This is a genomic window from Zunongwangia profunda SM-A87, assembly GCF_000023465.1.
In the GTDB taxonomy this organism is placed as follows: domain Bacteria; phylum Bacteroidota; class Bacteroidia; order Flavobacteriales; family Flavobacteriaceae; genus Zunongwangia; species Zunongwangia profunda.
Map to the genome: position 1 here is coordinate 3,835,489 of NC_014041.1, position 57,012 is coordinate 3,892,500.

At 35.8% G+C, this 57,012-nt stretch carries 53 protein-coding genes (1 of these 53 only partly in view); 29 read left to right on the top strand and 24 right to left on the bottom strand.

Features of this window, described 5'->3' with window-relative positions:
• The 11 genes from ZPR_RS16800 to ZPR_RS16850 all read right to left on the bottom strand — a co-directional run.
• Positions 1-607 carry the 5' end (the start) of a hypothetical protein gene (locus ZPR_RS16800; RefSeq protein ID WP_013072950.1) on the bottom strand. It extends 839 nt beyond the left edge of the window, so 607 of the gene's 1,446 nt are visible here — the first part of the coding sequence; the start codon lies at positions 605-607; its stop codon lies beyond the left edge, outside the window.
• A 19-nt stretch (positions 608-626) separates the two neighbouring features.
• Positions 627-3,431 (bottom strand): M16 family metallopeptidase, encoded by a 2,805-nt coding sequence (locus ZPR_RS16805; RefSeq protein WP_013072951.1) that lies wholly within the window; start codon positions 3,429-3,431, stop codon positions 627-629.
• On the bottom strand, positions 3,432-3,917 hold the full coding sequence (locus ZPR_RS16810) for a hypothetical protein (RefSeq protein ID WP_013072952.1): 486 nt from the start codon (positions 3,915-3,917) through the stop codon (positions 3,432-3,434).
• Positions 3,904-5,328 carry a RagB/SusD family nutrient uptake outer membrane protein gene (locus tag ZPR_RS16815; RefSeq protein ID WP_013072953.1) on the bottom strand — a complete coding sequence of 475 codons (1,425 nt, stop codon included), beginning with the start codon at positions 5,326-5,328 and terminating at the stop codon, positions 3,904-3,906. The genes ZPR_RS16810 and ZPR_RS16815 overlap by 14 nt, the downstream gene beginning before the upstream one ends.
• A 5-nt stretch (positions 5,329-5,333) precedes the next feature.
• On the bottom strand, positions 5,334-8,696 hold the full coding sequence (locus ZPR_RS16820) for a SusC/RagA family TonB-linked outer membrane protein (RefSeq protein WP_013072954.1): 3,363 nt from the start codon (positions 8,694-8,696) through the stop codon (positions 5,334-5,336).
• Positions 8,697-8,760: 64 nt separating this feature from the next.
• On the bottom strand, positions 8,761-9,924 hold the full coding sequence (locus ZPR_RS16825) for a FecR family protein (protein WP_013072955.1): 1,164 nt from the start codon (positions 9,922-9,924) through the stop codon (positions 8,761-8,763).
• A 121-nt stretch (positions 9,925-10,045) separates the two neighbouring features.
• Positions 10,046-10,636, bottom strand: a complete 591-nt coding sequence (locus ZPR_RS16830) for an RNA polymerase sigma factor (protein ID WP_013072956.1) — start codon at positions 10,634-10,636, stop codon at positions 10,046-10,048.
• A gap of 218 nt (positions 10,637-10,854) precedes the next feature.
• Positions 10,855-11,526, bottom strand: a complete 672-nt coding sequence (locus tag ZPR_RS16835) for a P-loop NTPase family protein (protein ID WP_013072957.1) — start codon at positions 11,524-11,526, stop codon at positions 10,855-10,857.
• On the bottom strand, positions 11,510-12,190 hold the full coding sequence (locus ZPR_RS16840) for a hypothetical protein (protein WP_013072958.1): 681 nt from the start codon (positions 12,188-12,190) through the stop codon (positions 11,510-11,512). The genes ZPR_RS16835 and ZPR_RS16840 overlap by 17 nt, the downstream gene beginning before the upstream one ends.
• Positions 12,187-12,477: a helix-turn-helix domain-containing protein gene (locus ZPR_RS16845; protein WP_013072959.1), complete on the bottom strand. Its 291-nt coding sequence runs from the start codon at positions 12,475-12,477 to the stop codon at positions 12,187-12,189. The genes ZPR_RS16840 and ZPR_RS16845 overlap by 4 nt, the downstream gene beginning before the upstream one ends.
• A gap of 634 nt (positions 12,478-13,111) precedes the next feature.
• Positions 13,112-14,422 carry a Y-family DNA polymerase gene (locus tag ZPR_RS16850; protein ID WP_233421319.1) on the bottom strand — a complete coding sequence of 437 codons (1,311 nt, stop codon included), beginning with the start codon at positions 14,420-14,422 and terminating at the stop codon, positions 13,112-13,114.
• 169 nt (positions 14,423-14,591) lie between these two features.
• Here ZPR_RS16850 and ZPR_RS16855 point away from each other — a divergent pair, with 169 nt between their 5' ends.
• From ZPR_RS16855 to ZPR_RS16930, 16 genes are all read left to right on the top strand, one after another.
• The gene (locus ZPR_RS16855; protein WP_013072961.1) at positions 14,592-15,833 is read left to right on the top strand and encodes a T9SS type A sorting domain-containing protein; all 1,242 of its coding nucleotides are present in this window, start codon (positions 14,592-14,594) and stop codon (positions 15,831-15,833) included.
• Positions 15,830-16,522: a fibronectin type III domain-containing protein gene (locus ZPR_RS16860; protein WP_013072962.1), complete on the top strand. Its 693-nt coding sequence runs from the start codon at positions 15,830-15,832 to the stop codon at positions 16,520-16,522. Before ZPR_RS16855 ends, ZPR_RS16860 begins: the two co-directional genes overlap by 4 nt.
• Before the next feature lie 101 nt (positions 16,523-16,623).
• Positions 16,624-18,096 (top strand): S41 family peptidase, encoded by a 1,473-nt coding sequence (locus ZPR_RS16865; protein ID WP_013072963.1) that lies wholly within the window; start codon positions 16,624-16,626, stop codon positions 18,094-18,096.
• A 261-nt stretch (positions 18,097-18,357) separates the two neighbouring features.
• Positions 18,358-19,077, top strand: a complete 720-nt coding sequence (locus ZPR_RS16870) for an energy transducer TonB (RefSeq protein WP_013072964.1) — start codon at positions 18,358-18,360, stop codon at positions 19,075-19,077.
• 143 nt (positions 19,078-19,220) lie between these two features.
• Complete coding sequence (locus ZPR_RS16875; RefSeq protein WP_013072965.1) at positions 19,221-19,637, top strand: hypothetical protein; 417 nt, start codon at positions 19,221-19,223, stop codon at positions 19,635-19,637.
• Between the two features lie 104 nt (positions 19,638-19,741).
• Positions 19,742-20,362 carry a TetR family transcriptional regulator gene (locus ZPR_RS16880; protein ID WP_013072966.1) on the top strand — a complete coding sequence of 207 codons (621 nt, stop codon included), beginning with the start codon at positions 19,742-19,744 and terminating at the stop codon, positions 20,360-20,362.
• Entirely contained in the window at positions 20,352-21,680 is a 1,329-nt protein-coding gene (locus tag ZPR_RS16885) for a TolC family protein (RefSeq protein WP_041579043.1), read from the top strand. The genes ZPR_RS16880 and ZPR_RS16885 overlap by 11 nt, the downstream gene beginning before the upstream one ends.
• 13 nt (positions 21,681-21,693) lie before the next feature.
• Positions 21,694-22,776 (top strand): HlyD family secretion protein, encoded by a 1,083-nt coding sequence (locus ZPR_RS16890; protein WP_013072968.1) that lies wholly within the window; start codon positions 21,694-21,696, stop codon positions 22,774-22,776.
• Positions 22,777-22,779: 3 nt separating this feature from the next.
• Positions 22,780-24,375: an MDR family MFS transporter gene (locus ZPR_RS16895; protein WP_013072969.1), complete on the top strand. Its 1,596-nt coding sequence runs from the start codon at positions 22,780-22,782 to the stop codon at positions 24,373-24,375.
• A 198-nt stretch (positions 24,376-24,573) separates the two neighbouring features.
• Complete coding sequence (locus tag ZPR_RS16900) at positions 24,574-24,987, top strand: response regulator (protein ID WP_013072970.1); 414 nt, start codon at positions 24,574-24,576, stop codon at positions 24,985-24,987.
• 6 nt (positions 24,988-24,993) lie between these two features.
• The gene (locus tag ZPR_RS16905) at positions 24,994-25,554 is read left to right on the top strand and encodes a heme NO-binding domain-containing protein (RefSeq protein WP_013072971.1); all 561 of its coding nucleotides are present in this window, start codon (positions 24,994-24,996) and stop codon (positions 25,552-25,554) included.
• Entirely contained in the window at positions 25,532-27,901 is a 2,370-nt protein-coding gene (locus tag ZPR_RS16910; protein ID WP_013072972.1) for a PAS domain S-box protein, read from the top strand. The genes ZPR_RS16905 and ZPR_RS16910 overlap by 23 nt, the downstream gene beginning before the upstream one ends.
• On the top strand, positions 27,898-29,034 hold the full coding sequence (locus ZPR_RS16915; RefSeq protein ID WP_013072973.1) for an FIST signal transduction protein: 1,137 nt from the start codon (positions 27,898-27,900) through the stop codon (positions 29,032-29,034). Before ZPR_RS16910 ends, ZPR_RS16915 begins: the two co-directional genes overlap by 4 nt.
• A gap of 4 nt (positions 29,035-29,038) precedes the next feature.
• The gene (locus ZPR_RS16920; RefSeq protein ID WP_013072974.1) at positions 29,039-30,085 is read left to right on the top strand and encodes a sensor histidine kinase; all 1,047 of its coding nucleotides are present in this window, start codon (positions 29,039-29,041) and stop codon (positions 30,083-30,085) included.
• A gap of 6 nt (positions 30,086-30,091) precedes the next feature.
• Positions 30,092-30,418 (top strand): Hpt domain-containing protein, encoded by a 327-nt coding sequence (locus ZPR_RS16925; RefSeq protein WP_013072975.1) that lies wholly within the window; start codon positions 30,092-30,094, stop codon positions 30,416-30,418.
• A 10-nt stretch (positions 30,419-30,428) separates the two neighbouring features.
• Positions 30,429-31,151 carry a LytR/AlgR family response regulator transcription factor gene (locus tag ZPR_RS16930; protein ID WP_013072976.1) on the top strand — a complete coding sequence of 241 codons (723 nt, stop codon included), beginning with the start codon at positions 30,429-30,431 and terminating at the stop codon, positions 31,149-31,151.
• A gap of 699 nt (positions 31,152-31,850) precedes the next feature.
• On the opposite strand, the gene ZPR_RS16935 is transcribed toward ZPR_RS16930, so the two are convergent.
• From ZPR_RS16935 to ZPR_RS16970, 8 genes are all read right to left on the bottom strand, one after another.
• A complete protein-coding gene (locus ZPR_RS16935; RefSeq protein ID WP_013072977.1) occupies positions 31,851-32,267 on the bottom strand; it encodes a hypothetical protein in 417 nt (138 codons plus the stop codon).
• A gap of 242 nt (positions 32,268-32,509) precedes the next feature.
• Positions 32,510-33,358 carry an exonuclease domain-containing protein gene (locus ZPR_RS22665; protein ID WP_013072978.1) on the bottom strand — a complete coding sequence of 283 codons (849 nt, stop codon included), beginning with the start codon at positions 33,356-33,358 and terminating at the stop codon, positions 32,510-32,512.
• The gene (gene ligA / locus ZPR_RS16945) at positions 33,355-35,793 is read right to left on the bottom strand and encodes an NAD-dependent DNA ligase LigA (RefSeq protein ID WP_013072979.1); all 2,439 of its coding nucleotides are present in this window, start codon (positions 35,791-35,793) and stop codon (positions 33,355-33,357) included. Before ligA ends, ZPR_RS22665 begins: the two co-directional genes overlap by 4 nt.
• A gap of 22 nt (positions 35,794-35,815) precedes the next feature.
• Positions 35,816-36,181 carry a DUF1304 domain-containing protein gene (locus ZPR_RS16950; protein WP_013072980.1) on the bottom strand — a complete coding sequence of 122 codons (366 nt, stop codon included), beginning with the start codon at positions 36,179-36,181 and terminating at the stop codon, positions 35,816-35,818.
• 15 nt (positions 36,182-36,196) lie between these two features.
• Positions 36,197-36,850 (bottom strand): VOC family protein, encoded by a 654-nt coding sequence (locus ZPR_RS16955; protein WP_013072981.1) that lies wholly within the window; start codon positions 36,848-36,850, stop codon positions 36,197-36,199.
• Positions 36,850-37,458 (bottom strand): LOG family protein, encoded by a 609-nt coding sequence (locus ZPR_RS23775; protein ID WP_013072982.1) that lies wholly within the window; start codon positions 37,456-37,458, stop codon positions 36,850-36,852. Before ZPR_RS23775 ends, ZPR_RS16955 begins: the two co-directional genes overlap by 1 nt.
• Before the next feature lie 12 nt (positions 37,459-37,470).
• Positions 37,471-38,322 carry a peptide chain release factor N(5)-glutamine methyltransferase gene (gene prmC / locus ZPR_RS23780; protein WP_013072983.1) on the bottom strand — a complete coding sequence of 284 codons (852 nt, stop codon included), beginning with the start codon at positions 38,320-38,322 and terminating at the stop codon, positions 37,471-37,473.
• A gap of 360 nt (positions 38,323-38,682) precedes the next feature.
• Entirely contained in the window at positions 38,683-39,168 is a 486-nt protein-coding gene (locus ZPR_RS16970) for a GNAT family N-acetyltransferase (RefSeq protein ID WP_013072984.1), read from the bottom strand.
• A gap of 29 nt (positions 39,169-39,197) precedes the next feature.
• Here ZPR_RS16970 and ribD point away from each other — a divergent pair, with 29 nt between their 5' ends.
• Genes ribD through ZPR_RS16985 form a run of 3 tightly spaced genes read left to right on the top strand, consistent with a single transcriptional unit; the run spans position 39,198 to position 41,491 of the window.
• Positions 39,198-40,238 carry a bifunctional diaminohydroxyphosphoribosylaminopyrimidine deaminase/5-amino-6-(5-phosphoribosylamino)uracil reductase RibD gene (gene ribD, locus ZPR_RS16975; RefSeq protein ID WP_041580083.1) on the top strand — a complete coding sequence of 347 codons (1,041 nt, stop codon included), beginning with the start codon at positions 39,198-39,200 and terminating at the stop codon, positions 40,236-40,238.
• Positions 40,231-40,842 (top strand): HAD family hydrolase, encoded by a 612-nt coding sequence (locus ZPR_RS16980; RefSeq protein ID WP_013072986.1) that lies wholly within the window; start codon positions 40,231-40,233, stop codon positions 40,840-40,842. The genes ribD and ZPR_RS16980 overlap by 8 nt, the downstream gene beginning before the upstream one ends.
• A 34-nt stretch (positions 40,843-40,876) precedes the next feature.
• Positions 40,877-41,491: an IMPACT family protein gene (locus tag ZPR_RS16985; protein ID WP_013072987.1), complete on the top strand. Its 615-nt coding sequence runs from the start codon at positions 40,877-40,879 to the stop codon at positions 41,489-41,491.
• Positions 41,492-41,673: 182 nt separating this feature from the next.
• Here the strand turns inward: ZPR_RS16985 and ZPR_RS16990 are convergent, their stop codons facing one another.
• Complete coding sequence (locus tag ZPR_RS16990; protein ID WP_041579044.1) at positions 41,674-42,066, bottom strand: acyl-CoA thioesterase; 393 nt, start codon at positions 42,064-42,066, stop codon at positions 41,674-41,676.
• Between the two features lie 205 nt (positions 42,067-42,271).
• Between ZPR_RS16990 and dnaA the strand changes: the two genes are divergently transcribed.
• Genes dnaA through ZPR_RS17005 form a run of 3 tightly spaced genes read left to right on the top strand, consistent with a single transcriptional unit; the run spans position 42,272 to position 44,950 of the window.
• Positions 42,272-43,699 carry a chromosomal replication initiator protein DnaA gene (dnaA, locus tag ZPR_RS16995; protein ID WP_013072989.1) on the top strand — a complete coding sequence of 476 codons (1,428 nt, stop codon included), beginning with the start codon at positions 42,272-42,274 and terminating at the stop codon, positions 43,697-43,699.
• A 55-nt stretch (positions 43,700-43,754) separates the two neighbouring features.
• Positions 43,755-44,225, top strand: coding sequence for a low molecular weight protein-tyrosine-phosphatase (locus tag ZPR_RS17000; protein ID WP_013072990.1), 471 nt, complete (start codon positions 43,755-43,757; stop codon positions 44,223-44,225).
• Positions 44,225-44,950 (top strand): SAM-dependent methyltransferase, encoded by a 726-nt coding sequence (locus ZPR_RS17005; RefSeq protein ID WP_013072991.1) that lies wholly within the window; start codon positions 44,225-44,227, stop codon positions 44,948-44,950. The genes ZPR_RS17000 and ZPR_RS17005 overlap by 1 nt, the downstream gene beginning before the upstream one ends.
• 9 nt (positions 44,951-44,959) lie before the next feature.
• On the opposite strand, the gene ZPR_RS17010 is transcribed toward ZPR_RS17005, so the two are convergent.
• From ZPR_RS17010 to dapF, 4 genes are all read right to left on the bottom strand, one after another.
• Positions 44,960-45,637, bottom strand: a complete 678-nt coding sequence (locus ZPR_RS17010; RefSeq protein WP_013072992.1) for a hypothetical protein — start codon at positions 45,635-45,637, stop codon at positions 44,960-44,962.
• Between the two features lie 212 nt (positions 45,638-45,849).
• On the bottom strand, positions 45,850-46,893 hold the full coding sequence (mltG, locus tag ZPR_RS17015) for an endolytic transglycosylase MltG (RefSeq protein ID WP_013072993.1): 1,044 nt from the start codon (positions 46,891-46,893) through the stop codon (positions 45,850-45,852).
• The gene (locus ZPR_RS17020; protein WP_013072994.1) at positions 46,883-47,416 is read right to left on the bottom strand and encodes a GNAT family N-acetyltransferase; all 534 of its coding nucleotides are present in this window, start codon (positions 47,414-47,416) and stop codon (positions 46,883-46,885) included. Before ZPR_RS17020 ends, mltG begins: the two co-directional genes overlap by 11 nt.
• Positions 47,410-48,201, bottom strand: coding sequence for a diaminopimelate epimerase (dapF, locus tag ZPR_RS17025; RefSeq protein ID WP_013072995.1), 792 nt, complete (start codon positions 48,199-48,201; stop codon positions 47,410-47,412). The genes ZPR_RS17020 and dapF overlap by 7 nt, the downstream gene beginning before the upstream one ends.
• Before the next feature lie 138 nt (positions 48,202-48,339).
• On the opposite strand from dapF, the gene ZPR_RS17030 reads away from it, so the two are divergent.
• The 7 genes from ZPR_RS17030 (at position 48,340) to ZPR_RS17060 (ending at position 56,996) form a co-directional block, all read left to right on the top strand.
• The gene (locus ZPR_RS17030) at positions 48,340-49,737 is read left to right on the top strand and encodes a S1C family serine protease (protein ID WP_013072996.1); all 1,398 of its coding nucleotides are present in this window, start codon (positions 48,340-48,342) and stop codon (positions 49,735-49,737) included.
• A gap of 125 nt (positions 49,738-49,862) precedes the next feature.
• The gene (locus ZPR_RS17035; RefSeq protein ID WP_013072997.1) at positions 49,863-51,311 is read left to right on the top strand and encodes a glyceraldehyde-3-phosphate dehydrogenase; all 1,449 of its coding nucleotides are present in this window, start codon (positions 49,863-49,865) and stop codon (positions 51,309-51,311) included.
• Between the two features lie 108 nt (positions 51,312-51,419).
• A complete protein-coding gene (locus ZPR_RS17040; protein ID WP_013072998.1) occupies positions 51,420-52,514 on the top strand; it encodes a DUF748 domain-containing protein in 1,095 nt (364 codons plus the stop codon).
• 260 nt (positions 52,515-52,774) lie between these two features.
• A complete protein-coding gene (locus ZPR_RS17045) occupies positions 52,775-53,365 on the top strand; it encodes a hypothetical protein (RefSeq protein ID WP_013073000.1) in 591 nt (196 codons plus the stop codon).
• 58 nt (positions 53,366-53,423) lie between these two features.
• Positions 53,424-54,104 carry a tRNA (guanosine(37)-N1)-methyltransferase TrmD gene (gene trmD, locus ZPR_RS17050; protein ID WP_013073001.1) on the top strand — a complete coding sequence of 227 codons (681 nt, stop codon included), beginning with the start codon at positions 53,424-53,426 and terminating at the stop codon, positions 54,102-54,104.
• A gap of 118 nt (positions 54,105-54,222) precedes the next feature.
• Complete coding sequence (gene rplS, locus ZPR_RS17055) at positions 54,223-54,576, top strand: 50S ribosomal protein L19 (RefSeq protein WP_013073002.1); 354 nt, start codon at positions 54,223-54,225, stop codon at positions 54,574-54,576.
• A gap of 197 nt (positions 54,577-54,773) precedes the next feature.
• Positions 54,774-56,996 carry an NADP-dependent isocitrate dehydrogenase gene (locus tag ZPR_RS17060; protein ID WP_013073003.1) on the top strand — a complete coding sequence of 741 codons (2,223 nt, stop codon included), beginning with the start codon at positions 54,774-54,776 and terminating at the stop codon, positions 56,994-56,996.
• Positions 56,997-57,012 lie beyond the last annotated feature (16 nt).

The window sequence follows — 57,012 nt, forward strand, 5'->3', positions numbered from 1 at the left end:
CAAGATTTACACTTCTTGCTGCTTCAGGAGAAAAATCAGCTGCACCTATTCGACTCCAAACATCATCCTGATAAGAAATAAGGTTTAATTTTCTATCATCTGAATCCTCTGGGTTTGAAATATACCCGATATAAGGCACAGCATTTGTAGGGTTGATACTTAAGGAAATATCTCTCACTTCCTGATCATAAGCAGTTAATTGAGACCATACCGCATTAGCCATTTTTGTTACACTCACGGTATATATTTCATTAGTATTTTCCTCACTAAGAAGGTATTCTACCGCTGCACTATAATCATTTGTAGTCTCTCCACTGACTTGTGTAGCGCCTCCAACGGTCACGATATCATTTTCGGTGGTTGTAAATCTGGCTACCAGGTTTGTTACATCAACCTGTTCAGGCAGGGCGAAACTGATTGATTTTCCTGATATATTTTCCAGGATATAATCCTGAACTAATTGATCATTATCTTCCTGATAAAAGCCGAAAGACATCATTCCTACTTCTGCAGGCTCTGGTGGCAAAGCATCGTCATCGCTGCTACAAGAGCTAAAAAAACCTGTACAGGCTATTAATAGTAAAAGAAAGTTAATTTTAGTTTTCATAAAGTTTAATTTTGAGTAATTATTGATTATTATTCTGTTCATTTTTAGGCCATAATATGGCTTTGATTGCTGGTGATTTCTTAAAGTACACCTCTATGGCTTCAGCAATTTCATTGTTACTTAAGGAATCTATCGATTCCTTGTAATGGGTAACGGCCTCCCAATTTGGAAAATGGTTGAAATAGTGTTCCCGTATGGCTTTTGTCCAATAGGTATTTCGCTGCTTTAGCAGATCATCCATTTTCTTTAGGTTCGTTTTTATTTTTGAAAGTTCTTCCTGCGAAAAATTGCCTGCAGCCATATCCGAAAGAATCTTTTGGGTTTCTTCAATCAATTTATCCACATCTTTTGGTTCGCAAACAAAACTAATACTCTGTCTGCTCAGCGCTATGGGTTGTTTAGTAGAACTTGCCGATACCGAAACACTATAAACTGCCCCCATTTCTTCCCTAAGCTTTTTTAACAAGCGGTTTCTTATCAGATTTTTAACCACCTGATTTAAAAGATCGGTCTGTGGCAAAGATTTCAGAAGAGTATGCTGCTGATAAATCAATGAAACGGTCGCTTTTGGACTATCCCCATCTCTTTGTTGTATCACAACATCATCTTTCAAGACATGCTTTGGCTCATATCGGTATGTAGTAGCTGCTTTTCCTTTAGGTAAAGTAGCGATATAATGCAAAACATCGGATTTAAGAGCTTCAAAAGGCTGATCTGATATAAGACTAATAGTATAATCTTCGGCACTACCAAAAAACTGATGGTAAGTGTCTATAATTTTCGAACCATCCAACTCAGATTCGATATCTTCTGCTTTCAATTTCCTGGTGACATAATCTTCTCCCTTTAAAGCTTTTTTTATTTTTTCACCAAATAAGTCCCCCGGTTTCGGAATTTCATTTTGTTTCGCTTGAATTGTTTGTGATTTAATTTCCTCGAAAATTTTCTCGTCCATCCTGGGGGCAGTCCACTTTAAATACAGTAGTTGGAATGCTGTTTTCTGATCCCTTTTATCGGCGCTGGCATAAAAACCCGTTCTGGTTTTATCTGCCAGTAAAGTAGCTTTAGCACTATTGCCGGCAAGAAACTGACTTAAGGCATCTCTGGTAAAATCACCATAACCACTAAGAGCGATTACAGGAGCGGCATAGAGTCCGGTGATATACTCTTGTTCTTTAAGTGCGTAATATCCGCCCTTTCTAAACCCACTAATTATAATTGCATTTTTATCCAGCTCGGTCTGTTTATAAATCAGTTTCACTCCATTAGATAGGAGATATTGCGTAGCATCAATTTCAGCAATATACTTTTTCGAGGTAATTTTACCGGGAGCAGGTATTTCAGAGAGCAAGTTTTCAGGAACATCTAAATTCCTTTGGTAAGGTTGAATTTGCTTATCTTTAAAATTTAGGTACATTGAAAATTCCGATGCATCCGGTAAAACTGCTTCATCCGCTTTATTAGCAGTTAAAATATATTTTGTTTGTCTCGGTTTTCTAATCTGTTTCAGGTAGTTTAATAAACTTAAAGAATCAATAGAGGTCAGGCTTTTTTGGGTTAATTCAAACTCTTTTTCCGGGGTCACTATAGCGTTACCATAGAAAAATTTCTGATACATTTCCTTGATCATTTTTCCAGAAGAAGGCTGTTCTTTATTTTCAGCATTATTCCGTAATTGTTGAAGCAACTGCTTTTTAACCTTCGAAATCTCCATGGAGGTAAAACCATATCGAAAGATTTGCTCCACATCATACCAGTATTGTTCCAATCCTTTAGCGATTGAATCCTTCGGAAGTTCCGCGCTATACATCAGTGCCGCTTTTACCGGGAAGTAATTCCCCAGACTAATACCTGCTTGTTTGTAAGCAGGATTCAAGAAAGACTTATTATCCAGTCGTTCCTGAAATAGATCATTAAGCAGATTTTTTTGAAGAAAGTAATAAAACTCTTTTTCAGTTGTAATATCCCTAAAGGGCTCTAATAACTGAACACCTGTGAGTTCAATTTTCTTGGTTCCCTGATCAGTTATCACCTTATAATCAGATGCTTTAAAATCATTTATAGGATAAGAAGTATCTGTGATATCATTAGAGGGGATATTCTTAAAGTTTTTCTTAATTTGTTTGAGCACATCATCCGGATCAAAATCACCGGCCACTGCTATAGCCATTAAAGAAGGATCGTACCATGAATTATAAAAATCAAGAATATCTTTCCTACTAAAGTTTCTCAAGGTGGCGGTATCACCGATTACTTTTCTATGGCTATACCTAGAATCATTCAATAACAGCTCTAAAAAGGCTTCATTGGTATTCTGACTAGCATTTTGTTTAGAGAGCCATTCGGAGAGCACCACTCCCCTTTCCTTCTCAATTTCCAGGCTATCTAAAGCTATTCCTTCTATCCAGTCTTGTATAATAACCAGCGTAGAATCAATAACACTTTTCGTCTTTGTTGGAATCTTTAATTTATAGATGGTTTCCCCATAACTGGTATGGGCATTAAGATCATGACCAAATTTAGCACCATGACGTTCCAGAAAATCAATGAGGGTATTCCCTGGAAAATGGGTGGATCCATTAAAGGCCATATGCTCCATAAAGTGAGCAAGTCCTCTTTGCTCATCGCTTTCTTGAAGCGAGCCCGCCTTAAGAAACATTTGAAATTCTGCCTGTCCCTTTACTCTCTTTGTTGGATATAAATAATAATGCAGACCATTAGATAGTTTTCCCGAAATAAGATTAGGGTCTTCCTGGATCTGTTGGCTCATTGCAACGATAGGTAAAAGTAAAAAGGTGAATAATATTCTTTTGAAATAGGTCATTTATGGATTTACTTTTTTAATGATAAATTCGCTTTGATTTTGAGCTGGCCCTGGTAAGCCTACAGCAACATCATCATTATTTGTATTTTCTAGTATGATCTTAATAGTGTTATCCAGGGTCTCATCTAATTCATGCTCCAACCATCTTATTTGAATAGGTCTTTGGTAGACCCCTGCTGGAAAAAGTAGTGGATTTTCAGTAGTAATTATCTTATAATCCCGACCTTCCTTAAGTCCTGTTCCCGGTTCAATTCGATAATTTACCAGAAGGTCTTTACTTGTTGCCGGTGTACTATAATATATATAATAGGTCGCAATATCCCTTCTATTGGAATTAACATTGACTATATTAGACTCATTTTGCATGATATGTACATAGGCCTTTTGAAAGTCTTCTATACTATCTTTATTACAGCCTATCAATGAAAGCATACCCATTGTACACACACCTATAAAAAACTTTAAAGCATATTTAGTATCCTTCATTTTGTATAATATTTTCGTTAGCATTAATTTCTCTTAAAGGAATGGGCAGCGCAAAAAGGTGGCTAGGATAGGCTAATTCTTTGACATTGGAAGAGGTGTTTTCATACCTTTTCAGGTTGTGATGCCATCTGGTAATATCAAAAAGGCGCTGCCCTTCAAAATTTAGTTCCTTTATTCTTTCTTTCTCTAAAACCCCTAGTAATTCATCTTTGGTATTCAGCTTTATTTGTAAACTATCCTCAGGGATATTTAAAGCTCTGGATTGAATTCGAATGATGCTTTCTTTTGCTTGCTCAAAATCATTCAATTCAATTGCCGCTTCAGCCTGTATTAATAAAACCTCCGAAGCTCTAAGCACGTAGAGATCACTTCCAAATTCGATCTGATTTACTTCGGGTCGTGAATATTTCAAGGTTTGATATGTCCCGGATTTCTCCTGCAATAAATTCAGCCTTACATCAGAGGTATCAGAAAACACTTCCATTAATTTTGGGGAAGCCTTGGCTATAGGATCTGAAGTTGCATAAAACTTTCCTACTTGAGATACTTTTTGTTGTCCGCTTAGCACGAAAATCGCCTCTTCTCCAGTCTCTAGAGTTCGGAACATCTCCACATAATCATCATGGGGTGTTAAACCGACGTTTTGCAAAACGATATGGGCTTGTGCCCTGGCATTATCCCACTCTTGCATATAAAGATAAACCTTGGAAAGTAAAGCTCTCGAAGCCATTTCAGACCCTCTATATGGCACGAGATAATCTGCTTCTGGAAAGTCAGAAAATAAATCTACCGCCTCTTGTAAATCCGTGATAATCTGATCATATACTACCGCCATAGTATTTCTAGGGTTTAATTCATTTTCTGCCGGTGTTAAGGTCAGGGCTGGTATTCCTAGATGAGATGCATCCTCAGTATAGGTATAGGTTTGAGCATAGGTTCTCACTAAATCAAAATGGATCAGAGCCCTTAAAAACAAAGCTTCCGCTCTTATTCCCAATAATTCATCCTTATTATTCGGAAACTGAGTCGATAATAAGGGCTGGTATTCAAGAATATTATTCACATTGGCCAGGGCATCATAGCCTTTAGCCCAAATATGTCCAACTGCTGTTGCTTCCTGATCGGGTTCAGAAACAAAATTATATTGTGAGAACATCTTTACATTCTCCCCTATAGCGCTTAGTTCCAATAAATCACCGGCTACTTCAGGATATAAATAAAATTCTGAATCATAATATTCATACACCCTGCTATATGCGCCCGGGAGCGCTGCCTTTATTCCATCTACATCAGAAAAAAATACGGGAATTGAAGCCCGACCGGCATCATCGCCTTCAAGAAAATTCTCACATCCGAAGGTCAGTAGAACACCAAAAAGTATAATTATGGAAAACTTTATATTTCGTAACATCGTTTTTAGAATTGAATATTTGCTCCTAAAGAAATCATGGTTTCCAAAGGATAACCACTCATGTTATTTCGATAAGAATTTGAATTTTTATTGTCATAAGGAGTCCACACTCCCAAATTATCTCCGATTAACGAAAGTGCAAATTGCTGAGCTCCCATTTGATCGGTTATATTGGTTGGCAGTATATAATTAAGGGACACATTTTGAATTCTAATATGGGTTTTATTAAATAAATATCTCGTTGAATTCATCACGGACCGTGTACTTACGCCCCATTGTAATTTCGGAACCGATACCACATCTCCTGCCTGCTGCCATCTGTCCAATTGATCAATGGACTGGTTCTCATCCATAATGTTTAGTCCATCGGAATTCACATCCCTTCCAAATGGGCTGAAAGCATATCCTCCGATAGTATAAGAGGCTAGAACAGATAAACTGAAGGCTTTATAATTGAACGTATTTCTAAGACTTCCATAGAGATCAGGGGTTGAACTTTTATACTTGACTCTATTATCAGCACTGTATTGTCGGGTAACATTTCCATGCGTATCATACCACAGTGGATAGCCATCCCTGGGATCAACACCTGCCCATCGAATCAGGTAGAATGTATTAATATCGGCTCCTTCTTCCCATCTTGTATTTCCGTTATTTTTAGGAATTTCATTATATAGTTCCAGAATTTTATTTTCATTTCTCGAAGCGATAAGGGTGGTATTCCAGTTAAATTTGTCCGTTCTAATATTCTGAGTCCGCAGCGTTGCCTCTATCCCTTTATTCTCAATAGCACCAATATTTCTATAAATTTTCAGTGCTCCAGTTGTTCTACTAACATCAAGTTGACTCAATAAATCGACGGTTTTATTTCGGTATCCTTCGAGTGAGAGATTAACGCGCTGATCAAAGAGCATAATATCGATTCCCAGGTTGGTCATGTATGTAGTTTCCCAACTTAAGTTAGGATTAGCCGCGGTTGTCATGACTGCTCCGGGCTGTCCATTATAGTAATAGCTATCCCCAATGCTGTAAACCCCATTGGCTTCCTGCGAACCGATTCTGCTGTTCCCATTGGTTCCGTAACTGGCCTTTAATTTTAAAAAATCTATGGTCTCACTTTCAAAGAATTCTTCTTTATGAATATTCCATGAAACCCCCGCAGATGCAAACTCAGCCCAACGCACATTCTTTCCAAAATTAGAATTTCCGTCTCTTCTAAAGCTCAGGCTCGCATTATAGCGATCATTGTAACTATAAGACACCTGGCCCAGATAAGAAAGACTATTACGCTCATAATAATTGCCCGAACCGAAACGATCTTGTGCCAATGACACCCTTCTTAGGTGGTCATTCACAAAACCGGTCCCTCTTGCCCCTGTCAAGTTATTCTCAGAGGAATTCATTTCCAGGCCTATAACCCCGCTAACATGATGTTTCTTTAACTGCTTATTAAAATTAAGTCGATGAATCATGTTCCAGTTCAAAAAATTGGATTGGTTACTATAGGCGGTGCCAAGCGGGTTTCCTTCCGTATCTTTACCTGTCCAGTTTTTTATGGAATAATAAATTTCTTCGGTGTTCCCCTGATAGTCTGCTCCAAACTGCCCCGTATATTGTAATTCTTCAATTGGACTATAAGAAAATTTAAAATTCCCCTGAAAAGCGAATGCTTTTTGATTATTATCATTTTGTTCCCGCTCTGCTACCGAATTAAAAAATCTCTTATCTACCCATTTTGGAGAACCATCAGGGTTACTACCTTCAATAACCCTATAATATTGCCTAAAGGTCCCATCAGGATTATATGGTGAAATTATTGGAAGATTTTCATAGTAATCAGATCCCGGATTAAATATTTGGTTCAGGTTATAGGAAGCCGACAAAGAAAGATCTATATCCATCTTAGAAGTGATCTGAGCAGTATTACGGCTACGTAAAGAAAAACGTTGGGTTTCATTACCTATAATTGTACTTTGTTCATCAAAATAAGAACCGGAAATAAAATAGGTGCCTCTTTCACCTCCTCCTCCCGCGGACACATTTACAACCGAATGACTACCTATATCATAAAAAGTATCATACCAGTCTGTATCCGTATCGCTATAGGTATTTATCTGATTATCGGTAAAAGGAAAATAGCGCATATCATTTCCCACGTTTTGATAAGCTTCCCGGGCCAATTTCATATATTGCTCGCCATCAAGAACCTTAAAACGAGTAGCATCGTTTATAATTGATTGGCCTCTTCGAAGTGATACATCAAAAAATGGTTTACCATTGGCACCGCTTTTTGTAGTAATCAAAATCACCCCATTGGCTCCATCTGCTCCATAGATAGAAGTTGCTGCGGCATCTTTTAATACTTTTATACTTTTAATATCCTGAGGATTAATATACGATAGCGGGCTTACACTCGTATTTAAACCTGTTATCATATTGGTTTTTCCTCCGGTATGCATTCTGGTTCCATCAACGATCCATAAGGGCTCGTTGGAAGCACTCATGGAAGCTTCTCCCCGAATGGTAACAGAATACCTGGAACGTGTACTGCTGGCACTTTGGCTTTGCGGACTATATTGCAGTCCCGGTACTATCCCATCCAATAATTTGTCCACTCTTTGCTGCGGCAAACTTTTAAGTTGTTCAGCATCCACGGTAAAACTACTACTTACTTCATTTTCCTTTTTCACCTTTGTCCCATAACTACTGGTAATAATTACCTCTGACAATTGCGAACCAAGCTTCATTCGTACCTCAAATTCAGCCTTACTCCCCACGGGTATTTCTTGTTCCTTATAGCCAACGAAACTAAAAACAAGGGTATCACTGGGCATCGTTCTTATAGTAAACTCCCCATCCATATTGGTAACGGTACCCCGGCTGCTTCCTTTAATAATAACATTGACCCCGGGGAGCAAAAAATTTTCCTCATCTCTCACTACCCCCCTCACATTTTTTTGCTGCTGTATTAAATTGCTATTAAAAGAAGGCTGATCTTCCGCTACGGTATTTTTTCGTATGATAACTTGATTTTTGATCCTTTTGAAAACAATATTTTCGGTAGCGATCACCTTATGGAGTAGGCTAATGATATCAATATCTTTAACATTGACATTTACCTTTCTTTCAATATCAATATCTTCGATACTATATACGAAGCGGTAATCAGTTTCCTTTTCAATTCTATCAAACAAATCCTGAATACTGATTTGTTTGGCTTTGATTGTTATGAATTGATTTTGCAGTTCTTTAGAGTAAGCGTGATTACTAGCTAGAAAAGAAAATACCAGTAAAAAAACACCAACTATTTTAGCAAGAATTTGAACAATAGTCGTCCAATCTACTTTAGAAAGTAGAGATTTTTTCATATTTTTAGTTTTTTATTATTTATTGCTTGTTACAAGCATTTAATAGGGAGTGAGCCACCATTCCCTATTTTTCTTTGATGGTCACCTCTTTATTGGTGATGGTATATTTAAATCCATAGATTTCACTTAAATATTTCATGACTTCGTCTATAGGCTCTTCTCCAAAATTTGCATTTAGCGTTTTACTCTCAATTGCCTTATATTCATTGTCAATGCGTATATTAAAATGACGTTCTAATTTGGTCAGTAAGTCTTTGACTTTCACATTTCTATATATAAGATTATCAAACCTCCAGGCCACAAAATTCTCTACATTAGCTTCTTCCCTTTGGATGGTTTTATTCGCTCTGTTATAATTTCCAACAAACCCGGGACTTAAAACCTTAGCATATTTATCGTTGTTATCCTGTTGATCATATAATTTTACAGCACCTTCCAATAAGGCTACAGCGATATCCTTGTTTTCCTGATAAGCGTTAATATCAAATTTTGTCCCCAGTACCTGGACGTTGAGTTCATTGGTTTTCACTATAAAAGGCTTTTGTACATCATGGGCGATATCAAAAAAGGCTTCACCTTCAAGTTCTACCTTTCTTTCCCGGGATTCAGAAAAATTTATCGGATAGCTTAGCGATGAACCAGAATTCAGATGAACAATGGAACCATCAGAAAGGGCTACCTGAAAAGTTTTGCCATAGGGAACGCGAATCGTATTGTTCCCGGAAATCTTAGAATTTTTATCATATCGGATTAAATTGCCCTGTGTGATCCTAATCGTATCACCTGCAGCTGAAACTATTTTAGTGGATTTCAGCGTATCCAATATCAATTGCTTACCATCATGCTGCTCTAAAACAACATGATCATCGGAAAAGCTATTAATAGTATTCTTCTCATTCCTCCATTGATTCCACAGACTGCCCCCTATCAATAAACCTATAAAAATAGCAGCAGCGCTTAAAATTTTACGCGGCTTCCATCGTTGTCCGGAAACTTTCTTTTGATGGGCACGTTTGAGAATATTTTGAAAAACTATGTCCGATGTTTCTTTGGCAATATCATTAATTCTTTCCTCTTCAGGAAGATGATCTGAAAGCGACGACTCCTTCAGGTAATTTGTGTAAAGAGGATTTTTTAGTAATTCAAAAAATTCATCAAACTCTTCCCTTGAACAGGAATTATTGAGATATTTTTCTAATAGATATGTAAACCTTGTGTTCTTATTCATTTATTAACAGCTTCATTAATAATACAATCGAAAAGGACAGAAGGGTGATCCGGAAAAGTATATTTTTTTAAAAAAAATAAAAAAAACACACTAAATAACTATTTACCAGCTTTTTAATTACTTAAAAAAATAAAAAAATGATAATAATAAGATCGATATCGGTGTTTTTTGAAAAATATTCCCTAATTCCTTCCAGTGCTTTTTTAATCTGAGTTTTTACAGTATTAATGGATATATTCAATTCCTCGCTGATTTCCTGATACGATTTTCCTTCTTCTCTGGACAATAAGAATATTTTTTTGCGGCCCGCGGGCAAGGCGTCAATAGCATTCTTCTTGAGCTGATCATATTCCTTATTCAGGATATATTCATTGGTAGTACTTCTTTGCGTTTCTAAATTTTCGTAGATTTTATTTCTAAAATTTAAATCGGTAGTTGCTTTATTTAAGATATTTAGAGAAAGATTTTTAGTAATAGTTAAAAGAAAAGACTTAAAATTTTTATTCTCGTCAATAGCATCGCGAGTGATCCATATTTTCAGGAAGACCTCCTGAACTACTTCCATCGCGTGATCTTTTGATTTAAGTAGACTCAAGGAAAAATGATATACATCCAATAAATATTGATCATATAAGCTATTAAAAGCTTTTTCATTTCCCTTTTTGAGTTGGAAAACTAAAAATTTATCATCCCCTTTAGCATCATAGCTCATTTGTTCTTTCTTTACTGCTAAAACTTCTCAATATTACTAATTTTCATAAATTAGTACCTACTAAAGCCAACTATTCCGCTACTATTTATTGAATTTTAATTTTTTCATTTAAAAAAATGAATAATTTTCAAATAAAACAGGATATTACTCTGAAATTAATTTCAATATCTCTTCAAAAAATTCTCATTTGTATAAAAGGTATTAAAACCAGCGCTTAATTACTTTAAATAGAAGCGTTTGTCTTGGCTATTTTGATCGAATGTTATCAGATTAAACAGTTCCCGCATTCGGCTGCGAACGCGGTTGCCGTAGCGCTCTTCCAGTTCCGTTGCATTAAGGTTGGTGGTGATGTGGGTTTTCAGTCGTCCCCGGGTGGTTCGATATAGTTCATATCGGGAAAGTAGCACTTCTCCCATCACGTTGGCATCTTTTCCATAGAACCGCCCGTAAGGTTCGAGTCCCAGGTCATCAAAACAATAACTCCCGGAATCCCCATATTCCTCTACGGTTTTAAATCCCAGGTGGTTAAAACTAAACACCACATTACGGGAGGGGATCATCTCATAGGTAGGTTTACCAGGGATAATATATCGAAGTAATTTCATTAGACTGGTTTTTCCGCAACCCACCGGACCATTCAGCAAAACACCTTTTTGCAAGCTGATTCCATATCGCTTAGCCGCTTTACTATCGTTGATAGTATAGGCACAGAGTTTCCGGATCAGTGGCCGGTCTATTTTAAAGATCTTAAACTCCTCACCATAGAGCAGTTTACCTTTTACCTCCAGGTATTCAAGAATACGGTAGAAATCATAATGCATAGTGGTACCGTCAAAGTCGCCCAGGCTATAGGTGATCCCATTTTCAACAATTTTAGAGGGGTTGTCCATAATCTTTGTTTTTAGAAGTTTTTAAAAAATCCTGATTCACTTTTTTTTCTTTTTGCCAGCGCTTATAACGTGCGATCCATTTTTGGGCAGCGTCTTTCCAATCCGTAATGATGTTGCCTTTCGTGGTTTTCCAGTATTGATTTTGGTAATAACTAAAGAACTTTTTAGCCTCGGTAACCGGCCAGTTTTGTTTTTTAAAAAATAGAATGATTTCATTTTCAAAAAAGGTGGGACTGGTATTGTTTATGTTTTTTAATGTTTGTTGTTTATTACTGTTTATATAAGGTTCGTCTACTTGTTCATATTTGGGATAGTAGTGTGCTGCTACTTGTTCCAATATGGGATCCCTGTGATCGTCTGCTTGTTCGCTACTTGTTCGAAAAGTGAACATCTTCACCCGACTTCCCTGATAGGGATTATGCGAGGGCATATACTGGAGATATCCAAAAACATCCAGTTCCCTAATACAGCGGTGATATCCAGATTGCGAACGTACTTTTGAGGATAGCATCAGTTGCTGGCGGTTGATATAAAGTTCGCCTGGAAACCGGGCACTATTCCATTCCTGGAATATGGCCATATAAAGGCTAATATGGGAAGGATTCAGACGCTCATCTTCCATAAACTGCTGATAAACCAGCTGTAGGTGTCGAATATAATTCATTTGGAAAAGCCGGAATGATGTTGAATACGATGAGTATCCATAACTTTTTGAATATCCGTCGCCTCGTAAAAGATCAAGCCGCCGATTTTAACATACGGCAAGGTTCCATTCAATCGCAGATGCTGTAGCGTTCCCGGACTGATTTGGAGCAGATCCATCACTTCCGAAGATTTTAAGTATTTTTTCAATTTCCTTTCCTCGGTTTGGTGCATTAAATTCTTGAGTTCTTTAAACAATTGCAGTTTAAATTCCCGAAGGTCGTCGGTGGTAATAATAGTTGCAGACATAGAAAATGATTTTTAAAATCCCACCGCTACCAGTAAACTAACCAAATCTTCAAACGGTAACGATGGGATGGTTGATTTGACTTTCAGTACAAAACTGGGAAGAACTATGGAGAATCTTTCGTAGTACGAAGCGGACTACGATAACATTTAACAGTATAGCAAATGCGGAAATATGGGATCATTTAGCCCATGAAAACCACTAAAAAAGACTCATCAAAAACCTTATACTAATTATCAGTTGATCATTATCGTAGTACGAAAGAATTTAACACTAACCTCAACACCCTGCACAAACTGTAAATAAATATCTAGGTGAATGAGTAAAATGAGGAAATAGGAAATAAATATTAAAATATACTTTGGTTTTTAGTAGCCCCAGAATACCTTTATCTGTTACCATAGCTTAGAATAAATTGATGGGTAACTATCTTCGTTGCAAAGCCACTAAGCATTTAATTTGAACAGAAAATATTTAAAACGAGACAGGTCTCGGAGTATTTCATCTCGATTATCGAGTAAATTGAAAAAGGTATAAGAACAGAAAAGTTTGTGATATAACATTCCGAAATTAAATTTTCCAACTGTAATTAAGTTTGGGGGCTATCCACATAAGTTTATCCAGGAAATAAACGATCTAGGCTTTAATCCTTATAATTTCATCAATTCTACTGGTATATCTTTGGGAGAGTCGTTCCTGTTTCATTTTCCAGGTACGTCCCAAATCCTGACCGGCAAATTTTAATTTTCCATTCTGAGATTGGTTTAAAGCATCCAGGGTTTTCATCAGCTCCTCATGTTTGGGATTTTCTTTGGTAAAGAGTGGTAATTGACGAGTAGTATACGGGCTAATTCCCATGATAATGACCCCTGCTTTTTTATACTGATAACCATCTTTAAAAATGGATTTCAATCCATGTATAGCCGCTTTTGTAATGACAATGGTAGAATTGGTTGGGAAGGACAGGCTCACTCCACGGCTCGCCTTATACTGTTTCAAATCTATTCGAAAGGTGTTGGTAATTAAAAATACATGCACCATGGTGCAACCTGAGTTTTGTTTCCGAAGTTTAAAAGCTGCTTTTGCAGCATAGGTGGATATCCGCTCCTTAAGATCATTAAAATGGGTATACATTTTTTCGAATGATCGGGTTACTGCAATATTCTTTTTATGCATGACTTCTTCAAAATCAAGGGTGGGTTGCCCGGATAAATCACGTTGCAATCGAATCCCAACCACAGAAAATTCTTTTCGCACATACTCATGAGGCAATTGTGTATACTCCCAGGCGGTATGAACTTTAATCAGGAGTAAGCGTTTTTGATATTGCCGTCCGATTCCCCAAACATCACCGATCTTCGTCCAGCGTAATGCTTTTTCGATTTTCAAGGTATCATCCAGAGCATATACCCCACCGGTACGCAGGTGATATTTCTTAGCGATCTTATTAGCCACTTTCGCCAGGGATTTAGTGGGAGCCAAACCAATGCTGATAGGAATCCCTGTACTTTTAAATACCTGATCAATAATAGTCATTCCAAGCTGCCGGAGATCATATAATTCAAACCCATTAAATTTCAGGAAAGATTCATCGATCGAATAAATTTCAATTTCGGGGGTAAAACGGCTCAGGATGTTCATTACCCGGTTACTCATATCTCCATAGAGTGCGTAGTTTGATGAAAACACCCCTACTTCATGTTCGAGAAATAGTTTCTCATACTGAAAAGCCGGTGCCCCCATAGGGATGCCGAGGGCTTTCGCTTCATTACTCCGGGCAATTACGCATCCATCATTGTTAGATAAGACCACGACCGGTTTATTTCGCAGGGAAGGATTAAATACCCGCTCACAGGAAGCATAAAAGTTATTACAGTCGATTAAAGGAAATACCTGGAAAAGAGTTTTTACCACTATTAGCGATAAAACTGAATTTCTATACGCCAAATCGAAGAATGAATGGTATGCTGTAAGTGGCCCAATACTTTATAAAAGTAGCGACGCAGGAGAAACTTGGAATGCTGTTAAAAATATAGGAACCAGTTTAGATAAGTTTTATAAGAATGGTAAGAATTTATATGCAAATAGTACTGATACTGAAATTTTCAATATTTCTTTGGATAGTAAAAATACTCCCAACATATCAAACATTGACGGGGACCTAGAAGTTGTTGAGGGAACAAAATCAACTTATTCAGTTCTTAATGAAAATGCTATTAATTATAAGTGGAGTGTATCGGGAAATCCAGAAATCAATTTCCAGCAAAACTATGCTGAAGTATTATGGAAAACGCCAGGCACATATACTATAACTGTAACTCCTATAAGCTCCTGTTCAACTGCACCCCAAAAATCAATTGAAGTAAAAGTTCTGGAGAAAAATGATTATGACATTAAAATTACAGGAGACACAAATGTCAAAGAATTTTCCACTAATAAAACTTACAGAGTTTCTGAAAAAGAAGGCATACGATACCAATGGTTTGCCAATGGTGTTGCAAATATCACTCAAAATAAGAATACTATTTCGGCAGATTGGGGACCACATGGTACAGGAACCATTCAAATTATTGAGACCGATATCAAAACCGGCATCAGACATTTTGCTTTTTTAAATATTAATATTGAAGAAATCGAGCTTGGTGCCGCAATTTTAGAGGTTACTAATGCGACTTGTATTGGTAAAAAGAACGGAAAACTAAAAATTAATACAGGAGATTCTTCTATTCCATATACCGCAGTCCTTACCACGGGGAACGAAAGATTTGTAAAAGATTTTGTGAATGATCTTACATTTAAAGAGCTAAAATCCGGAGAATACATGTTATGCCTTACAGCTAAAGTCAATAATTACAGCGATTGCTACACATTTAAAATATTAGAGCCAGAAGTATTCGAGGTTCAAACAAACGCATCCCAATCGAATATTAATAAAACCACAATCAATATGAAGGGAGGAGAAAAACCATATCGCGTATTTTTAAATGGTCACCAAATCGCCAATACGAATAAAGAGAATATTGCCGTAAATACAACTGCAGGGGATTACCTAGAAGTAGTTTCTTCAGGTGATTGTTCTTTATCATATGGGGAGCGTATCAGTACTAACCTAAAAGCAATAGCTTACCCCAATCCCACTTTTAATTCTACTTTTATAAACTTAGAAAAAACAAGGTTTTCAGAAAACAAACTAATTCAAACAAACTTATATTCTTCCGCTGGAAATTTACTATTTGCAGGAAACATTAAAATTAAAAACAAAATTCTTGAATTTGATTTTAGTGAATATGCAACTGGTATTTATTTTTTAAAACTTGGAGAATATAACCCTGAGACAATTAAAATTATTAAAAGATGAGGAAGCTATTAATTTTCATATTATCCATTTTTTGCTTGTTTTCATGTTCACCAGAAAATAGTTCTAATGAAGATCCAAATATTCCAAGCAATCAAGCACCTACTGCTCCTCAATTGATCTATCCAGATGATAACTCTCTTTGCATCAATCAGGATATCGAATTTTCTTGGAATGAAGTTAATGACCCCGATGGCGATAAAGTGAAATATATAATTGAAATCTCTAATAACCGCTCTTTCTCTGACATTTTTAAAACTGAATCTACCACCAGCCTCTCTATTAATATAAATTTCCCTAAGGGCCAAGCTTATTACTGGCGATTATATTCCATGGACATTATGGATAATAAGAGTACCTATTCAAACGCCTATGCTTTTTATGTAGAAGGTGAGGCTGCTAATAATCATATTCCTTTTAAAGCTAAGTTAATAGCTCCCGGCAATAACTCAAACGCTATAAGCGGAACCACTATTTTATTAAATTGGGAGTCATCTGATATAGATGATGATACTCTTACTTATGATATTTATTTTGGAACAGATGGCAATCTCAACCTTATTAAAAAAGATTTAGAACAAAATAATCTAGAAGTTGACATAGAAACTAATAAAAAATACTATTGGATTGTTAATTGTTCTGATGGGAAGTCTACAAGTTTGGGAGATAGATGGACCTTTAGTACTAAATAACGTTAAAATCCACATCATAATAATCCACAGTAGTAGTATCTTCGTATATTTTATAAAATCAATTGGCATAATTGCTGATATACTCTAAAAAATTGCAACTAATGAAAAAGAATTTTTTACTATTACTATTCTTAGCAAGTTTATTTTCCTTTAATGCATGCTCTGATGACAGTGATATTACAGAGGAAGATCCCACTGCAGAAGAAAAAGAACAAACAGAAGAAGAGCGAATTGATTTTGAGGTTAAAAATTTTATTTATCGAGGACTTAATGATATTTATCTTTATAAAGCCGATGTTCCAGAACTGGCTGATGATTATTTTACCAACGATAAAGCTAAAACCGACTTCCTAAACAATTTTAGCACACCCGAATCACTTTTCGAAAATTTGCTTTCAAGCCAGGATAGATTTAGTTTTATTACCGATGATTATGAGGAACTTGAAAATCAATTCGACGGAATAAGTGGAGCCACCGGAATGGAATTTGGACTTGGAGTAATTAGAGGGACAAATGATGTTTTTGGATATATACAATATATTTTACCGGGAACATCTGCTGAAGAGGAAGGATTATCGAGAGGTACAATTTTTACCGAAGTTGACGGAGAGCAATTAACAACCTCAAATTATACTGAATTATTATCTAAGGATGCTTTTACTATCAATACTGGCTATGTTGAAGACGGCGTAATCCATATGACGGATAATACGGCCAATCTTACCGATGATTACTATACCATGAACCCTGTATTTATTAATAAAGTGATTGAGCTGAATGAAAAAAAAATCGGGTATCTAATGTATAATAGCTTTATAGCAAATTTTGATAAAGAACTTAATACAGCTTTTGGTGAATTTAAAAGTGCAGGTATTACCGATCTTGTTTTAGATCTAAGATATAATGGCGGAGGATCTGTCACTACTGCTACAGATCTGGCAAGTATGATCACCGGACAGTTTGAAGGTCAGGTTTTTGCCCAGGAGCAATGGAACGAAGATTATCAAAAATACTACGAAGAAAATTTTCCAGATTATCTTGTCAATAAATTTGATACTGAACTTAGTACGGGCGAAATAATCAATAGTTTAAACTTAAAGGAAGTTTATATCCTTACTACCGTTTCAACGGCATCTGCAAGTGAACTTATAATTAATGGTCTGGATCCTTATATAAATGTGGTGCAAATTGGTGAAACAACAACTGGTAAATTTCAAGCTTCAATTACACTATATGATAGTCCAACATTTAGCGAAAAAAACAGGAACGACGAGCATACTTATGCTATGCAGCCTCTAGTACTTAAAATAGCCAATAAAAATGGATATACTAATTTTGTAGATGGTTTGATTCCAGATATTCAAATAGAAGAAGATTTAGGCAATTTAGGCATACTGGGCGATCCCGAAGAACCATTTTTATCTCGTGCACTTGACGAAATTCTAGGAAGGTCACAAATTCAAACTAAAAGAATTCAAGAAAATAAAATTGATTTCGCAAAAATTGGGGAGAGTAATATGTTCAAGCCTACATACCAAAAAATGTATATCGATAAAACTCCTTTGAGTAAGTAGTAAACTCATTTATTTTATATTTCTTAAAAGCGATTGTATATAAAAGTACAGTCGCTTTTTTTTATGCCTGAAATGAAGAACCTCAACCTTGAGAAGTGTTTCATATGTAAAAAATCAACCTATATATTTTTGTATAATCTAAAAATTCAATTCTTCGGCACGCTTGTTGTGATTCGAGATAATATCCCTACCACCCTAATTATCAGTACGTCTGATAAGTTCAAGTTGTAACTTTTTTTATTAACATAAATTCTTTTCATTATGAAACCAAAGAAAAACCCAAAGGCAGATCTTAGGAAAAAGACCGTTCTATTTTTACAAATTGGACTTATTGCCGTCTTGCTGTTATCTTATTTTATGATTAATCTCAAAACTTATGATCAACAGCAGGCGACGACAGAAAAATGGGATCCCTTGGATATCCCTGAAGAAGAAGCCATCCCTATAACTAAGGTTCAGGAAGACTTACCACCTCCAAAACCTAAAGATCCACCGGTAATCGAGATTACAGAAGATGATTCTCCCGAACCTGAAGACGAAATAGAAACTACAGAAACCAGTCTTGATGATATCGTAGAAGTAGATGATATTATAGAAGTACCTGATAGCGAACCTGTAGATCCGGTTCCATTTGAGTTTATCGAAGATGTCCCTATTTTTCCCGGATGCGAAAACTTAAAGGATAACGAAGAACGAAAGGCCTGTATGAGCGAAAAAATTTCGCGCTTTATTGGTAAAAAGTTTGATACCGGGTTAGGGGAAGATATAGGTCTAAGCGGTATAAACCGTGTTACGATTATGTTTGAAATAGATAAAAACGGTGAAGTTAAAAATGTAAAGGCAAGAGGACCACACAAACTTCTTGAGGAAGAGGGGAAAAGAGTTATTAATCTTTTACCTAAAATGGAGCCTGGGAAGCAAAGAGGTAAACCTGTACCTGTTCGCTATACTATTCCCATAAACTTTCAAGTACAGAATTAAAAAATTTACGTATTGACAAATTATACTTTTCAAGGGCCGGAAAAAATTCCGGTCTTTTCTTTTTAAAGCATAAAACAAACTGATTTTTTAACTTCAAAGATTCAAATAAAAATTGTACATTCATTAGCCATATACTTGATATCATGAGACTTTCAGATTCAAAATATATCGATCAGGTAATCGAGATTATCGACTATGACTTTGGGATTTATTATTTCCTAGACGATATTATCGTTTCTGAAATGCACGAAGGGATTACTTTCAACTGGGCATGTGCTGAAAAAGTAATTGCTGATGCCAAGAGAATTTTAGGTGAGGATTGTCGCCCACATTATATATCCAACCGCATACACGAATATTACACGGTCTCGCAGGACTGGTTAAAATTCTTTAATAATCGTTATTTTTTAAAAAGCTTTTCAGTCATAACCTCACATCCCTCCGGCATGATGAACCTTATCTTTGAACGGATGTTTTACAGGCGAAAAATTTTTCAGGTAGCCTCTATTCATGAAGCTTTTCAGCATATCAAAGAACTTCAGCAAGAGAAAACAAATTAATACTTCCGTTCACAACGATAACGTTGTATGTTAATATGAAATTAAACAAACGTTTAATTTAAACAATTGTTTAAATTTGTACCCGAATTTTTATGATTCAGTGTATGGAATTAAACGAAAAACAAATACATATTCTAAAGGTCTCTGAAGAATTATTTTCTAAAAATGGTTTTGATGGAACTTCGGTTAGGATGATTGCAAAAACAGCCGGAATTAATATTGCTATGATCTCCTACTACTTTGGAAGCAAAGAAAAACTCCTGGAAACCTTAGTTTCTTATCGCATTTCGAGTTTTAAAATTGAAATTGAACAGATAATTCAGCAGGAAAGCACTTTCATAGAAAAGATCGACGCTATAGTTGCCTCTGTCATAAAACGTATCCACAATAGCCGAAGGATACAAAAACTAATTCATTTTGAATTTTCCAGAGAGCATCCTAAAATCGATTTCTCTAATTATCTTAAAGGAAAACAGGAAAATCTGGATAGCTTAAAAAAACTAATTGAAGACGGGCAAAAAGAAGGTGTTTTTAGTAAAAATGTAAATATAGAGCTTATTATCCCTACGATATTAGGAAGCTACTTCAATTTGTACTACAACAAAAAGATATATTCTAAAGCTCACAGACTATTTGAGGAAGATAATTTTGATGAATTTGTAGCTCATACTTTAACCCAACATATTCAAAGAACAATTAAAGCACTTTTAACCTATGAAGAGTAAATCCCTAGTGTTAATGTGTTGTTTATTTTTAGGTTTCCAAAGTTTTTCTCAGGAAAATAAAACTTTAAGCCTTAAAGAAGCTGTAGACATTGCTCTTAATAACAGTGATGATGCCAAGCTTGCTGAAACGACCATTAAAACAGCTTCAGAAGAACTGAAGGTTACTAAAAACAACCAATATCCCGAGTTTTCCCTTTCAGGACAATATCAATACCTCACCAGTCCTGATATAGATCTTCAACTAGCGGTGGGAAATTCAAATCCTACTGAGGGAGAAGCAGAAGATGTTGGCACACCAGATATTAATCAAATCATGCTAGGCCAGGCCAGTGTTTCTATGCCTGTATTTTCAGGGTTTAAATTAAAAAATGCTGTAGCTGCCAGTATAAATAATTTTGAAGCCACAAGTCTTGAAGCTGCCAGTAGCAAAGAACGTATCGCGTTACAAACAATTAGTACTTATCTTAATCTTTACAAGGCGCAGCAAATGGTAGCCGTTGTAAAAGAAAATCTTAAAAGCGCACAGCAGCGCGTTAAAGATTTTAGTGCTATGGAAGAAAACGGACTATTAGCAAGAAATGATCTTTTAAAAGCGAAATTACAGGAAGCTAATATTCATCTTACACTAAAAGAAGCTCAAAAAAATGTTAGAATTCTAAATTTTAGATTGGCGACATTTTTAAAACTTCCAGAGGAATTCACTTTTAAATTACCAGAAGGAACAATAGGTATTACCCCTGCTATAGAAAATAGTGCCATACATCGTGCAGATCTGGAAGCCCTGGAGTATAGACAAAAAGCTTCAGAAAACAACATCAAAATTGCAAAAGCTGACTATTATCCCTCTATTGCATTGATTGGTGGATATGCCGCTTTAGATATTCAAAATGCTTTAACCGTTACCAATGCAATGAATATAGGAGTTGGGGTAAGCTATGATATTTCAAAAATATTTAAAGCTAAGAATGATGTGAAACTTGCACAGCATAAAGCTGAAGAACTTCAATACAATATCGCTAAAGCAAAAGACAATGTAAAAATTCAGGTTAAAAATGCAGAAGAAGAATACCAGCTGGCCTTAACCCAATTTGAAGTTTATTCACAATCGCAGGAACAGGCAGAAGAAAACTACCGTATTGTTAAAGATAAATATGATAACGGCCTTGTAGATACCAATGATCTTTTAGAAGCCGATGTAGACCAACTTCAGTCTAAAATAAACAAAACAAACGCCCAGGCTGATATTAGCTTAAAATACTATCAATTATTACAAGCCGAAGGTCTTCTAACAAACAAATTCAATTTCAAAAACAACTAATCTTTTTAATAAGATGGAAGAAAAGAAAAAAACAAATAAGAAATTTATCTTCATTATAGGTGCATTAATCCTGGCTGGAATCATATATGGAGGGTATAAATTTATACATTCTTTATCTCATGAAGAAACCGATGATGCCCAGGTAGAGGCCAATATGAACCCAATTATCCCCCATGTTAGTGGTTATATTGAGAAAGTTTTTGTTAGCGATAATCAAAAAGTAAAAAAAGGGGATACTTTATTGATAATCGATAATCGGGATTATAAAGTAAAATTGCAACAGGCAAAAGCCAATCTTTTGGCCGCCGAAAGTCAGGTGGGTGTAGCAAAAGCAAGTATAGGCTCTTATCAGGCCAATGCTGCGGCATCAAACTCGCAAGTCAAATCTGCCGGTGGAAATATTAAATCTGCGGAAATAAAATTATGGAGAGCTCAGCAGGATTTTAAACGTTACGAAAATCTTTTTGCCAATCATTCTATTACAGAACAGCAGTATGAACAGGCTCTTGCCGCAAAACAAGAAGCCGAGCAACAATTAGAAATTCTTAAGAATCAGGAAAAAGCTTCTGCCAGTCAGCGCAATGCGGCGGTATCGCAAACTAAGATTTCAGAAAATCAGGTGAATGTTGCTGAAGCCAATGTAGAAAGTGCAAAAGCTGCGTTGGATGCAGCTTCATTAAATATGGATTACACCATAATCACCGCACCAATAGATGGGCAATTATCTAGTGTAGATATTCAACCGGGACAATTTGTACAACCGGGACAATCTCTCTTCTATTTAGTCAATACCTATGATAAATGGATCATTGCAAATTTTAAAGAAACTCAGCTGGAAAAAATGCGAATCGGGCAAAAAGTCGGGATTGAGGTTGATGCCTACCCAGATTACGAATTTGAAGGTAAAATTACCGCCTTTTCTCCCGCTACCGGTGCCAGATTCTCTTTACTTCCTCCGGATAATGCCACGGGAAACTTTGTAAAAACAGTACAAAGATTGCCCGTTAAAATTGAATTCTCTGATGAGAATGATAAAGAAAAATTAGATCGTCTACGCTCTGGAATGAACGTGCTGGTCGATGTGCATTTAAAATAAATTATGGCTGAAAATAAAGCTCAAATACAAGACGAAGACAGTCTGGTTGAATATGGATTCCGAAGAGTAATTATTACAATCACTGCCGTTTTATGTGCGCTTCTGGAAATTATTGACACTACGATCGTAAATGTTGCGCTAAATGATATGCGCGGTAGTCTTGGCGCCACTTTAACAGATATAGCATGGGTTATTACCGCTTATGCTATTGCCAATGTAATCATTATCCCAATGACAAGTTGGCTTTCTAAGCAGTTTGGTCGCCGAAATTATTTTGCGGCTTCTATTATCATTTTCACCATCTCTTCTTTTCTATGCGGAAATGCAACTAATATCTGGGAACTGGTAGCCTTTAGGTTTATCCAGGGAATGGGTGGTGGTGCTCTTTTAGTTACGGCACAAACTATTATTACTGAAAGTTATCCTATAGCAAAACGCGGTATGGCTCAGGCCATCTATGGAATGGGCGTTATCGTTGGTCCTACTTTAGGACCACCACTAGGTGGCTATTTAGTAGATCATTTTTCCTGGCCGTATATTTTTTACATTAATATTCCGCTTGGGATTATTGCCACTTTCCTTACTATTCTATTTGTAAGGAGTCCTAAATATGGTGATAAACTCAAAGCAAATCAAGTTGACTGGTGGGGAATTATACTCCTTGCTACATTTATAGGATCATTACAATTTGTTTTAGAACATGGCCAGCAAGACGACTGGTTTGAAGATGGCACGATTGTTACCTTATCGGTAATGGCCGCTTTTGGACTGGTATTATTTATTTGGAGAGAACTTACTTACAAATACCCAGTGGTAAATCTTAGGGTACTGAGAGATACCAACTTAAGTATTGGTACAGTACTTACCTTTATACTTGGATTTGGGCTTTTTGGTTCCACTTTTATTATTCCTATTTATACCCAATCTATCTTAGGCTGGACAGCTACAGATGCGGGACTTTTACTTATCCCAAGTTCGATCACTACAGGTTTAATGATGCCGGTAATCGGTAAACTTTTAGAACGCGGAGTACCTCAAAAAATACTGGCCGCCGCTGGTTTTGGAGTCTTCTTTTTATATAGTTTATGGATGTATTTATTGATGACACCCGATACTGGAGCTGAAAATATGTTTTGGCCACTCGTCGTACGAGGAGTTGGATTAGGATTATTATTTGTACCTATTACTACGTTATCGCTTTCTACTTTAAAAGGCAAGGATATTGGTGACGGTGCTGCTTTTACAGGGATGATGAGACAACTTGGTGGATCTTTTGGTATTGCCATTATAACCACCTTTGTTTCGCGATTTACCCAGCAACACCGGGTAGATTTAATACCAAATATTAGTCTGATCGATTTTCAGGTACAGCAAAGAATACAAGCACTACAACAAAACTTCATTCAAAAAGGATTTAGCATTAATGAATCTTTAGATAAGGCATATACCTTACTAAATGCCAATGTTATGCGACAGGCTACCGTACTTTCGTATATGGACGTTTTTCTTTATCTGGGAATTTTATTCTTGATTTGCGTTCCTTTTGTACTCTTAATTAAAAAAGGATCAGGTAAAGTAGACACTAGTTCTGTTCATTAAAAAATTACTACCCCAAATGCCAAATACTGGCATTTTTAAAGCCGTCGGATACCCCCAATTTCCGATGGCTTTTTTTATCCATTTCCATTCAACTATCGAAAACAACCGTTTAACGACACTAACCCCAAATTAAACGAATGTTATTTAATTTTCACTATTATTATATGAATTTTGTTCACTTAAGACACTAAAATTAAAATGAAAAATAAGCTGACCATCCTTTTTATAGAGGACGATATGATCGAAGTGATGAAATTGAACAGAACGATTTCTTCCCTTTCCCTACCTCACCATATCATTGAAGCTAAAAATGGTGAAGAAGCCCTTACGATCTTAAATAAAAAAGATCGACTTCCAGATATTATATTTTTAGATCTGAATATGCCTAAAATGAATGGTATAGAATTTCTTAAAATCTTAAAGGCAGATGACATCTTAAAATATATCCCTACTATTATCCTAACCACTTCCAGTAACCGAAGAGATCTTTTAGAATGCTACAAAATTGGTATTGCAGGATACATTATTAAACCTTTAAAGTACGAAGATTATGTATCTAAATTAAGCAGTGCCCTGGATTATTGGAGCCAGAATGAATTAATTAAAGGATAATCAATTATGAAAGGTATCGTATTTACAGGCTTTCTCGATATGGTCGAGAAGAAATTTGGTATTGAGATAGTAGACCATATTATAACAGAATCCAAACTACAATCTGAAGGAGTTTATACCTCTGTAGGTACATATGATTTTGTAGAAATGCAAAGTCTTTTAGTAAGCCTTAGTAAAAAAGTAGCTATCCCCCTAGACGATCTTATTTATAATTACGGACTTTATTTTTTTGACACCCTCGTAAATATCCATCCGGGAATCTTTGCATTGTATAAAGATCCCATAGAATTACTTTCTTCTATAGAGAATCATATTCATGTTCAGGTAAGAAAATTATATCCAGGAGCAGAACTTCCAACTTTTAAAATTATAAAAAAGCACGAAGATGAATTGGAAATTTTGTACTTTTCAGAGAGAGCGATGTACATGTTCGCCAAAGCCCTAATGGAAAAAACTTTTGAACACTACGACCAGGATTCCCAAATACAATTAGAAAAAATTGAAAATAATGGGACAAAGGTCAGATTCCTCATATCTAAAAAAAATGGAGCCTACCAAAAAAATTGAAATATTAGAAAGAGCACTTGAAAGAGAAAAAAAAGCCAGAAAACTGGCTGAAAAAATTTTAGAAGAGAAATCAACCGAACTATATGATCTCTCTGAAGCTCTTCGGCAATCTAATAACCGACTTAAAGAACTTCTAAAGGAAAAAACCTCACAATTAGAAGGGGTATTTGTTAATATTATCGATGCATATATCATTATGGACATTCAGGGGAATGTCTTAAAAATGAATCAGGCCGCTAAAGATATGCTTGGTTATGATAATGAAAAAGAGGTTGTAAACCTACTAAAATTAGTTCATTCAGATTATGTAGAATATACGGCAGCAGCATTTAAACAACTATACCATACCGGTAGTTACAATAATTATAAAGCCCGTATTATCACGAAAGATGGTACTGAAAAAATAGTCCAAATTAATGCAAGCATTATCTATGACCGTGAAGGAAAACCGATAGCTGCACAGGGAGTCGCCAGAGATATTACCGAAGAGATAGAAATTAAAAAACAACTGGAATCTCAAAACAAACAGTTAGATCTCATTTTAGACAACTCCCCTATTGGTATCTCACTTACGCAAACTAATTTTAAAGGTGCGCTTAAAGTGAATAAGGCGCTAATTAATATGTTTGAATATTCTTTAGAGGAATTCAACAATCTTAGCATCAAAGACATTACCCATCCAGAAGATAATGACAGCAGTGAACAATTAAGACAAATGGTCGAAGGGAAAATAGACTCTTATACGATCAACAAACGCTACATCAAGAAAAGTGGTGAAACACTATGGGCCAAAACAAAGGTTGCCGCTATTAGAGACGAAAATGGGAAAATTCTATACCAGGTGGCTACTATAGAAGATATTACCAAAGAAAAAATTGCTAAAGAAAAAATTGAAGAGTCCGAAAATAGACTTTCAACCCTAATTGTTAATCTGCAAACGGGTATTCTACTGGAAGATGAAAACCGTAAAATACTGCTCACCAATACCAAATTTTGTAATCTCTTTGGGATCGAAGCTCCGCCGGAATTATTAAAAGGAGCAGACTGCTCTAACGCAGCTGAAGAAAATAAAAAATATTTTAAAAATCCTGAACAATTTGTACAGAGAATTAGTGAGTTATTACGTAAAAAAGAAACCGTTATTGGAGAAGAATTAGAGCTAGTTAATGGAAGTATTTATGAACGAAGTTACATTCCTATTTATCACGAAGGACGCTACAAAGGCCATCTTTGGAGTTATGATGATATAACTATTCAAAAAAATTATAAAGAAAGTCTTAAGGCTCAAAAAGAAAAATATAGTAGTATCATCGCCAATATGAACCTGGGACTTTTAGAGGTAGATCTTAACGATCAAATCCTGATGGCTAATCAAAGCTTTACTGAGATGAGTGGCTATAGTGAAGAAGAGCTCCTTGGGAAAACCGCATCTGATATTTTTCTAATTCCCGAATCAAAAGCCGACTTTGATAAAAATGACAAAGTTCGAAGAAAAGGAATGTCAAACTCCTATGAAGTACGCATAAAAACCAAAGACAATAAACTTAAATACTGGTTGGTTAGTGGTGCCCCTAACTATGATGTAAATGGCAAAATGCTTGGCTCTATTGGGATTCACCTGGATATTACAGAAATGAAACTGCTAGAAACTCAAAAAGAGCAATTGCTTAAGAACCTGGAGCAGCAAAACGAACATCTTAATGAATATGCCCATATTGTTTCTCACGATTTAAAATCACCTCTAAGAAATATCTCTGCTCTTTTAAGCTGGACAAAAGAAGACTTTAGAGAAAAGCTTGGTGAAGAAAGCCTGATGAACCTGGATCTTATGCAGGGAAAAGTAGAAAAGATGGATCATCTAATCGAAAATATCTTAAGATATTCCAGTATTGAAGATGGTAATATTCAAAATCAGGAACTGAACCTTCAGGAACTGGTATCAGAAATTATTGAGTTAATTTACATACCAGAGCATATTTCGGTGAGTATTCTTAGAAAATTACCGATAATCTACGGAGACCGCACCAGGATTCAGCAAGTCTTCCAAAACCTGTTAAGCAATGCGGTAAATTATATTGATAAAGAAAAAGGATTTGTAGAAATTGATTATACAGAAAATACGACACATTACACCTTCAGCATTAAAGATAATGGGATAGGTATAAAAAAAGAACATCACCAACGTATTTTCAAGATTTTTAATGCATTAGGAACTCACGAAAAATCTACTGGCGTAGGTTTAAGTATAGTAAAAAAAGTAATCGACTTATATGAAGGAGAAATCTGGCTGGATAGTGAGGTTGGTAAGGGAACCGTATTTTTCTTCAGCTTAAAAAAACAATCATGAAAATAGTTCAGGCATCTAAAGCCATAAGTTCTTCCTGGCAATATAAGGGTAATCACAAAGAACAACTAAGCAATCCTTTGGTTCTGATTTTTGCCGATAGGAAACTGTTGCAGGATCCTGAAATTTTAGAAGATATAAGAGAGGAATTTCCCTATAGACATCTTATATTCGGAAGCTCGGCGGGAGAAATAATAGGACAAAAGGTAACTGAAAACTCGGTAGCAGTAACCTTAATTGAATTCGAAAAATCTACTTTTGATATCAAGACTGCTAACATTTTAGAATATAATAAAAACGGGGAAGCGCTTGGTTTTGGATTAGCCAGTCGTTTTAAAAAAGAACATCTAAAACATCTTTTTATAGTTTCTGAGGGAAGTTATGTGAATGGCAGTGATTTAATTAAAGGAATTGAAAAATATACCGATCAGGAAATAAGTTTAACAGGGGGACTTTGCGGTGATGGTGACCGGTTTGAAACTACTTTAGCTTCTTATAATGAGAATCCTAAAAAGGGAGAAATTGTTATGATAGGACTCTATGGTGAAAGTTTAGAAATTAGTTATGCCAGCTATGGCGGCTGGATACCCTTTGGCCCCGAAAGAATTATCACAAAATCAAAAGCTAATGTTTTGATGGAACTGGATGATTTACCCGCCTTAGATCTTTATTCAAAATACCTTGGTAATAAAGCCAATCAACTTCCACAAGCCGCATTACTTTATCCTTTAAACATCAAAGAAGAAGGCAAAGAACATAACCTGGTACGCACCATTTTGAATATCGACGTTAAAAACAAATCGATGATTTTAGCCGGTGATGTCCCTGAAGGCTCGCATGCACAATTAATGATGGCAACAGTAGACGGCATTGCTGAAGGAGCCTCTACCGCCGCTGCAATGGCCCTTAAAAAACACGCTAAACCGCCACAACTTGCTTTACTGGTAAGTTGTATTGGCCGTAAATTAGTAATGGATCAGCGTGTAGAAGAGGAAATTGAAGAAGTCTCTGAAATTTTGGGAAAGCAGGCTGCTATAGCCGGTTTTTACTCTTACGGAGAAATAGCTCCATTTTTTACGAGCAATGAATGTAACCTGCACAATCAAACCATGACCCTAACCTTAATTAGCGAATAATATTATGAACCGCCTACTAAGCCGACAAATAAGAAAATATTTTCCTGAAGAATTCGCAAAGGAGAAAAGATTTCAAGATTTTTTTAAGGCCGTAGAGGAATCCTACAATACCAACGACGAGCAATTAAGCATGATCCAACGGGCTATGAAAATAAGCTCAGACGAATTATTTAGTGCTAACCGAAAATTAAAAATAGAGGCCCAAAGCCAAAAGCAAATCTTAGACCGTTTAAGAGCTGTTATTACTACTTTAGATATTAAAAACTCCACAAGTAAAAACCAACCTGAAGAAGAGCTTAATGTATCAGACCTGGCTACCTATATTGAAGATCAGTCCAGAGAAATAGCTAAAGCACACAAAGAACAAAAAGAGCTCTTGTTACACCTGGAAAAGAAAAATCAGGTATTATCAGACTATGCGCATGTGGTTTCACACGATCTAAAATCTCCTCTAAGAAGCATCAACAGTTTGGTCACCTGGCTAAAGGAAGACTACAAAGAGAAAATTGATGAAGGCGGAATTAACCAGTTAGATATGGTTCTTAAAAGTGTGGAAAAAATGGATGCTTTGATTAGTGGAATCCTTAATTACTCGACCATAGATCAGGAAATTTTAGACACTTACGATGTAGATACCTGGCATCTGGTAAACGAAATTATCCAGATTATCTATAAACCTTCACATATAAAAATTGAAATTTCAGACCAGCTTCCAATAATCCAAGGTGATAAATTTAGGTTACAGCAATTATTCCAGAATTTAATTCAAAATGCGGTCAAAAGCATTGATAAGCCTAAAGGTTTCATCAAGGTCGATGTTAAAGAAAATGATAAATATTGGGAATTCTCTATTCATGACAACGGAAAAGGCATTGATAAAGACCATTTTCAGAAAATTTTTCAGATATTTGAAAAAATTGATAATGATTTTAATTCTACCGGAATTGGATTATCCATCGTAAAAAAGATTATTGATTTTTATGGTGGTCATATCTGGTTAGAAAGTGAGTTATCAAAAGGCACCATTTTCTACTTTACTTTACCTAAATAAATCGACATGGAAGAGAAACCTAACTACTCTTACATAAGCCAGCTATCTGGTGGAGATAAAAATTTTGAAGAACAATTACTGGATGTAGTTCGTTTAGAACTTCCTCTGGAAATAGAAAACTACAAAAATCATTTAAAAACAACTGACTTTATGCGAGCCGGTGACGACGTGCATAAAATTAAACATAAAATTAGTATTTTAGGCTTAGAAAAGAGTTATCAGGTTGCTATAGATCATGAAGACAAGCTTCGGGAAGGAGTTGTAGATCCCGAATTATTTAGCCAATTTGAAAAGATTCTTGACGCAATGACCACGTTTATTCAAAAAGCCTAAAATCTAACCTATGCAATGTATAATTGTTGATGACGAAGCAACTGCAAGAGCAATATTAAAAAAACTTGCTTCAAACAATGAAGAGCTAGAAATACAAGCAGAATTTTCTAATGCCATCCAGGCCATTAAGCATCTTAATCAACATCAAGTTGATCTTATTTTTCTTGATATACATATGCCCGATTTTACCGGTTTCGACTTTATTCAAACCATTAAGAATCCACCAAAAATTATCCTATCCACCTCAGATAGAAATTTTGCGATTGAAGCTTTTGAATATGATTGTATTGTTGATTACCTCGTAAAACCTATCACCCAGGAGCGATTTGATAAGGCTATTAAAAAGGCGCTAAAATTTTCTCCAAAGGATAACATTAACGATGTTTCTTCAGAAAAAGTAGAAGCAAACCCTAAAGATTCAGGTAACGATCTTTACGTAAATATTGATCGTAGATTAATCAAAATCGATATTCCCAGTATTTATTTAATTGAAGCCAGGGGTGATTATATTTTGATTAAGACCTCAGCAAAAAACTATACAGTGCATTCTACTATGAAAAAAATTGAAGAGAAATTACCTGATCATCTCTTTTTAAAAATTCATCGATCTTTTATCATAAACGTAGACAGAATCATTGATATTGAAGACAACAGCGTTTTAATCGAAAAAGATGTAATTCCGGTAAGCCGTTCTAGTCGTCCCGAATTGATGAAACGTTTAAATCTTCTATAACTAAGACTTCCAACTACAACTCAACGAAACTTAAGCACCTTCCATCTATACATTAAAAATCCTCAACGATTTCTTTCAATGCCAGCCTTATTGCTGCCCTATATTTGTCATGTAGTTAAGTGATAAACATATCAGCAAACTACTTGATGATTGACATATTTTTGTTTTTGAGTTTAACAGCTCAGTTTCATTCCTATAAATCTAAAAGCCCTACTAATTAGAGAATAGGTTTGACACTGAGTAGGCATTAATCGGTCCGGGAAAGCAATCTCCTCGGTAGATACATGATAAAGAATTAAAGCGACCGCGTTATTGCCTTTCATTAAAAATTGGGATTGGAAGAATTCCCTTTTCAAATAAAAGAAAAGGGAATTTAAAAAATTGTTTAGGCTAATACATTATAGATAGTTGGATTATAAGATTGGTTAGTTGGTTAGGTTAGGTTGAAAATGCCGGGAGTGGTTACCCGGCATTTTCTTTTTAAAAAATCTTCCGAAAACAAAAAATAGTAATTGCCAGTCTTATGTAGCTATTCAAAATTTAAAAAGCTTCATTTCTTATATCCGTACTTCTGTATTAAAATCAAACTGTTGTTCATTTTTTTACTTGAGGTATATTTATAAACACCCGAAAAGCAAGTATTTAAATTACATGATGAAGATGTGCGCTGCGTTTATAAAAAGATGATATTCTAACTAATTAGATATAACTTTTAGAAATGGCACCAAATTCATTAAAGAAATGATTTTTTTGTCGCTGATTTTCGAAGTCAAGAAGTTTTGAAATTGAGTGATTTTCATCTGCAACATTCAGCACACCATGCATAAGTGACGCTAGAGCATCGCGATGTGAACTTTTCAATCTTAAAGTATTTACATATAGAGAATTTGATTTAAAAAAGATTTTCTTTTTAGAAAACGGACTGAAAATTGTTTTTACTAAAACTCGTTCTTCAGTCTCAAGAATGGCAAGAAATTCTTCAGACAATTCTTTTTTACAATAGGTCGCTAATAAATTATTGACCTCAGCTTTAAAGAATGGACTAATCAACAATTGATTTGCTCGTTCAACAATGCGGTAAGTTTTTAAATGTTTACCTGAGTAATCTAATTTCATAGGGAATTTAACTCATTTATGGAACATACAATAGAACCATAAAATTTTAGCGTAGGTTATATAAGTAAATTTTGGGATCTCAAAAATAATTAGCTTACGTGTATCACTAAAATCATTTATAACTATTTAATACTTCAAAATGATTTTTTATCGAAATTTTATAATTACCCACGGATAGTCTGGGAAAGCCTCTTAGGTATTAATATAAAATTATTTCTACGACCTCTATTTTGAGTAAAATATTAGAAGTCGATTAAAATCTCTAAAAGTTGATTTTCTGAAATCAACTTAGTACCATTTAATTTTGCTTTACTAAGCTTCGAATTTCCCGCCTGGCTACCGCAAACCAGATAATTGGTCAATCCCGAAACCGAACCAGTAATGCGCCCGCCGTTTTGCACTATAATTTTCTGCATTTCGATTCGGGAGAAATGTTGAAAGTTTCCAGAGATTACAAATCGTAATCCACTCAATAACTGGCTACAACCAGCAAGTGCCTTACGGCGAATTTGTACGTTTTGGCCCTGTTTTTCAGCAATCCAATCTAAATAATCAGAAGGAAAATCCATACCATGTTCTTCCTGTAATTTCAATTCCTCTTCTACTCTATTCAGCTTTAAAAACAATTCACCACAAACAAAAGCATCTTCTAAAGCATTGTGATGCCGGAGCTGCGGAACTTCAAAAAAGTTGGCTAAAGAACTTAATTTATAACTCGGTAACGCTACTAGTCTTCTAGCGCGTTGCAGGGTGCAAAAACTGGCATATGGCGGTACATCAATTCCGTAACGTTGTAACGAATAAAGCAATACAGCATTATCGAATTTCGCATTATGAGCCACTAATGTTTTTCCTTCTATAAAAGGAAGCATCGCATCCCACAATTCGGAAAAATTCCTTTCATGCTGTACATCTTCATAGGTTATCCCATGAATTTGGATCGCAAATGGATTAAAGTAAGCAACTTCGGGATTTATTAATTCGTAAAATTCGCGGTATTTCTTACCATTTTTATACTCTACCATTCCCAACGAGCAGGGATTTTTTCCTCTCGCGGTTTCAAAATCAAACACCACAAAGTCTTCTATCATTCAATCATCTTAAAAAATTCTTCTTCACTAATCATGGCAATTCCTTCTTTCTCTGCCTTTACTTTTTTACTTGGACCCATTTTTTCTCCAACAATAAGGTAATTCGTGCTTTTAGATAAAGAACTTAAATTTTTACCCCCATTTTCTTCAATATGCTTTTTCAGTTCACTTCTAGAAATAGAAAAGGTACCCGAAACAACAAAACTAAGCCCTTCTAATTTGTTAGAACTGGTCTCTTTTTCTTCCATTTCAAACTGCAGGTCTTTTTCCCGTAAGCGTTTTACGATGTCAATGTTTTCCTCATCGGTAAAAAATTCGATGATACTTGCAGCAACACGTTCCCCCACATCGCGAAGTTGGATAAGTTCTTCTGTATTCGCCGCCATGAGCTTATCAATATTCCCAAAGTGCTCCGCAATTTTTCGGGCACTTACTTCCCCCACATCACGAATTCCTAAAGCAAATAATACTTTATCGAAAGTTCGTTTTTTAGATTCCTCTACGGAGTTTAATATATTTTCAGTGGTTTTCTTCTGAATGCTGATCCGGCTGCGGTCTGAGATTTTAGTGATAAAATCATCGAATTTTGGGTAGTGCTGAAAGCTTTCATTACGAAGCAATTCATCGATATAATCTGCATTCTTTAATGCTTCTTTTGCCGGCTGGTTTTCCTGATGATCGGGAAATTTCAAGTCGATCAGTAAATTTACTGAAACACAATCTTCCATTGACGTATAATCTGAAATAGCTACCCGTTGTATCGCCGTATTTAACTCCATCAGAAATCGCTTGAATTTCTTTTCGTCTATCCCTGAAATTTCGGCTATGTTTAGACTAAAAATTTCCTCTAAATAAACAATTTCATTTCCTATTTTTTCGGAATCGGCTCTGGTTATACTTCCCCACCCCTGACTAAGCGCATAAATCGCCTGACCTAATTTTACCTGAAGTTCACCTGATTTTTTAATCCCGGCTTCCTCGTTATCCAACCAACGTTCCTGTCCAATAATATCATCGTATGTGAGATAATAGAAATCGGAATAATTATTAATGATTCCATTGTAATATAAGATTTCTATCGTTCCTTTTCCCAAACCATCAATATCCATGGCTTTTCGTGATACAAAATGCTCCATCCTACCAATAATTTGCGGTGGGCACCCTACGTAATTCGGACAAAAATGCTGTGCTTCGCCCTCTTTACGTTGTAATTCGGTTCCACATTCCGGGCAATAAATGGCATATGTTGTAGGTTCAGAATCTGGATCGCGTTGTTTAAAATCTACTCCCACGATTTTAGGGATAATTTCCCCTCCTTTTTCTACAAAAACTTTATCGCCTTCCCGAATGTCTAGTTTCGCGATCTGATCGGCATTATGCAAAGACGCCCGTTTCACAATGGTTCCTGCCAATTGCACCGGTTCTAAATTTGCCACCGGTGTAATGGCGCCTGTACGACCAACCTGATAGGTTATTTTATGGAGCTTTGTCGTTTCCTGTTCGGCTTTAAACTTATAGGCCATCGCCCAACGCGGTGATTTTGCGGTATAACCTAACTCTTCCTGCTGGCCAAAATCATTAACTTTCACTACTACCCCATCAGTCTCATAAGGCAAATCATGACGATGGATATCCCAGTAGTTAATATAGCTTAAAACCTCTTCGATATTATTTTTAAGTTCACTTTCTGCGGGAACTTTAAAACCCCAATCTCTGGCTTTCTCTAGACTTTCAAATTGAGATGAAATCGGTAGATTTTCACCTGCAATATTATAAAGCAAACAATCCAATGGCCGTTTCGCCACCTCAGCACTATCCTGTAATTTCAAACTTCCTGACGCCGTATTACGCGGATTCGCATAAGGTTCTTCTCCATTCTCAACACGCTCGGCATTCAACTTCGCGAAACCTTCAAAAGGCAATACGATCTCACCTCGAATATGAAATTTCTCTGGATAATCCCCTCGTAATTTTAAAGGTACCGAGCGAATCGTTTTTACGTTGTTTGTTACATCGTCTCCCTGAAATCCGTCTCCACGTGTTACCGCCTGTACCAATTGCCCCTTGTCATACATAAGACTCATCGACGCGCCATCATACTTCAACTCGCAGGTATATTTTATATCGCCGTCGACTAACTTTCGAATACGCGTTTCCCAATCTTGTAATTCTTCTTTAGAATATGAATTAGAAAGAGAGTACATACGATAATCATGGACCACCGTTGTAAAATTCTTAGTTACGGCGCCCCCTACACGCTGCGTTGGCGAGTTAGGATCATTAAATTCAGGATGCTTTTCTTCTAATTCCTGAAGTTCTTTCAGCTTCATATCAAAATCATAATCGCTAATTTCAGGATTGTCTAAAACATAATATTGATAATTATGATGCTGTAATTCTTCTCGAAGTGTATATATTTTATTTTCGATATCCATGTATACTGAAATTAAAAGAGGCTTATTGTTCTATAAAAATTAATAAAAGTGTAAGTATTGCTGGTAACGCCTGAATAAAGAATATTTTTTTAGTAGCACTTAAGGCTCCATAAATTCCGGCTATGGCTATACATAAAAGAAAAAAGATTGAAATATTGTGTTGCCAATCCCCATTATCTATAAAAAAGGTCCATCCCAAACCGGCCGCTAAAAAGCCATTATACAAACCCTGATTAGCCGCTAAAGATTTTGTTTTAGGGAAAAGATCTGCTGGCAAAGATTTAAAGGTCTTTTTCCCGACGGTTTCCCAGGCAAACATTTCAAACCAGAGAATATAAAAATGTTCTATTACAATGACCGCTTTTAAAACAACAATAACTAGTTCCATACGTATTTTTAAGGCTTATACATCTTTGGATGTAAAACTAAATTCTGAGCCCTGATGATGGGTGAAATTAATTTTAAAATCGGCTGCAAAGGCAGTTTGATTAGTAGGAAACCAATCTCTGTTGTGTCGATTCACTGCAATTATAAGTCCTTCATCATCACCAATGGCACAAAATCGATCTAAATTTCCATCGTAAATTCCTAAACCGAATTGACGATGTAAATAGGTATAATAAGGCTCAATGATTTCAACCGCTAAACCAATTTCGGAGACTCCTAAGATGGAATTTACGTTAAAATATTTTTTCTGAGATGGATAAAGATCACGTCTGGAAATAAGCTCTAAAATATTATCATCAGGATCTTTAAAATATACTGATTTTGCTTTCCAATTCTTAAAATCTATAATTTCCTCGGTATCATTTTTTTCAATAACAACGCGTTCTTTTAGCCAATTTAAGGCTAAATCTTCCTGATGTGCAGGAATATGAAACGCAATATGATAGGGCTTTGCATCCTTTTTAAACTGAAAACATATTTCTGTAAACCCGGCAGAAAACCTAAAGTTATTTTCAGAATTTTTAGTTATGGAAAACCCAAGCACATCGCGATAAAAGTTCAATTGTTCCTTTATCGCCGAAGTATAAATTTCTAAATATTCAATCTTCATTAGGTCTGACTTTTAGTAATCCACTTTGGTGTAGGTTGTGGTTTAAAAAATTTCATTTTCTCATACAGCTCTTCGATGGTTTCAGCAATAATCAACAAATCGTAATTCTCTTTTTTTAATAAACCTGTTTTTACCATCTTCCGAAGCATCGCCATTAAATCATCATAAAAACCATTGATATTCAGTAATCCAATTGGTTTTTGATGCAAGCCCAGTTGGGCCCAGGTAATAATTTCAAAAAGCTCCTCAAAAGTCCCAAAACCACCGGGAAGTGCGATAAAACCATCACTAAGTTTATGCATGGTGAGTTTTCGCTCATGCATATCCTGGGTGGTAATTAATTTATCCAATTGGGTATGTACCACTTCTTTGGTTTTTAAAAATTCAGGAATAACACCGGTGGCTTTCCCTCCATTTTCATTAACACCGGCAGCTACCTGCCCCATTAATCCAAGTTTGCTTCCACCATACACCAGGCGAATATTATTTTTGGCCAAAAATTCCCCTAATTTTTTAGAGGTTTCAATTATTTCTGAATTAACACCATCGCTGCTGGCACAAAAAACAGCTATGCTTTTTAGGGAATTCTGTGTTTTCTTTTCTTCCAAAACAATAATTTTTTAGCGTTTTTGGGCTTTTAGCATTCTAAAATTACCAAACATATCCTTTCGAAGCTCCGCCCTAAAATCATGCTCTTCAACCATCGTTTTAGTTTCTTCTCCCAGATATTGATTAATTTCAAAAAACAACAACCCATTTTTGGATAGTCCTTCTTGTGCTAATTTCGTGATTTTATTGTAGAAAAGTAAAGGATTTTCATCTTTTACGTAGAGTGCTGTTTCCGGTTCGTATTGCAATACATTCTGCTGCATTTCGGCCTTTTCCAATTCCCGCACATAAGGTGGGTTAGAAACGATGACATCAAATTGCCGTGAAAGTTTTTGTGTGGAAAGAATATCCTGGTGAACTAAATGTACTGAAACTTTATTTTTTTCAGTATTTAGATTGGCCACTTTTAAAGCTTCTTCTGAAATATCTATGGCTGAAATTTGGGCTTTTGGCAGGTGTTTTTTTAAACTAATGGGAATGCAACCACTTCCTGTTCCAATATCCAATATATGTAAATCCTGTTGCTGCTTCAGGGACACCTCATCTAAAATCCATTGCACCAGTTCTTCGGTTTCCGGACGCGGAATTAAAACGCCGGGCGTGACTTTAAAACTCAGACTAAAAAATTCGGTTTCTCCAATAATGTACTGAATAGGTTCGAAAACACGAAGTTTTTCTAAAGCCCCCTCAAATTCACTAACTTCAGTATCATTTAATTTTTTATTAGGTTCTAAAGCGATCTGTAACCTGTTTAACTGCAAGAAATGTTCGGCCAATAAATTGAAGAAAGACAGATTTTCTTCTTTAGGATACTTATCACCAAGGTTTTCCAGGAATTTATTTTTAAGTTGAGTGATGGTCATTGCTTACTTTACTTAAGAGTTTAGGGATTACAGCTTTTAATCAGTCCTTTGCGATCAGCTTGAATTAAATTCAACATTTAAGAATTAAAAACATTCTTAACTCGTGTTTCCATCTCATTCAAAACCCTACATTAAAAATTTAAAATACAAAGTCCAATCTCTATACTCTATTTTTTATTTTCTCGTCTTTTCTATTTTCTAAACCCTAACTTTCAATTATAAAGAGCTTTCAAAAGGCAGAGATAAGCATAGAAATGAGATTATCTTTTTCAAGCAAGGCAATAGTTTAGAAAGCTTATTCAAGATCCAACATTCAAAATATAAAATAAAAAACGCTATTCTCTATTTTCTAACTTCTAACTACAAATCCTTTATCAGCCAAACTGTACAATTATAATGTCCTGTATTGCCTAGTGGTTTTTCTAATTCCTCAAAACCGGTTTTCTTATACAATTTACAAGCATCTTTCATATAAGGTAAAGTTTCGATATAACACTTTTTATAACCCTGACTTTTGGCATATTTTAAGCAGGTATCCATCATTTGTGCTCCAAGACCTCTTCCACGAGCTTCTGGTAAAAAATACATCTTTTGTAATTCGCAAATTTTCTCCTCAAATCCAGGTAAAGGACCAATACCACAACAACCTATGATTTGATTATTTTTTTCAATTACAAAATAAGCTTTTCGTTCTGCCATATATTCCGCCGTCATATCATCAAGGGCTTTATCTTCATATGCGGTTCCTACTTTTGGAACTCCCATTTCTACCAAAACATCCTGGATAACTTTTTTAACCTGCTGATTGTCTTGCTGCTGAATTTCCCTAATTTTAAGCATGCTCATTCTTACTAATTAATCCTATTTTTGTGGCTGTGAATATACACGAAAAATATATAAAACGCTGTTTGCAACTCGCCGAAAACGGATTGGGAAGCACCTATCCAAATCCCATGGTTGGTAGTGTGATTGTTTATAAAAACCAAATTATTGGCGAAGGCTGGCATCAAAAAGCGGGAGAGCCTCATGCCGAGGTTAACGCAGTAAATTCAGTTAAAAACCGAGACCTTTTAAAGAAATCGACCATTTATGTAAGTTTAGAACCTTGCAGCCATTTTGGAAAAACGCCACCTTGTAGTGATTTAATCATTGCGAAAGGGATCAAAAAAGTAGTGGTTGCCACTGTAGATCCTTTTGCTGAAGTTGCCGGACGAGGCATTAAAAAACTAATGGAAGCCGGTTGCGATGTAACGCTGGGCGTTCTTGAACAAGAGGCACAGCACCTTAACAAAAGATTCTTTACGTTTCACAATAAAAAGCGTCCTTATATTATATTAAAATGGGCGCAAAGTGAAGATGGTTTTATCGCCCCGCTGCAACGTAAAGATCGTGCTCCTGTTTGGATCAGCAATCGGTACTCAAAACAACTGGTACACAAATGGCGCGCTGAAGAACAGGCGATTCTCGTGGGAACAAAAACGGCAATCGAAGATAACCCAAAACTCAATACGAGATTATATGCCGGGAACAATCCTGTACGGGTGGTGATCGATCGCTCTGGAAAAATTCCGGCAGCATCGGCTATTTTCGACGGAAGCATCAAAACAATTATTATTACTGAAAATAATCAGAAAATAACGTCAAAAAACCTAGAATATCGGCACGCTGATTTTAGTCAAAATTTACCCGAACAAATTGGGAGTATCTTATTTCAGGAAAATTTACAGTCGGTTATTATTGAAGGGGGATTGCAAACACTTCAAAGTTTTATCGATGCGAAATTATGGGATGAAGCGCGTGTATTTTCGGGAAATGTTCAGTTAAAAATGGGAGTTTCAGCACCTGAATTTCAGGGAAAGTTAATTTCCGAAGAAAAAATAGAAGATAACCTGTTAAAGACCTATTTAAATGATTAAAACCATCATTTTTGATTTTGGCGATATTTTCATCAACCTGGATAAGTCGGCTACCCCGGCACAATTAAAGCAATTCGGAGTTAAAAATATACCAGATTCCATACTCAGCACCAACCAGGAATACGAAAAAGGTTTACTATCCTCAGAAGAATTCTTCAACAGCTATAAAAAAGAGTTTACATCTATTAAAAAAGACAATTTTCTGGAAGCCTGGAACGCCATTTTGGTAGATTTTCCTAAATATCGCTTAGAGTTCATTAAAAAATTGGCTGCAGAGAAAGATTATCAGCTTATTCTTTTAAGCAACACTAACGAAATTCATATTGATTGGGTTAAAGAAAATATATCTTTTTTTAACGAATTTCAGCAATGTTTTGATGCGTTCTATTTGTCTTACGAGATCAATTTCAGAAAACCCGATGCTAATATTTATGAGTATGTACTGCAACAGCATAACCTAAAACCAGAGGAATGTCTCTTTATAGACGACACCAGGGAAAATACTGATGCCGCCGCTGCTTTAGGCATTAATATTTGGAATCTGGAACCTACGCGAGAGGATGTAATTGATCTATTTACCACAAAGAAAGAACTATTCTCTTAAGAACTATGCCGTCAAAATTCCTTAGTTTGCCAAAATGAAGGACACTTACAAAACCATAACCAAAGCCTCAGAAGAAGTATTATTTAAAGACCGAAACTCAAAGTTTTTTGGTTATGCCTTTCCTGTCAAAAATGAAGAGGAGGCTAATCTGTATCTGGAAGAATTAAAGTCTAAACATCACAAAGCAAGGCACTGGTGTTATGCCTGGCAAACAGGGAAGGAAGAACAGGATATTTATTATCGTGCTAATGACGATGGCGAACCATCCAACTCGGCAGGGATGCCAATTTACGGGCAAATACAGTCTTTTGAAGTAACGAATGTACTTATTGTTGTGGTTCGTTATTTTGGTGGCGTAAAATTAGGTGTTGGCGGACTTATAAATGCTTACAAAACTGCCGCCCAAATGGCGCTGGAAAACTCAAATATCGTAGAACGTACAATTGACGAAGTTTTTGAAGTTTCTTTTGATTATCCTGAAATGAATATCGTAATGCGGCTCATCAAAGAATATAACCTAAATATTGTTGAACAAAAACTGGAATTAGATTGCAAAATCTATCTATCAGTCCGTAAAAAAGAAGCCGAAGCGATATTTGATAAATTCAATACTACTTATAAAGTAGGAATAAAAAGAGTAGACAGTTAACAAATTCAGTAGTCAGTATCCAGTATAATAAGCTATAATTTGTTTTTGCAATCCAAATTCAGAATAAAAAATCTTTACTTAAATATTAAATAGTCAACATCATCTTGACTCCTGATACTTGAATCTTGATTCCAATCTTATTCAAAATTCAAAATTCAAAATAATTGTCTATTCTCTATTTTCTAAAGCTTCTCCAAAACATAATCCGGGCATCGTATGGGGCGCCTAGTTTTTGCATCCATAAAAACTAAAACGGTGTTGGCAGTTGTTAACAATTCCCCGTCCTGATTATAAATTTTATAATCAAAAATTATTTTTACATCCGGTCTCTGTCTAAGACTGGTAAAAATCTTTAATTGGTCGTCAAAAAAAGCCGATTTCTTAAACTTAAAATTCATTTCATAAACTGGTAGCATAATACCGTTTTTTTCCATACTTTTATAGGAAATACCAATTTTTTCAAGCCAGTCAATTCGCGCAATTTCCAGATACTGAGCATAATTACCATGATGCACAACACCCATTTGGTCTGTTTCTGCATATCGTACTTTTAGTATAGATAAATGGTCTTTCATTGGCGAATTTTAAAACTTGAAAAAAATAAATTTTGAGATTTGAGTCATTATAAGTATGAGTAAAATATTCCAAAAATTCAATACCAAATGGGTTTTTTTTTTACATATTTTGTTCACATCTTTGTGCCCCTCCTTTTAAACAGGAGCACTCTTATCAGGAGTAAATTCAAACATTATAATAACCCTAAATAACGCCACACTTAGCATGTCGAAAACTGCGCAATCAGTTTGGAATAGCTGTCTAGCTTTTATAAAAGATAACATTTCGCCGCAGGCCTATAAAACCTGGTTCGAGCCTATACAAGCAGTAAAACTTACCGATTGTGCATTAAGTATACAGGTACCGTCTAAGTTTTTCTATGAGTGGCTTGAAGAGCATTATGTTAAGCTTTTAAAAGTTAGCTTAACAAGAGAGCTTGGTGAAAAAGCAAAATTGGTGTACGTTATCAAAATGGAAAACACCTACGGTAATAAATTACCTTTTACCGAAAAAATTCCTAGTACACAACGAGCTAATATGACCTCACAGGAAGTGGATGTTCCTGTAAAGAATAAAAACCCGGAATTAAAAAATCCATTTGTCATCCCGGGCATTAGAAATGTAAAAATTGAATCACAATTAAACCCGAGTTATAACTTCGAAAATTTCCTTGAAGGTGAGTCCAATCGTCTGGCAAGATCTGCTGGTTTGGCCGTTGCTAATAAACCTGGAGGAACATCTTTTAATCCGCTTCTTATTTTTGGAGGCGTTGGTCTTGGAAAAACCCATTTAGCGCATGCCATTGGAGTTGAAATTAAAGACAAATACCCAGAGAAAACCGTCCTTTATATTTCTGCGGAAAAATTTACGCAACAATATATCGAATCTGTTAAAAAAAATAATAGAAATGACTTTATTCACTTCTATCAAATTATCGATGTTTTAATTGTAGATGACATTCAATTACTATCGGGTAAAGCAGGAACGCAGGATGTATTTTTCCACATATTCAACCATTTACATCAAAACGGAAAGCAGGTAATCCTTACCAGTGATAAGGCCCCTGTAGATATGCAGGATATTGAACAACGCTTGCTTTCTCGATTTAAATGGGGACTTTCAGCTGAATTGCAACATCCAGATTTTGAAACCCGCGTTTCTATCATTAAGAACAAACTTTATCGAGATGGTGTGGAAATGCCGGAAGAGATTGTTGAATTTTTAGCGAATAATATTAAAGCGAATATTCGCGAATTAGAAGGAGCTATTATTTCTTTAATCGCTCATTCTTCTTTCAATAAAAAAGATGTAACCTTAGAACTTGCGAAAAAAATCGTAGATAATTACGTTAAAAATACCAAGCGAGAGGTAAGCATAGATTACATTCAAAAAGTAGTAAGTGATTACTTCCAGATGGATGTGGAAACTTTGCAATCTAAAACAAGAAAGCGCCACATTGTACAGGCCAGGCAACTGGCAATGTTTTTTGCTAAAAAATTCACCAAAGCTTCTTTGGCCAGTATTGGTTCGCAAATAGGAAGCCGTGATCACGCAACGGTTTTACACGCTTGCAAAACAGTAGACAATCTTGCTTCTACAGATAAACAATTCAAGAAATTTGTAGAAGATCTCAATAAAAAATTAACGATTTAAGTTTCAAAAAAGCTCTTTAAAAAGAGCTTTTTTGCTTTAAAATAGCTACTAAACTATGGAAAAGAAAAAAATCCTAATGGTTTGCCTGGGTAACATTTGTCGCTCTCCACTTGCAGAAGGAGTGCTAAAGGCAAAAGTAAATGCAAACGAAGTTTATGTAGATTCTGCCGGTACCAGCAACTATCATATTGATGATCTGCCCGATCGCCGATCTATCGCTACTGCCAAAAAGCATAATCTAGACATAACCGACCAGCGTGGTCGACAACTTACTAAACAGGATTTAAAAGATTTTGACCATATTTTTGTAATGGATAATTCAAATTTTCGTGATGCTATTGCTTTAGCTGATTCTGAAGAGGAAAAAGCAAAAATAAAACTCATTTTAAACGAGATTTTCCCCGGCGAAAATGTAGATGTTCCCGATCCTTATTATGGTGGTGATCAGGGCTTCGAAAATGTGTATCAAATGCTGGACGAAGCTACAGTGAAAATCGTTGAAAAAATAAAAAACGGAACTTACTAATGGGACAAAACTTTTCATTTTCGGGAAAACTTTATTTAATTCCAACAACACTTGGTGAATCTAACCCCATAGATGTTTTGCCCTTAACGGTAAAAAAACACGTAGAGCGAATAGATCATTACATTGCTGAAAATGAAAAAACCGCCCGTAGAGCAATAAAAAAACTTGTTCCGCAGAAAAAACAACAAATTTTAAAGTTTAAAACGCTAAATAAATTTACGGAAATCACCGAAATCCCAAACTTTCTGGATGCCTGCAAAGAAGGTTTTGATATGGGACTTATTAGTGAAGCTGGTGTGCCCGGTGTTGCCGATCCAGGTGCCGAAATTGTAAAGTTAGCGCATCAAAATGGAATACAGGTAGTCCCTTTAGTTGGTCCTTCTTCTATATTACTAGCCATGATGGGCAGCGGTATGAATGGTCAGTCATTTAGTTTTAATGGCTACCTGCCTATCGATAAAAAAGAAAAGAAACAGGAGTTAAAAAACCTTGAGCGCATTTCTTCCGAAAAAAATATGGCCCAGGTTTTTATTGAAACACCGTACCGTAATAACAAACTTCTAGAGGATCTTCTCCAAATCTTACATCCAACCACACGGTTGTGCATTGCCTGCGATCTTACGCTACCCACAGAGTTTATCCTTAGCTTATCTATTAATGAATGGAAACAAAAAAAGGTAGATCTTCATAAAAGACCTACCATTTTTGTACTTCAAAAAGACTGATTCCTAAAATCAGGAATTAACAGCTTCTATTTTTGATAAATCTACTCTTGGATTTTTAACGGGTTGGATAAACGATGTATCATAACCTGCAAAACGCTTCATATAGTATTTAATACTGGTTCCAAATGCGTCGTTAAACATTTGCCCACCATAACTTCTTAAATACTTTTTCACGCTACCAGGCCCAGCAAGATGTGCCGCTGCCAGTATTCCAGATTCTGTAACTTCCACCCCGTTTATTTTTTTACCCACGAAGCGCTTAATGTCACGAATAAGGATCCATTTGTTACGAGAAGCATTAGTATAAAAAGTTGCTTCCTGAAGTTCTGGATTATTAAGAAATTCCTGGGTATCGTAAACGCCTAATAAATTAAGGGTTCCTTTACCAAACTGGTATTTTCCCATATATCCATACTCATTGATGCTCTTGTAGTCTCCACGTGATTCTTTAAAACCAATAGCTTCTTTAAACCCTGTGTAAGACTTCCCTAGTCTTGGAAGGGCTTTTAAAGCCACTTCTGAAGTTTTTAACGGTAACGTATCTGGCGATACCGTATAATCTAATTCAAGATTTGGAGTAGTAAAACCTTCAATCTCTAAATCTGCTGCCTTCTTGGTGCTGAAACTAAAAAATACAGATCCAGCAAGAACTGGCAGCCAGGAAAGTTTAACAATTTTCTTACTCATTACATTTTTTTTCTGAAGAGCTTGTTAAATCAATATTTATTGCTATCTTTATAAAATTGATCTCTCTTCAAATTTGCGAGGGCAAATGTACAACAAATTTTAATAATCTGAATAACAGAGTGTTAAACCTTTCACAAAGAGACTCCTATCGTTAACAAAACACCAACACGCATAATATCAACAAGTTAGACTTTCCTTAATTCTGGAAGTTTCTACCTTTTTATCCCCTTTTTATTAATCCACCGTATATATTCCTGCTTGTTACGGTTGTGCTGGGCAAGGGTCTTCGCGAATTTATGATAACCAAAATTTTCAACATTGGCTACAAAATAGAAATAGTCATGGTCCTCGTAATTTAATACCGCTTCGATTGAAGAAATATCGGGCATACTAATGGGACCCGGCGGAATTGTAGCATATTTATAAGTATTATAAGGAGAATCCAGCTCTAAATCTTTATAAAGAACCCTTTTTATGATCGTATCAAAGTTTTGAGTTTTTTCTTTGATCGCATAAATTACCGTAGGATCAGCATCTAGTTTCCAACCGTTTTTATAACGATTCATATATACTCCAGCTACTCTTGGACGTTCGTCTACCTTTGCTGTTTCTTTCTGGACGATAGAAGCCATTGTAATGACCTGTGCGGGTGTTAAACCAATTTCTTCTGCTCTTTGCAATCTTGTGTCTGTCCAAAAACGATCGTATTCCTTTTTCATACGACTTCTAAACTCTTCAGCCGATGTATTCCAGAAGAATTCATATTTATTGGGAATATACATTCCCAAAGCAGTAGCATCATCAAAACTGTTGTCAGCAAGAAAATCCTTGCTTTGCATTGCTTCTAATAAACTAAGACTGTCTGCTTCAATTTGAGCTGCCACACGTCCCGCCAAATCCTCAATGCGCTCCTGATTATTGAAAGTCACATTTACAGGCATATTTTGACTACGCAAAGCATTAATAATTTCGTTATTATTCATTCCTTTTTTTAGAATAAACCTTCCTGCTTTTATATTATTGGGGTATTGCTTTTTTTCAGCAACTATATTAAAACTATTTAGGTCTTTAATAAGCGGTTTTAAACTATCAAGCACTGCTGGATAATCAGAATTTGTTGGGATCAAGACCACTTTCTGGTTCGAAGAAAAAGCAGTGTTTATTCCAAAAATGGTTTGATAAATATAATAACTAAATCCGCCTACAGCCACCAGTCCTAAAACTGCTATGGCTACTACTATTTTTTTAATGTACATTATTGTTAATTAGTTGATATAAATACTCGTCCTTAAAACGACCATTTACAAACGTCCATTCTTTTTTTAATCCCGCTTTTGTAAAACCTATATTTTCAAAAAGGCGTAAACTCCGCAAATTATCCGCTGTTATGTTGGCATAAACCTGATGTAGGCCTAAATGCTTAAAACAATATTTGCAAACCAGTGATAAACTTTCAGCTCCAAAGCCTTTTTGTCGCTCTTCCGGATTTGCAATAAGAAGTCCGATCGCCGCCCGTCGATCTTTAGGTTCAAAATCAAAAATATCAATCAAACCAATAGGGCGATGGTCCAGATTACAGATAACCAGTCGTAATTGTTTTACTTCATAAATATCAAGATGAGAATTTTCCAGATATTTTTTAAGTATGTATTTCGAAAAAGGAGCCTGGGTTGCACTTACTTCCCAAAACTCCTCGTTATTCTCCAACTCATGAAGAAACTCGAGGTCTTCAGGTTCTAATGCTCTTAGATATAATTTTTCTCCTTTTAAGGTTAGCATGCTATCTCTCCTTTAAAAACAAGCACAGCAGGTCCTTTAAGCCAGACATCGCTATAACTATCGCCATCGCTTTTAAAACTTACCGATAAATTACCACCCGGAACCTGTAATTTCACCTCACTGGCTTTGGTACGATTACTATGATGTGCGGCAATAGCAACAGCAGTTACACCGGTGCCGCAAGCCAAAGTTTCATCTTCTACTCCACGCTCATAAGTCCTTACGATAAAAGTATTCTCTTCATCCGTCTTTTCTACAAAGTTTACATTTGTCCCTTTTTCTTTATAATCGCTAGAATAACGTATAGCCGCTCCCTCTTCTTTTACATCTAGATTTTTTACATCTTCAGTAAAGACAATATGATGTGGAGATCCGGTATCCAGAAAAGCTATATTTCCAGATTGGTATATATCAGAGACGTTTTGCATCTGTAAATTCACAACATTGTCCTTGTCTATAAAGGCTTTATGAGGACCATCAATAGCGGTAAATTTCGCCTGGGTTTCGATAATCCCAAGCATTTTTGCAAAAGCCACCAAACATCGACCTCCGTTACCGCACATACTGCTTTGATTACCATCTGCATTAAAATAAACCATTTTAAAATCATCTCCTTCAACATCGGGATGTTCCAAAAGGATTAAGCCATCGGCCCCTATGCCAAATTTTCGGTCACAAAGCCTGTTGATCAGTTTGGTATCGTTTTTGGATACTACATTATTGCGATTATCAATCATTACAAAATCGTTACCTGTTCCCTGATATTTGAAAAACTGAAGTCCCATTATTTAGCAGATTTTAAAAACGCAAATATACAATTTTAGAAGTGACTTCTGCGTTTTTAAGTATGAGCTGACAAACAGGAAAATAGAATATAATTAGTATAAATTAAAAGTTTAATAAATAAAATTTTTCAGAAGAATATGAGAAAATTAGCAAGTTTACTTATTGTTTCCATCCTGGGTGGAGCATTAACATTAGGTAGCTACAAGCTATTTTTTGAAGAAGAAAATGTTTCCTTCTTGCAAGAAAAGCAAGATGCTACCCAAAGCCTTATTCAAGCAAATTATGATGCCAATCGTACCTATGGTACCAATGTAGATTTTACTGCAGCTGCAGAGAAGACCGTACATGCTGTAGTTCATGTTAAAAATGTTGCGGTATACAGCGGCCCAAGAAGTTGGGCAGATGTAATGCAGGGAAAAACGGAGTCCAGCAAAGCCCTGCGCGGTACTGGATCTGGTGTAATTATCACCCCAGATGGCTACATTGTGACCAACAACCACGTAATCGATGGTGCTAACGAATTAGAGGTAACCTTAAATAACAACAAAACCTATAAGGCAAAAGTTATTGGTACCGATGCCATTTCAGACATTGCCTTAATTAAAGTGGAACCGGAAGAAGACCTTGAATATATTCCTTTTGGAAACTCGAACAATACAAAAGTTGGGGAATGGGTATTAGCCGTTGGTAATCCTTTTAATTTAAAATCGACTGTTACCGCTGGTATTATAAGCGCAAAATCCAGAAACTTGAATCCCAACGCAACAGGACAATCATTTATCCAGACCGATGCTGCAATTAATCCCGGAAACAGCGGGGGTGCCCTTGTAAATATTAACGGTGAATTAATAGGAATTAACACGGCCATCACTTCTATGACGGGTAGTTATGTAGGATATGCATTTGCAGTACCCTCTAATAATGCCAGAAAAATTGTAGAAGATATTATGGAATATGGGGATATCCAACAGGGAATTCTTGGTATTCGTGGAAGCGATTTCAACAGAACTCCAGAGCTTAGTGAAGAATATGGAACCACGCAGGGAGTTTATGTAAGTGAGGTAACTTCTGGAAGCGGAGCTGAAAAAGCCGGAATTAAAGCGAAAGATGTTATCAGAAAAATTGATAATATTAAGGTGAATAAATTCTCAGACCTTACTGGTTATATCAACACCAAACGGCCAAATGATACCGTAAATGTAACAGTATTAAGAAATGGTGTTGAAAAAGAAATCGCCGTAAAATTAACAAAACTTAGCGTTACGCAGCTCCCAATTGGTTTAGAAGTTACCAATGCTTCTAAAGACGAATTGAAGTTTTACCAAACCGAAAATGGTGTAAAAATTAGTAAAACATTGAGCGATCAATATGCTGAAGAAGAATTTGTAGGAGCAATTATTACAGAGATTAACGGCGATAAGATTTATGACATTCGCGATGCAGAAGAAGCTTTTAAATCTTTAGAAAGAGGACAGGGATTAACCATGACTTTTATAGATAAAACCGGCCAAAAGCAGCGTGTAATATTCAGATAGCCTGCAAACGTTAAAAATACACTTAAAACTCCTGTTAATCAGGAGTTTTTTTATTCCTTAATTATTTTACGAAAACGTTTGAAATACATACTTTTGTATTAAATTTAACCACATATTTAAACAAAATGAGCTTAAATAAAGTTTACGAAAGAGAACTTGCATTTCAGGCAGACCGAAGACGTGCCACCGTAGAATTTATTAATATAGTAAGTGACTTATGGTATGATAAATCTATCGAGCTCGTTCTTTTTAGAAATCAGCTTATCAATAAAAATGTTAGCGACATTTTAAACCTTCATGAATATGCAGGTGCTTTTGTACAAAAGCCGATCTCTATTTTCGATTCAGTTGAAATCATCAAAGCTATTAAAGACCTAAACCTTCCTCCTGCAAAATTAGACATTGGGAAACTTACTTATGAGTATCATTTAGAAGATCAAGAGTATACAAATGCCATGGCCTTTGTGTCTGATAAATTAAACGATGCTAAAGATGTAGAAGCAGTAACTCCTAAAGATGTAGTGCTTTATGGATTCGGAAGGATTGGACGCTTAGTTGCCCGCGAATTAATGACTAAAACCGGTAAAGGAAATCAATTAAGACTAAGAGCCATCGTTACTCGAGACAAAATATCTGAAGAAGTCTTAGCTAAAAGAGCTTCTCTTTTAATGAATGATTCGGTTCATGGTGAATTTGCAGGAACAGTTTCCTATAGTATTGAAAAATCTGCATTAATAATTAACGATACAACTGTACATATAATTAGCGCCTCTAATCCTGAGGATATAGATTACACCAAATGGGGTATCAGTGAGGCGTTGATTATCGACAATACTGGTGCTTTCAGAGATAAGGAAGCGCTACAACGACACTTGAAATCTAAAGGAGCAGCCAAGATCTTGCTTACCGCGCCGGGAAAAGGAATTCCGAATATCGTCCACGGGGCAAACCACACGTTATTTAAGCCAGAGGAACATCATATATACTCGGCAGCCAGCTGCACCACAAACGCGATTACTCCGGTTCTAAAAGCCATAGACGAATCTCTGGGAATTATTGACGGACATTTAGAAACCATTCACGCATATACAAACGATCAAAACCTGGTTGATAATATGCATAGTAAATATCGCCGTGGTCGCGCAGCCAGTTTAAATATGGTAATTACGGAAACCGGCGCCGGTAAAGCAGTAGCAAAATGTCTTCCGCAATTGGAAGGAAAATTAACTTCTAATGCGATACGTGTTCCTGTTCCTAACGGATCATTAGCTATTTTACATTTACAGGTGGAAAGTCAAACCTCTGTAGAAGGCGTAAATTCAGTCTTAAAAAAATATGCGCTGGAAGGTGATTTGGTTGAACAAATTAAGTTTTCGATAGATAACGAATTGGTTTCATCAGACATTATCGGTTCTTCAGCTCCCGCCATTTATGACAGCAAAGCAACTATTGTTGCAAACAATGGAAAAAATATCGTCTTATATATATGGTACGATAATGAGTATGGCTATAGTCATCAGGTAATCAGGCTAGCAAAGTATATTGCAAAAGTTAGGCGATATACTTACTACTAAACCTGTATTTTTTCCAATCCCGATACCCGCCAATGGCGGGTATCTTTTTTTGTGATAAACTTAACCCATCGATTTAAGGGCTTTATGCAATTTTGTAAAAAATAAAGCATGAGTTCTAAAAGAAAAAGACGACATCTTAAAAAGAAGCGATATATCGCTCCGGTAATCATTTTAGGAGCTCTTATTGTTTTTCGTCTATTCCTGCCTCTTATCGTTAAAAATTACGTAAACAAAACGCTAAATAATATTCCCGGTTATCATGGCCATGTAGAAGATATTGATATTGCCTTATGGCGAGGTGCTTATACCATAGATTCTTTAGTATTAATAAAAGAAAATGCGGAAAATGAAACTCCCCTACTCGATTTTCCGGAAACTGATATTTCAATAGAATGGAAATCCCTGCTAAAAGGTAAGGTAGTAAGCGAAATTGAAATGCATAGTCCCAAATTTAATTATATTTTCGAAGATCAACAGGATACTACTGCTGTGGAAAATCCAAAAACCGAAGATTGGACAAAAGCCTTAACCGATCTTGTACCTATTGACATTAACCACCTTCAGGTATACAATGGCACGGCAAATTTCGTTCAGCTCTCCTCGGATCCTCAGATTGATATGTTTATGCAAAAAGTAAACTTACAGGCAACCAATCTTAGCAATGTAATCAACAATGAAAAGCCATTGCCATCAAACATTCAGGCTACCGCGGTTTCTATTGGAGGTGGGAATGTAAAGCTTCATGGCAATATGAACCTATTAAAGGAAATCCCTGATATGGATATTGATTTCTCCTTACAAAAAGCAAGAGCTACGGGAATTAATGATCTTATCCAACGCTATGCCGGTGTAGATTTTGAAAGCGGAACTTTTGAGCTTTACAGCGAAATTGCCATAAATGATGCCTACCTGAAAGGTTATATTAAACCCATGTTTATTAATACTAAACTTATTGGAAAAGATGAAGAAGGCGGACTTTTCAAAAAGCTCTGGGAAGGATTTGTTGGAGTTTTTAAATTTATCCTTAAAAATCAGGGCACAGATACTTTAGCAACAAAAGTACCACTAGAAGGAGATCTTAAAAATGTAAAAACAGGAGTTTTACCTACCGTATTCAATATTTTTGAAAATGCATGGATTAATGCATTTAAAAATAGCGTGAATGAAGAAATTAATTTCGAGGATGCAAAACAGAAGAAATAAATCACTGCAATAAGGAGGAGAATTCGCAAAGTCTAATAAAGTAACAAGGGAAAATCCTTTCTAAAATTTCTACCAATAAAATTGAAGCTATCGGTGTTGGATGCGCCTAAATGCTCCAGGATAGATTAAAGCTAATATTCTTTGCCCCATATACTTTTTGTTTTGAAAATTACAACCAAAAAAAAACACCGTACCCATACAATAAAATAACATTTTAAAGGTTACGTTGGTACTAACAAACACGAAAACTTCATTTTAAAATGAATAAGCTACTAATTACACTATTAATTTTTACCGCATTTACTTTAAAAAGTAATGCCCAGGACAGTATTCTTACCACAAATCCTATTCAACAAAAATTTCAGGAGCTAATTGAATCTTCTAACAATTATCAGGAATATAAGGTGGTTAATTATGATGAACTGGTAGATCTAAGGGACAAGACCAACGATTATATCCAGGAATTAAAAGATCAAATTACGGTTGGCAAAAATACAGCAGACCAACAGGAAGAAGAAATTGCTAATTTAGAAGGTGAATTAAAAACAACACAGCAAAATCTTCAACAAGTTACCGAAGAGAAAGATAATATCGTTTTTTTAGGTATGCCGCTAACAAAAGGAACCTACATGGCGATGATGTGGGGAATTGTTGCCATTCTTATCTTAGCCCTGGTTTTCTTTATTTATAAGTTTAAAAATTCTAATGCGGTAACCAAAGAGGCCAAAAAACGTCTTGATGATACTGAAAAGGAATTTGATACCTATAAGAAAAAAGCCTTAGAAAAAGAGCAACGCCTTGGCCGACTTCTTCAGGATGAAAAAAACAAGGTAAACAAAATGAACACTTAAATTCTGCAATTATTCGCATCTTTACAGTCTTAAAATTGCATTCTTAAATTAAAGCGCCATGCGAATAGATATTATCACAGTTGTTCCTGATATTCTTAAAAGTCCGTTTGAAGCATCAATTCTTAAACGAGCGATCGAAAAAGGACACGTAGAAATCCACATGCATAATTTACGGGATTATGTGACTGATAATTATAAGCAAATTGACGATTACCAATTTGGCGGGGGCGCAGGAATGGTGATGATGATCGAACCTATAGATAAATGCATTACTAAGCTTAAGTCTGAACGAGACTATAACGAAGTAATTTATATGACCCCTGATGGTGCCACCTTAAATCAAAAAATGGCTAATAGAGTTTCAATGATGGAAAATATCATCATTCTTTGCGGTCATTATAAAGGGGTAGATCAGCGGGTACGCGATCATTTTATTACTAAAGAAATTTCAGTAGGTGATTATGTATTGTCTGGTGGAGAATTAGGTGCAGCTATTTTATGTGACGCGGTCATTAGGCTTATCCCGGGAGTTTTAGGCAATGAAACATCAGCATTAACAGATTCGTTTCAGGACAACCTATTAGCTCCTCCTGTATATACCAGACCCGCTGAATATAAAGGATGGAAAGTACCTGAAATTTTAACTACAGGGAATTTTCCAAAGATAGAAGAATGGCGTGAAAATGAAGCATTTAAGCGCACACAAAAGCTTAGACCAGATCTTTTGGAAGAAGATTAAAATTCTTCATTAAAACATGTAATTATAAAAATAAAATTTATAATTTTGCATCCGTTCTAAAATAACCTCTGGCGAGAACCGTGAACGTTGTTTTAGCTTGCATCTTAAATATTTAACTATGGAATCGTTAATTAAATACGTTCAAGACGAATTCGTTACCAAGAAAGATCTTCCTGAATTTTCAGCTGGAGATACTATTACCGTTTATTACGAAATTAAAGAGGGTCAAAAAACCCGTACTCAGTTCTTCCGTGGAGTTGTTATTCAAAAAAGAGGAACAGGTAGCTCACAGACTTTCACTATTAGAAAAATGAGTGGAACTGTAGGCGTAGAGCGTATCTTCCCTGTAAACCTTCCTGCGATCCAAAAGATTGAGATCAACAAAAGAGGTAGCGTTAGAAGAGCTAGAATTTTCTACTTTAGAGAACTTACAGGTAAAAAAGCTCGTATTAAAGAAGCTAAAAGAGCTTAATTTTTACTTTTTACAATACAGTTTAAAAACTCCGTTTTCAACGGAGTTTTTTTATGCCTTATTTTTAGTCTTTCTTAACAGGCTTTGCCCGTAAATTGCTAGCTAAAATGTCTAAAAAATAGTATATTGCGAAGACAGCAAACTCTGTATCATTGCAGGGTTTGTACGAAATATGACAAATCAAAAAAAATTGAATAATGGCAGAAAACACCAAGATTTTTTATACCAAAACAGATGAAGCTCCGGCTTTAGCCACATACTCATTACTTCCCATCGTACAAACTTATACCAAAGCAGCAGATGTAATTCTAGAAACAAAAGATATTTCTCTTGCTGGACGTATTCTTTCTCAATTTCCCGAGTTTTTAGAAGACAACCAAAAAGTTGCAGATGCACTTGCAGAACTTGGTGAATTGGCAAAGAAACCAGAAGCTAACATTATTAAATTACCTAATATTAGTGCTTCTATCCCTCAGTTAAAAGCAGCTATTAAAGAACTTCAGGAAAAAGGATACAAACTTCCTGAATATCCTGATGAACCAGCTACTGAAGAGGAAAAAGAAATTAGAGCAAAATACGATAAAGTAAAAGGTAGTGCAGTAAACCCTGTATTACGTGAAGGTAACTCCGATCGTAGGGCTCCGAAAGCGGTAAAGAATTTCGCAAAGAAAAACCCTCATTCTATGGGGGAATGGAGTTCAGATTCTAAATCTCATGTAGCCACTATGGATAGTGGTGATTTTTACCATAACGAAAAATCTGTTACTTTAAACGAAGATGATAGCGTAGACATCGTTTTTACTTCAGCTTCTGGAGAACAAACTGTACTTAAGAAAGGACTCAAATTACTTGCCGGTGAAATTATTGACGGTACAGTAATGAATATTTCTCAATTAGAGAAATTCTTAAAAGAACAAGTTCAGGATGCTAAGGATAAAGGTGTGCTTTTTTCTCTTCACATGAAAGCCACCATGATGAAGGTTTCAGATCCTATTATTTTTGGTCATGCTGTAAAAGTATTTTTTGCTGATGTATTTGAAAAATATGGTAAGGATATAAAGAAAGCTGGAGGAAATCCAAACAGCGGACTTGGAGACATCTTAAGTGCTATCGAATCTTTACCTGAAGATAAAAGAAAAGAAATAAATGATGCTATTCAGACTGCTATTAAAAACGGTCCTGATTTAGCAATGGTAAATTCTGATAAAGGAATTACCAACCTACATGTTCCAAGTGATGTCATTATTGACGCTTCTATGCCTGCAATGATTAGAACATCCGGACAAATGTGGAATAAAGACAATAAAACTCAGGATACTAAGGCGGTAATCCCAGATAGTAGTTATGCCGGAATTTACCAGGCAACTATAGATTTCTGTAAAGAACATGGTGCTTTTGATCCAACTACTATGGGAACCGTACCTAATGTAGGACTTATGGCCCAAAAAGCAGAAGAGTATGGTTCACATGATAAAACTTTTGAAATTCCAGAAGCTGGTACAGTTAAAGTTGTAGATCTTAAAGGAGACACTTTAATGGAGCATGAAGTTGAAGAAGGAGACATCTGGAGAATGTGCCAGGTAAAAGATGCTCCTATACAGGATTGGATAAAATTGGCTGTAAATCGCGGTAAAGAAAGTGGAATGCCAATTGTATTCTGGTTAGATAACGAAAGAGCTCATGATGCCCAATTGATTGAGAAAGTACAAAAGTATCTTCCAGAACATGATACTAAAGGACTTCAAATTGAAATCATGTCTCCGTTGAAAGCAACTGAATTTACATTAAAAAGAGTAAAAGACGGAAAAGATACCATCTCTGTAACCGGTAATGTACTTAGAGATTATTTAACGGATTTATTCCCGATTTTAGAATTAGGAACAAGTGCGAAAATGCTTTCTATTGTACCGCTAATGAATGGAGGTGGACTATTTGAAACCGGTGCTGGCGGATCAGCGCCTAAACATGTACAACAATTTGTTGAAGAAGGGCATTTAAGATGGGATTCTTTAGGAGAGTTTCTTGCTTTAGCTGTTGCTTTAGAGCATTTAGGCAATAAATATAATAATAAAAGAGCTCTCGTTTTATCAGACACCCTGGACAAAGCAACAGAGAAGTTCCTTGAAAATGGTAAATCTCCGTCTAGAAAGGTGAATGAACTTGATAACCGTGGAAGTCACTTCTATCTTGCACTTTATTGGGCCGAAGCCTTAGCAAATCAAGATAAAGATGCCGATTTAAAAGAGCATTTTGAAAAAATTGCTTCTGAACTTGAAGCTAATGAAGCCAAAATTATTGAAGAACTTAATGGAGCCCAGGGATCTCCTCAAGATATTGGTGGGTACTATAAAATGGACGATCATAAAACAAGTAGTGCCATGCTACCTAGCGAAACACTAAATAAAATTTTAGGAAATTAAATACTTTAAAAATAGA

Bases quoted from the DNA above. Each gene is read 5' to 3' on its own strand.
- ZPR_RS16805 (WP_013072951.1), bottom strand. From the start codon at position 3,431: ATGACCTATTTCAAAAGAATATTATTCACCTTTTTACTTTTACCTATC.
- ZPR_RS16810 (WP_013072952.1), bottom strand. From the start codon at position 3,917: ATGAAGGATACTAAATATGCTTTAAAGTTTTTTATAGGTGTGTGTACA.
- ZPR_RS16815 (WP_013072953.1), bottom strand. From the start codon at position 5,328: ATGTTACGAAATATAAAGTTTTCCATAATTATACTTTTTGGTGTTCTA.
- ZPR_RS16820 (WP_013072954.1), bottom strand. From the start codon at position 8,696: ATGAAAAAATCTCTACTTTCTAAAGTAGATTGGACGACTATTGTTCAA.
- ZPR_RS16825 (WP_013072955.1), bottom strand. From the start codon at position 9,924: ATGAATAAGAACACAAGGTTTACATATCTATTAGAAAAATATCTCAAT.
- ZPR_RS16830 (WP_013072956.1), bottom strand. From the start codon at position 10,636: ATGAGCTATGATGCTAAAGGGGATGATAAATTTTTAGTTTTCCAACTC.
- ZPR_RS16835 (WP_013072957.1), bottom strand. From the start codon at position 11,526: ATGGACAACCCCTCTAAAATTGTTGAAAATGGGATCACCTATAGCCTG.
- ZPR_RS16840 (WP_013072958.1), bottom strand. From the start codon at position 12,190: ATGAATTATATTCGACACCTACAGCTGGTTTATCAGCAGTTTATGGAA.
- ZPR_RS16845 (WP_013072959.1), bottom strand. From the start codon at position 12,477: ATGTCTGCAACTATTATTACCACCGACGACCTTCGGGAATTTAAACTG.
- ZPR_RS16860 (WP_013072962.1), top strand. From the start codon at position 15,830: ATGAGGAAGCTATTAATTTTCATATTATCCATTTTTTGCTTGTTTTCA.
- ZPR_RS16865 (WP_013072963.1), top strand. From the start codon at position 16,624: ATGAAAAAGAATTTTTTACTATTACTATTCTTAGCAAGTTTATTTTCC.
- ZPR_RS16870 (WP_013072964.1), top strand. From the start codon at position 18,358: ATGAAACCAAAGAAAAACCCAAAGGCAGATCTTAGGAAAAAGACCGTT.
- ZPR_RS16875 (WP_013072965.1), top strand. From the start codon at position 19,221: ATGAGACTTTCAGATTCAAAATATATCGATCAGGTAATCGAGATTATC.
- ZPR_RS16880 (WP_013072966.1), top strand. From the start codon at position 19,742: ATGGAATTAAACGAAAAACAAATACATATTCTAAAGGTCTCTGAAGAA.
- ZPR_RS16885 (WP_041579043.1), top strand. From the start codon at position 20,352: ATGAAGAGTAAATCCCTAGTGTTAATGTGTTGTTTATTTTTAGGTTTC.
- ZPR_RS16890 (WP_013072968.1), top strand. From the start codon at position 21,694: ATGGAAGAAAAGAAAAAAACAAATAAGAAATTTATCTTCATTATAGGT.
- ZPR_RS16895 (WP_013072969.1), top strand. From the start codon at position 22,780: ATGGCTGAAAATAAAGCTCAAATACAAGACGAAGACAGTCTGGTTGAA.
- ZPR_RS16900 (WP_013072970.1), top strand. From the start codon at position 24,574: ATGAAAAATAAGCTGACCATCCTTTTTATAGAGGACGATATGATCGAA.
- ZPR_RS16905 (WP_013072971.1), top strand. From the start codon at position 24,994: ATGAAAGGTATCGTATTTACAGGCTTTCTCGATATGGTCGAGAAGAAA.
- ZPR_RS16910 (WP_013072972.1), top strand. From the start codon at position 25,532: ATGGAGCCTACCAAAAAAATTGAAATATTAGAAAGAGCACTTGAAAGA.
- ZPR_RS16915 (WP_013072973.1), top strand. From the start codon at position 27,898: ATGAAAATAGTTCAGGCATCTAAAGCCATAAGTTCTTCCTGGCAATAT.
- ZPR_RS16920 (WP_013072974.1), top strand. From the start codon at position 29,039: ATGAACCGCCTACTAAGCCGACAAATAAGAAAATATTTTCCTGAAGAA.
- ZPR_RS16925 (WP_013072975.1), top strand. From the start codon at position 30,092: ATGGAAGAGAAACCTAACTACTCTTACATAAGCCAGCTATCTGGTGGA.
- ZPR_RS16930 (WP_013072976.1), top strand. From the start codon at position 30,429: ATGCAATGTATAATTGTTGATGACGAAGCAACTGCAAGAGCAATATTA.
- ZPR_RS16935 (WP_013072977.1), bottom strand. From the start codon at position 32,267: ATGAAATTAGATTACTCAGGTAAACATTTAAAAACTTACCGCATTGTT.
- ZPR_RS22665 (WP_013072978.1), bottom strand. From the start codon at position 33,358: ATGATAGAAGACTTTGTGGTGTTTGATTTTGAAACCGCGAGAGGAAAA.
- ligA (WP_013072979.1), bottom strand. From the start codon at position 35,793: ATGGATATCGAAAATAAAATATATACACTTCGAGAAGAATTACAGCAT.
- ZPR_RS16950 (WP_013072980.1), bottom strand. From the start codon at position 36,181: ATGGAACTAGTTATTGTTGTTTTAAAAGCGGTCATTGTAATAGAACAT.
- ZPR_RS16955 (WP_013072981.1), bottom strand. From the start codon at position 36,850: ATGAAGATTGAATATTTAGAAATTTATACTTCGGCGATAAAGGAACAA.
- prmC (WP_013072983.1), bottom strand. From the start codon at position 38,322: ATGACCATCACTCAACTTAAAAATAAATTCCTGGAAAACCTTGGTGAT.
- ZPR_RS16970 (WP_013072984.1), bottom strand. From the start codon at position 39,168: ATGAGCATGCTTAAAATTAGGGAAATTCAGCAGCAAGACAATCAGCAG.
- ZPR_RS16980 (WP_013072986.1), top strand. From the start codon at position 40,231: ATGATTAAAACCATCATTTTTGATTTTGGCGATATTTTCATCAACCTG.
- ZPR_RS16985 (WP_013072987.1), top strand. From the start codon at position 40,877: ATGAAGGACACTTACAAAACCATAACCAAAGCCTCAGAAGAAGTATTA.
- ZPR_RS16990 (WP_041579044.1), bottom strand. From the start codon at position 42,066: ATGAAAGACCATTTATCTATACTAAAAGTACGATATGCAGAAACAGAC.
- dnaA (WP_013072989.1), top strand. From the start codon at position 42,272: ATGTCGAAAACTGCGCAATCAGTTTGGAATAGCTGTCTAGCTTTTATA.
- ZPR_RS17000 (WP_013072990.1), top strand. From the start codon at position 43,755: ATGGAAAAGAAAAAAATCCTAATGGTTTGCCTGGGTAACATTTGTCGC.
- ZPR_RS17005 (WP_013072991.1), top strand. From the start codon at position 44,225: ATGGGACAAAACTTTTCATTTTCGGGAAAACTTTATTTAATTCCAACA.
- ZPR_RS17010 (WP_013072992.1), bottom strand. From the start codon at position 45,637: ATGAGTAAGAAAATTGTTAAACTTTCCTGGCTGCCAGTTCTTGCTGGA.
- mltG (WP_013072993.1), bottom strand. From the start codon at position 46,893: ATGTACATTAAAAAAATAGTAGTAGCCATAGCAGTTTTAGGACTGGTG.
- ZPR_RS17020 (WP_013072994.1), bottom strand. From the start codon at position 47,416: ATGCTAACCTTAAAAGGAGAAAAATTATATCTAAGAGCATTAGAACCT.
- dapF (WP_013072995.1), bottom strand. From the start codon at position 48,201: ATGGGACTTCAGTTTTTCAAATATCAGGGAACAGGTAACGATTTTGTA.
- ZPR_RS17030 (WP_013072996.1), top strand. From the start codon at position 48,340: ATGAGAAAATTAGCAAGTTTACTTATTGTTTCCATCCTGGGTGGAGCA.
- ZPR_RS17035 (WP_013072997.1), top strand. From the start codon at position 49,863: ATGAGCTTAAATAAAGTTTACGAAAGAGAACTTGCATTTCAGGCAGAC.
- ZPR_RS17040 (WP_013072998.1), top strand. From the start codon at position 51,420: ATGAGTTCTAAAAGAAAAAGACGACATCTTAAAAAGAAGCGATATATC.
- ZPR_RS17045 (WP_013073000.1), top strand. From the start codon at position 52,775: ATGAATAAGCTACTAATTACACTATTAATTTTTACCGCATTTACTTTA.
- trmD (WP_013073001.1), top strand. From the start codon at position 53,424: ATGCGAATAGATATTATCACAGTTGTTCCTGATATTCTTAAAAGTCCG.
- rplS (WP_013073002.1), top strand. From the start codon at position 54,223: ATGGAATCGTTAATTAAATACGTTCAAGACGAATTCGTTACCAAGAAA.
- ZPR_RS17060 (WP_013073003.1), top strand. From the start codon at position 54,774: ATGGCAGAAAACACCAAGATTTTTTATACCAAAACAGATGAAGCTCCG.